This window comes from Pseudomonas mendocina, from assembly GCF_900636545.1.
In the GTDB taxonomy this organism is placed as follows: domain Bacteria; phylum Pseudomonadota; class Gammaproteobacteria; order Pseudomonadales; family Pseudomonadaceae; genus Aquipseudomonas; species Aquipseudomonas mendocina.
This window is the reverse complement of the sequence record NZ_LR134290.1, coordinates 4,827,424-4,883,084: the sequence shown is the minus strand read 5'-3', so window position 1 is coordinate 4,883,084 and position 55,661 is coordinate 4,827,424. Positions and strand designations below refer to the sequence as shown.

Below are 55,661 nucleotides of genomic sequence, written 5' to 3'. Positions count from 1 at the left end.
CAGTGCTGCACTGGCCGCACAGCCACGGCAAACGCGTGCAGTGCCAGTCTCGCGCGGCACGCCGCTGGTCATGCGCGAGGCGCGCACCTGCTACGACCATCTGGCCGGCGAGCTGGCAGTCGGCCTGTTCGCACGTATGTGTGCGGCTGGCTGGTTGAGTGAGGAGGACGGTGCGCTGAAGTTGACCGCCAGCGGCGAGCTGGGGCTGCAGGCGCTGGGTATCGATCTGCAGCAGGTCGGCCGTCAGCGTCGCCAGCGGTTGTGTGCCTGCCCGGACTGGAGCGAGCGCAAGCCGCATCTGGGCGGTGCGCTGGGCGCGGCGTTGTTGAATCTGTGCGAAGGTGAGGGTTGGCTGCGGCGCAGCCAGGGTTCGCGCGCGTTGCAGGTGTCGCCGCAGGGGCGCAGGGCGATCATGGCGATTGCGGCTGCGTAGATTCGTAGGGTGGGCTTTAGCCCACCAAATAAAGGCTGAGCTCTAGTCGGTGGGCTGAAGCCCACCCTACGCCCAATCTACGTACAACCGCCCGGCCACCCTAGGAAGTGCTACGCCTGGGTGCTGACCGGCTTGCCGCCCTTGGGCTTGAAGTACAGGGTGGTGCCACGGGCGAGGTTGTCCAGGCTGACGTGATCCTTGGCCACCTCGGCCTCGATCAGTTCGTCCTGGCCTTCGACTTTCAGCGTGATGCGGGTGATCGCGCCAAGCAGGCGGATGTCGCGCACTTCGCCGGCTTTGTGCTCCGGGCTCGGTTCGCTGGACAGATCGACCTCGTGCGGGCGGAACAGTACGTGGTGGTCATTGCCGACGTAGAGGCGGTTGGCATCACCGAGGAAGTGGTAGACGAAATCGCTGGCCGGATGCTCGTAGACCTCGGCCGGGGTGCCGATCTGCTCGATTACGCCCTTGTTCATCACCACGATGCGGTCGGCCACTTCCATGGCTTCTTCCTGGTCGTGGGTCACGAACACGCTGGTCAGGTGCACTTCTTCGTGCAGGCGCGCCAGCCAGCGGCGCAGCTCCTTGCGCACCTTGGCATCCAGCGCGCCGAAGGGTTCGTCGAGCAGCAGCACTTTCGGCTCTACCGCCAGGGCACGGGCCAGGGCGATACGCTGGCGCTGGCCGCCGGAGAGTTGCTCCGGATAGCGGTCGCCGAGCCAGTCGAGCTGCACCAGGTTGAGCAACTCGTGCACCTTCTGCTTGATCACCTCTTCGCTCGGGCGCTCGCGCTTGGGCTTCATGCGCAGGCCAAAGGCGACGTTGTCGAACACCGTCATGTGGCGGAACAGCGCGTAGTGCTGGAACACGAAGCCGACGTTGCGATCACGCACGTCGTGCTCGGACACGTCCTCGCCGTGGAAGCCGATGCTGCCGCTGTCCGGGGTTTCCAGGCCGGCGATGATGCGCAGCAGGGTGGTCTTGCCGCAGCCGGACGGGCCGAGCAGGGCGACCAGCTCGCCGCTCTGGATGCTCAGGTTGATCTCGTTCAGCGCCTTGAACTGGCCGAACTGCTTGTTGACGCCTTTGACTTCGATACTCATGGCTTTTTCCTGGTGGTTCCGTGGGCCGTGCCTCACGGCTGTCAGTCTTCTCGGTTGGCTTGCAGCTGGCGGCTCAGACGCGCTTCGCTCCATTGGCGAAGCAGCAGCACCACCAGGGCCATGACGAGCAGCAGGATCGCCACGCTGAAGGCAGCGACGATGTTGTACTCGTTGTAGAGAATCTCGATGTGCAGCGGCAGGGTGTTGGTGTAACCGCGGATATGCCCGGAAACCACCGAAACTGCGCCGAATTCGCCCATCGCCCGCGCGGTGCACAGCACCACGCCGTAGATCAGCGCCCATTTTACGTTAGGCAGCGTGACATGCCAGAACATCTGCCAACCGTTGGCACCGAGCAGGCGCGCGGCCTCTTCCTCGGTGGTGCCCTGTTCCTCCATCAGCGGGATCAGCTCGCGGGCGACGAAGGGGAAGGTGACGAAGATGGTCGCCAGCACGATGCCGGGCACGGCGTAGACGATCTGCAGGTTCTGCGAGTCGAGGTACGGCGCGAGAAAACTCTGCGAGCCGAACAGCAGCACGTAGATCAGGCCGGCGACCACCGGCGAAACCGAGAACGGCATGTCGATCAGGGTGATCAGGATGCTCTTGCCGCGGAACTCGAACTTGGTCACCGCCCAGGCGGCGGCGACGCCGAACACCAGGTTCAGTGGTACCGAGATGGCGGTGGCCAGCAGGGTCAGCTTCAGCGCCGAGATGGCATCCGGCTCGCTGATCGCCTGCCAGAACACCTCCAGGCCACGGCTCAGGCCCTGCGTCACCACCATGTATAGCGGCAAAACGAGAATTGCAGCGAACACCGCCCAGGCGATGACGATCAGGATGATGGCGCCGACGGAGCGGCTGGCCGGGCGCGCAGCCGCGCTCTGGCCAAGGGTTGCAAGGCTCATGACGGGCTCCTCAGAGTTGCGGCTGGATGCGGCGCTGCAGAATGTTGATCAGCAGCAGCAGGATGAACGACACCACCAGCATGATCACGCCGATGGCGGTGGCGCCCGGGTAGTCGTACTGATCCAGCTTGGACACGATCAGCAGCGGCAGGATCTCGGTCTTCAGCGGGATGTTGCCGGCAATGAACACCACCGAGCCGTACTCGCCGACACCACGCGCAAAGGCCAGGGCGAAGCCGGTCAGCCAGGCCGGCAGCAGACTCGGCAGCAGGATGTGGCGGAACACCTGCAGCGGCTTGGCGCCCAGACAGGCGGCGGCTTCCTCGACTTCCTTGGGGATGTCGGCCAGTACCGGCTGCAGCGTGCGCACCACGAACGGCAGGGTGACGAACACCAGCGCCAGGGTGATGCCCAGCGGGGTATAGGCGATCTTGAAGGGGAACAGCGAGCCGATCAGGCCACTGGGTGCGTACAGCGCGGTCAGCGCGATGCCGGCAACGGCCGTGGGCAGGGCGAACGGCATGTCGACCATGGCGTCGATGATGCGCCGGCCTGGGAAGGTGTAGCGCACCAGCACCCAGGCGATGACGGTGCCGAGAATGCCATTGAGCAGGGCGGCGGCCAGCGCGGTACCGAACGAGAGTTGCAGCGAGAACTGCAGTTGGCGATTGTTGAGCAGTGCCCACCACTGTTCGGCGGTCAGTTGCAGCGAGAAGAGGAACATCGCCCCCAGCGGAATCAGTACGATCAACGCCAGGTAGGTGATGGTGTAGCCCAGGGTCAGCCCGAAGCCGGGTATGACCGGGGAAGTTCGACGAGACATGGGGTGTCCTTTTGTTCAGGTCCGCGACGAGGACCCGCTACCGGTGAAGATGGCGGGCCTCTGTAATCCAGCCGCTATTACTGATTGATCTTGGTGAAGATCTGGTCGAACACCCCGCCGTCGTCGAAGTACTTGGGCTGGGCCTGTTTCCAGCCGCCGAAGTCCTTGTCGATGGTCACCAGCTTGAGGTCCTGGAACTGGTCCTTGAACTCGGCGGCGACTTTCTCGTTGCGTGGGCGGTAGAAGTTCTTCGCGGCGATGCGCTGGCCTTCTTCGCTATACAGGTGCTCCAGATAGGCCTCGGCCACCTTGCGGGTGCCCTTGCGGTCGACGTTGGCATCGACCACCGCAACCGGCGGTTCGGCGAGGATCGACAGCGAGGGGGTGACGATCTCCAGCTGATCGCCGCCCTCTTCGGCCAGCGACAGGTAGGCCTCGTTTTCCCAGGCCAGCAGTACGTCACCCAGGCCACGCTGGACGAAGCTGATGGTCGAACCACGGGCGCCGGTATCCAGCACCGGGGCGTGGCGATAGAGCTCGGTCACGAACTCCAGGGCCTTGTCTTCGCTGCCGAACTTCTCGCGGGCGTAGGCCCAGGCGGCGAGGAAGTTCCAGCGTGCGCCGCCGGAGGTTTTCGGGTTCGGGGTGATGACTTCCACGCCGTCCTTGACTAGGTCATCCCAGTCCTTGATGCCTTTCGGGTTGCCCTTGCGCACCAGGAACACGATGGTCGAGGTGTACGGCGTGCTGTTGTCCGGCAGGCGCGCCTGCCAGTTCGGGTCGATCAGCTGCTGGTTGAGGTTCAGCGCGTCGATGTCGCCGGACAGCGCCAGGGTCACCACGTCGGCGCGCAGGCCATCGATTACTGCACGGGCCTGCTTGCCCGAGCCACCGTGGGATTGCTGGATGGCAACGGCCGGGTTGCCTTGTGCTTGCCAGAATTTGTTGAAGGCGGCGTTGTACTCAACGTACAGCTCGCGGGTCGGGTCGTAGGACACGTTGAGCAGCGGCTGGGCGATGGCTGGGCCGGCGATCAGAGTGCTGGCCAGCGCGGCCAGGGCGAAACGGCGAATGGACATGGTGCAGCTCCTAGACTGGATAAGTTCTTGTGTTGGCGTTGGGGCTATCGGGTAAGCGCCCTCTGGTGGTCCAGTCGGGCTGCATCATGAAGTCGATGTGCTGTCAGCTGTTCTTGCTGCTCGGTTGTTGCAGGCGGATCTTTTCCTTGCGCTCGATCTGCACCACTTGGCCGTTATGTACGGTGATTTCCACCGAACCGAATTTCAGGCCATGCAGTGCGGTCTGGATCTCGCGCAGGATGCTGGCTTCATCCTGGCCTTCGAGGTTTCTCAGCGTCGCGGTCATTTCCAGGCTCCTTGTGAATAGGTCGCCACGGCGGCGTAACGAGTGCCGACGCTGGCGTGGAGCGGATAGTAGAGAGGCTGGAATATTCTTAAAAATACTGTTTAAGAACATTTATATTCTTTTTGGAAATATAAAATGCTGCACGTTATGGATTCATTAATGGAATAAGCAAAGAAATTCTTATTCTTTTTGTATTTGGCTTGCGCTGCCTAGACTGGCGCCATTCGATTCAAGGAGGCGCCGTCATGGCCAGTGAAGCAATCCGTTATCTGATCCTGCCGGGCTGGCAGGGCTCACCCGAAGAGCACTGGCAAAGCCATTGGCACCGCAGCTTGCCGGGTAGCGTGCGAGTCGAGCAGAACGACTGGTTCAATCCGCAATGCGCCGACTGGATCGCCGAACTGGACCGCGTGTTGGCTGCTGATCCGCGGCCGGCGATTCTCATTGCCCACAGCTTGGGCTGCGTGACCGTGGCGCACTGGGCCGCGCAGGCGCCAGTCGAACTGCTGCGCCGGGTGCGCGGTGCGCTGCTGGTGGCGCCGGCTGATGTCGAGCGGCCGGGTTGCCCCGAGCCGCTAAGGAATTTCGCACCGATGCCGCGTGATCTGCTGCCCTTTCCCAGCTTGCTGGTGGGCTCCGACAACGATGCCGCGGCCAGCGCCCTGCGTGCACTGGAGCTGGCGCGTGCCTGGGGTAGCGAGGCGGCGATCCTGACCGGTGCCGGGCATATCAACGTCAAGTCCGGACATCGCTACTGGGAGCAGGGCTTCGCCTACCTGTATCGCCTGCAGGGCCGCATCGAACAGCAGGCGCGCTTGCGCGCCTGAAAGCCCTTCACGGGCGAACACCTTCGGAGCGGGGTCGGGCCAGGCAGCCGCCCGCTCTTTTTTATCGCCTGCCAGCCATGGCGGCCACCTTTCGAGCCGATGCGGAGCAAGGTTGAGAATTGCTCCAGCCCATTTATTCGCATACAGGCCGCGCTGATGAGGTGTGGCTCAGGAGCTGCACGTCATGAGTTTTCCACCTGGCTTCCCACCGCCCCTGACCTTTGCCGATTCGGACAAAAGCCCGCTGAGCATTCGGGCCAAGGCGCTGGTATTTGTCGATGCCCGTTCGCGCCAGTTGCGCGAGCGCGCCGAGGCACTGGCGGACAATGGCCAGCCGTTGCTGATTCTCGGTGAAACCGGTACCGGTAAGGAGTTGCTGGCGCGCTATATCCACCGCCAGAGCGAGCGCGCCGGCCTGTTCGTGGCGGTGAGCTGCGCGGCAATCAGCCCGCAATGGGGTGAGGCCGAGCTGTTCGGGCATGTCGGCGGCGCCCATGTCGGCGCTGCCAGCAGCCGCGCCGGTTGGTTCGGTTCGGCCAATGGCGGCACGCTCTACCTCGACGAGATTGCCGATCTTTCACGCCCGTTGCAGAGCAAACTGCTGGCCGCACTGGAAACCCGCGAGGTGTATCGCGTCGGCGCCAGCCAGGCGTTGCCGGTGGACGTGCGCCTGGTGGCGGCGAGCAGCGTCGACCTGGCCCGCGCGGTGGCAGCCGGCACTTTCGACGAGCGCTTATACGCCTACCTGTGCGACGGCCAACTGCGGTTCCCGGCATTGCGCGAGCGGGTCGGCGATATCCTGCCGCTGGCCGAATATTTCCTCGGTATCCATGCCTCGCGCCTGAACCTTGCGATACCGCCGATCAGCCCGGCAGCGCAGGCCGTACTGAAGTCCCATCGCTGGCCGGGCAATACCCGCGAGCTGGAGAACGCCATCCACTTTGCCCTGCTGCTGGCCGGCCATGAGGAAATCGGACCGCAGCATCTGGAGTTGCCAGGGGGCGTCTGATCGCCCCGGATTGCATCCGGGCTACGGCCCCATGACCTGTGCGTAAGACCGGTGCGCGCGGCGCACCCTACGGTGCTCACCGACCTGTAGCGCACCGGGAATCTCGCGTTCGCACGGTCTTACGTTCCGGGGCGTCGCGGGGCACAGACTACGGCGCCAGCAGCGACACTGACTTGACTTGCGCCCAGAGTGCCTGGCCGGCGTGAATGCCCAACTGATCAAAGGAGTAACGGGTGATCCGCGCCAGCAGGCGCTGTTCGCCCAGACGCAGGGTCAACAGCATCTGCGCATCGAGCGCCTGCCAGCTTTCCACCGTCGCCGGCAGCAGGTTGAGCAGGCTGCTGCCCTCGGCGCGTTGCAGGCCGAGGCTGACGTCACGCGCCTTGATCTTCACCCGCACCGGATGGCCGTTGGGCAACGCCGCGTGGGGCAGGCGCAGGCAGGCTTCGCTGCCGGGCAGGCGTAGTTGCAACAGGCCATAGGCAGCATCATGGCCGCAAACCTCGCCGTCGATCACCGCTTCGGCATCGTCATCGCTGGCGAAGGGTAGGTCGGCGCGCAGCAGGGTTTCCTTGAGCGGGCCGCTGGCGCGGACCAGGCCTTCGTCGAGCAGCACCAGATGATCGGCCAGGCGCGCCACTTCGTCCGGCGCATGGCTGACGTAGAGCACGGGGATGTCCAGCTCCTCGTGCAGCCGCTGCAGATAGGGCAGCACCTCCTGCTTGCGTTTGAGATCGAGCGAGGCCAGCGGCTCGTCCATCAGCAGCAGGCGCGGGCTGGTGACCAGCGCGCGGGCGATGCCGACGCGCTGGCGTTCACCGCCGGACAGCGCCGAGGGCATGCGCTCGAGCAGGTGACCGATGCCCAGCAGTTGAAGCGCCTGATCCAGTGCCACCTTGCGTTGCGATGCAGGGATGCGCCGCTGACCGTATTCCAGGTTCTTGCGCACGCTCAGATGCGGGAACAGGTTGGCGTTCTGAAACACGTAGCCGATGGCGCGCCGGTGGGCGGGGAGGAAGAAGCCGCGCTCGCTGTCCTGCCAGAGTTCGCCAGCCACTTGCAGGTAACCTTGCTGTGGACGATCCAGCCCGGCGAAGCAGCGCAGGCAACTGGTCTTGCCGGAGCCGGAATGGCCGAACAGTGCGCTGACGCCTCGCGCCGGCAGGTCGAGGTCTACATCCAGACGAAAGCCCGCGTGCTGCACCAGAAAGCGCGCGCGAATACGACCGTCATTCGTCACGGGCAGAGGCGTGGTTTTGCCAAATCCAAACATCACCAGGCCCTCAGCTTGCCGCTGCGTCCGCCATACAGCGCCAGCAGGACGATGAAGGAGAAGGCCACCATTCCGCCGGCCAGCCAGTGCGCCTGGGCGTAGTTCATGGTTTCCACATGGTTGTAGATCTGCACCGACACCACCTGGGTCTTGCCGGGGATATTGCCGCCGATCATCAGCACCACGCCGAACTCACCGACCGTGTGGGCGAAGGCCAGGATCGCGGCGGTAACGAAACCCGGGCGCGCTAGCGGCAGTACGACGCTGAAGAACGTATCCCAGGGGTTGGCGCGCAAGGTTGCGGCGGCTTCCAGCGGGCCGCGGCCGATGGCCTCGAAGGCGTTCTGCAGCGGCTGCACGACGAAGGGCAGGGAATAGAAGATCGAACCGATCACCAGGCCAGTGAAGCTGAAGGTGAAGGTGCCCAGGCCGAGGCTCTGCGTTAGCTGGCCGAAGAAGCCGTTGGGGCCCATGCTGACCAGCAGGTAGAAACCGATCACCGTCGGCGGTAGCACCAGCGGCAGCGCCACCACGGCGCCGACCGGACGTTTGAGCCAGGAGTCGGTGCGGGTCAGCCACAGCGCGATGGGCGTGCCGATGATCAGCAGCAGCACGGTGGTCAGCGAGGCCAGCTCCAGTGTCAGCAGGATGGCATCGAGGTCGTTCTTCGACAGCGGCATGGGCGGGTTCCGGCAACTGGCGTCTGGACAAACGTAGCCCGGATGCAATCCGGGGCCTGCTCAGGCAGATGGCCCCGGATTTCATCCGGGCTACAGGGATTACAGTTTATAGCCGAACGACTCGATCACCTTGGCGGCTTCCGGACCTTTCAGGTACTCGACAAGTGCTGTCGCGGCTGGATTGTTCGCGCCCGGCTTGAGAATCACCGCATCCTGCCTGATCGGATCATACAGGGCCTCCGGCACGATCCAGGCCGAACCGCTGCTGAGCTTGCCGTCCTTGTACACCTGCGACAACGCGACGAAGCCCAGTTCGGCGTTACCGGTGGAGACGAACTGGTGCGTCTGGGTGATGTTCTGGCCCTCGACCAGCTTGGCTTTCACCGCCTCGCCCAGACTCAGCTTGTCCAGCACCTGGGTCGCGGCCAGGCCATAGGGCGCGGCCTTCGGGTTGGCGATTGCCAGATGCTTGAACTGGCCGGCTTTCAGCGCGGCGTCCGTGCCGTCGAGGTAGTTGGCGTCCGCCGACCACAGCACCAGGCTGCCGATGGCATAGGTAAAGCGCGAGCCTGGCGCGGTCGCGCCTTCGCTCTCCAGCTTGGCCGGTGTCGTGTCGTCGGCGCTGAGCAGCACATCGAACGGCGCGCCGTTCTGGATTTGCGCATAGAACTGCCCGGTGGCGCCGAAGGAAGCCACCAGCTTGTGCCCGGTGGCCTTCTCGAATTCAGGCGCGAGGGCCTGGATCGGCGCGGTGAAGTTGGCGGCTACCGCGACCTTCACTTCGTCGGCGATGGCGCCGCTGGCGAACACCAGGCCAAGGGCGAGCAGGCTGTGCTTGAGGGGGTTGATCATGGGCGTCTTGCTCATTGAGTGGCATGCGGAGCCGCTATCCTACTGCGCTATATTTTTTTGTATATAGCGTTATGCGAGCGGTCCAGTAGCTCGTCCGGTTTTCCTGCTTCAGCAATCACCAATCTGTGTGCAGTTCCGGCTGCGAGCGTAGTTCCTCCCTGATGCTGGAACAGAGCCTGCGCGGGCCTTGCATAGCCAGGAGCTGGACTAGACTTAGTTCTCCGCTTCGCTACAGCCAGATATCAATGCATGAATATTCGTCAGACGATGATCGCCAGCGGCGTCTTGAGCGTCACCGCTGCTGCGGCGCTCGGTGCCGTGGGCTTTTGGGGGCAGACCCAACTCAGTGACGCGCTGGCGCAGAACGAGCTGAGCGTCGAGGCGCTGCGTAACCACCTGGAAGGGGACATGATGCACGACGCGCTACGCGCCGACGTGCTGGCCGCTTTCAACGTCGAACCCGGCGATCAGGCCGCTGCCGAGCAGGTGCGCACGGACCTGCGCGAGCATGCCGAGTGGTTCAAGCGCACCCTGGCAGCCAATGCCCAGTTGCCGCTCCCGGCTGATATCCAGCAGGCCATTGCCCAGTCGCAACCGGCGCTCAATGCCTATATCAGCGAAGCCGAGCAGATCACCGCGGCAGCCCTGCTTGATGCCCAGGCCGCCAAGGCGGGCATGCCCGCATTCTCCCAGCGTTTCAGCGAGCTCGAAGCCCGGAACGAAGCGCTCAGCAGCCTGATCGAAGGGCAGGTGAGCGCTGCCCGCCAGAGTGGCCAGACGGCCGTGCACCAGGCCTCGATCTTCCTGGTGACCGGTATCGTCCTGGTCAGCCTGCTGCTCGGCCTGATCACCTGGAGCCTGATGCGCCGTGTGCTGGGCCCGCTGCAGCAATCCATCGACACCGCACGCGCCATCGCCAATGGCAACCTGCGCGGTCGTATTGATGTGAGTCGCCAGGACGAAGCAGGACAGTTGCTGCAGGCGCTGGCCGAGATGCAGGCCAACCTCGGCCGCATGATCAGCACCATCACCCAGCACAGTGACCAGCTTCAGCATACGGCGCGTACCGTGAATGGCACTGCCCAGGGCATCCTGCAGGACTCCACCCAGCAGGCCGAGAGCGCCACCAGCATGGCCGCGGTCATGGAGCAGATGATCCGCAACATCGCCCAGGTGTCTTCGCATGCTCACGACGCCAAGGGCATTTCCGCCCATTCCGGGCAACTGGCGGACAGTGGCGGTCAGGTCATACTCGGCGTTGTCGAGGGCATGAACCGCATCGCCGAGGCGGTGTCCTCGTCGTCCGAGACGATCACCGAATTGGGGCGCTCCTCCGAGGACATCCACTCGATCATTCAGGTCATCAAGAGCATCGCCGAACAGACCAATCTGCTCGCCCTCAATGCCGCCATCGAGGCTGCGCGGGCGGGCGAGGCGGGTCGTGGTTTCGCCGTGGTCGCCGACGAGGTACGCAACCTGGCGGCTCGAACCGCGCAGTCGACCCAGGAAATCACTGACATGATCGGGCGCATTCGCAGCAACACCAACCTGGCGGTGGACAGCATGCAGGCTGGCGTGACGCGGGTGAACGACGGCGTCAGTCTGGCGCACCAGGCTGGTGATTCGATCAATGAGATTCGTGACGGCGCACAACGTGCCGCCCAGGTGGTGGGTGAGATTTCCCACACCATCGGCGAGCAGAGCGAGGCCAGCAACGAGGTCGCGCAGCGTGTCGAACAGATCGCGCAGATGGCGCAGCAAAACGCCCAGGCGGTGAATGAGCTGGCGCGCTCGGCGGAGGAGCTGGAGCGGGTCGCGCAGGGTATGCGCAACGCCGTCATGCAGTTCCAGGTCTGAGCCACGTGGCGCATGTGAATGCTACCGCACGTCTCTCGCCCGGTTCCGCGCGCTCCAGCCGAGCAGGGACCTAGGCGCTCTTGCGCTTGCCCGACAGACGCGAGACGCCCAGCAGCACCAGCGCCAGGCCGGCGATCTGGTACAGGGTGATGGCTTCGCCAAGCAGTGCCCAGGCGGCGAACAGCGTCAGCACCGGGCCCAGATTGCCGAACAGGGCGGCATGGCTGGCGCCCATGCGCTGCACGGCCAGCGCCATCCAGTAGATCGGCAACACCGTCGACAGCAGCGCCATCAGTGAGCCGTGCAGCCATACCTCGGCCGGCAGATTGAGCAACTGCGTGGGGTCACGGGTGAGGCCGTAGTGCACCAGCACCATGATCGCCGAGGCGCCGCCGGCCAGCCCCGCCAGGCGCATCGAGCCGACCCGGCGAATCACCACGCCGGTGCCCAGGTAATACAGGGCATAGGTCACCGCGCTGGCGAATACCCAGGCCGCACCCAACAGGATCTGTTCGCTGTCGCCCTCGACGCGGATGTCATGCACCAGCGCGATGCCCAGCCCCAGGTAGCACAACCCCAGGGCCAGGAAGGTGCGCGGCCCGGGTCGCTCGCCCATCGCCAGCATCTGCAACAGCAGCACCAGCGTCGGGTAGGTGAACAGGATCAGCCGTTCCAGCCCGGCGCTGATGTACTGCAGGCCATAGAAGTCGAACAGGCTCGACAGGTAGTAACCAAACATCCCCAGCAACAGGACGTGCGCCCAGTCCTTGGCCGACAAGCGCGCTTGCCCGGTGCCACGGCTCAGCCACAGCAGCCAGGCGAACAGCGGCAGCGCCAGACCCATGCGCAGGCTCAGCACGGTGACGGCGTCCACCGGTGCGGCGGCATAGCTGAGTTTGACGAAGATGGCTTTCAGGCTGAAACCGGTGGCCGAGAGCACGGCGAACAGCACGCCGTTGTCCAGGCTGCGGCGGTACGAGGCGGTCAAAGCGTTCATGAGCAAGGCTATGGCAGGGAATGAGCAGTTATTCTGAGCGGAAAGCTATATCGCTAGAATCGCAATTTCACGAAGACAGCTTTCTGATTTGGAGAAGGCACCATGCATTTCGACCTGCCCGACCTGCGCCTGATCGCGGCGATTGCCGCCACCGGTAGCCTGAGCAAGGCAGCGGCGACCTTTCCCGTCGCGGTGTCGGCCGCCAGCACCCGCCTGCGCCTGTTCGAGGAGCGCTGCGGGCTGACTCTGTTCGTGCGCAGCAGTGACGGCATGAGCCTGACTCCGGTCGGGCGCCTGGTGCTGGAGGCTTGCCAAGGCGTGCTGAAGGAGGCCCGCCAGCTCAGCGATACCCTGCAGGAACTCAAGGGCGAGCGGCGCATCACCCTGCGCCTGGCGGCTTCCACCGTGGCCAACAGCACCTTCCTGCCGGCGGCGCTCGGGCCATTCCTGGCCGATTATCCGGAGGTGGATCTGCAACTGGCCGAGTACAACAGCAAGGATGTGCTGCATGCGGTCGGGGACGGCAGCATCGATATCGGCGTGTACGACGGCAATCTGCCCACCGCTGGCCTGCTGTCTTTGCCGTTTCGCAATGATCGGCTGGTGCTGCTGGTACCGCATGGACATGCGCTGATCGCGCAACGCCCTGCCTCACTACGCGCTGCGTTCAACTTCCCCTTCGTCTGCCTGCCTGCCGAGCGCGCGATGCAGCGCTTCATCGAGTACATGGCGGTGCGCAACGCGCTGCCTTTGAAGGTTCGGGTGCGTGCACCAAGCTTCGACGCCATCGCCCAACTGGTGGCACAGGGCGTCGGCGTATCCATGCTGCCCGAGGTGGCTGCGACCCGTTTTGCCCAGGAACTGCCAGTGGCGGTGGTGATGCTGGAGGATGTCTGGGCCACCCGCGAATTGCGCCTGTGCGTGCGCAGTTGGGAGGCGCTGTCGTCCCATGCGCGGCAACTGGTCAGCTATCTCTCGCCCGAGCGGTCATCCGGCGACGACCAGAGTGCGTGACGCAGGAGCGGCTTCAGCCGCGATAGAAGCGCTCGCCGCTGAAGCGCCCCCACGGTGCGTGGCTTGAGCGGCTGTCTTCCGGTATTGAGACGTGCAATGTAGGAGTGGCTTTCGGCTCTGGCATTCCGTTTCACGCTACTTCCTGCATCCATGCAGTTGCAGACGCACAAAAGCTCGCCGCTAAAGCGCCTCCTACGGTGCGAGGCTTGAGCTGCTGCGCTCCGGTGCTGATATGTACCGTGTGGGAGGGGCTTTAGCCGCGACAGCCCTGCACCAGCATTTACACCGCGCATCATTTGAAGAACTGGCTGGGCGTTAGGCCGAACTGTTTCTTGAACATGGTGGTGAAGGCGCTGGGGCTGTCGTAGCCCAGCTCCCCGGCGATATCGATGATCTTCTCACCCAGGGCGATGCGCTCCAGCGCCAGCAGCAGGCGCGCCTGCTGACGCCATTGGCCGAAGGTCATGCCGGCACCTTTCTGGAACAGGCGCTGGATGGTCTTTTCGTCGAGGCCCAGGCGGATGCTCCAGTCGGCCAGCGTGGACGCGTCGCCGGGGTGGTCCTGCAGCCGGGAACAGATCGCCTGGATGCGCGGGTCGGTCGGCTGCGGCAGGTGCAGCGGCAGGGTCGGCAGGATGCGCAGCTCATCGAGGATCAGGCGCATCACCCGCGCTTCGCGCGAGTCCTCGGCGTAGGGCGGGGTGATGTTCACGGCTGCGCGAATCAGCTCGCCCAGCAATGGCGAGATGGCCACGGCGCGACATTCGTTTGGCATGTCCGGCAGGCTGTCGGGGCGCACGAAAACGCTGCGCATGCGCACGCTGCCGATGCAGCGGATCGCATGCACCTGGCCGCAGGGCATCCAGATGCCGCGGCTCGGCGGCACCGTCCACTGATTCATCGCCGAGGTCACCACCATCACCCCGGAAATGGCGTAGATCAGCTGGTGCTTGTTGCGGTGCGAGTGCGGCTCGATGACGGCATTGAGCGGGTAATCGGTGGCGCTGCTGCTGACCAGCCAGGGCGATGCGTCGATATCGGCCAGCAGTTTTTCGGGCAAGCGCATTGATATGCCTTTTTTGCGAGGGTCCTTGCCATGTCTTCGTGAGACAGGCGATCGGGCGGAGCCTAGCATAGCGCCGTTTCTCCTCTCGCCCGGAAGCTTCAAGCATGTCCAGCAGTCCCGCCGCTACCTCCCTGGCCGGCGCCTCGCCCGTCAGCCAGGCCAATACTCTGGTGATGCGCGTGATCGGCGCCTGCGCCCTGGCGCACCTGATCAACGACCTGATCCAGGCGGTGCTGCCTGCCATCTACCCGATGCTCAAGCTCAACTACGGCCTGAGCTTCGCCCAGATCGGTCTGATCACCCTGACCTTCCAGCTCACCGCCTCGCTGCTGCAGCCCTGGGTGGGCTACCACACGGACCGCAATCCCAAGCCCTGGCTGTTGCCGGCTGGCTCGCTGTGCACCCTGGTCGGCATACTCATGCTGGCCTTCGTTGGCAGCTTCCCGGCGATCCTCCTGGCTTCGGCGCTTGTGGGCATCGGCTCCTCGACCTTCCACCCCGAGGCGTCGCGCATCGCCCGTCTGGCCTCGGGTGGTCGCTATGGCCTGGCGCAGTCCACCTTCCAGGTCGGCGGCAATGCCGGCACCGCCTTCGGCCCGCTGCTGGCGGCGGCGATCATCATTCCCTACGGCCAAGGCAACGTCGCCTGGTTCGGCCTGTTCGCCGCCTTCGCCATTGTCGTGCTGTACGGCCTGAGCCGCTGGTATCGCCACCACCTGACGCTGTTCAAGCTCAAGCAGGGCGGCGTGGCCACTCACGGGCTGTCAGCCGGGCGGGTGAAGTTCGCCCTGCTGATCCTGGCGCTGCTGGTGTTCTCCAAGTACTTCTACATGGCCAGCTTCACCAGCTACTTCACCTTCTTCCTGATCGAGAAGTTCGACCTGTCGGTGGCCAGCTCGCAGCTCTACCTGTTCCTGTTCCTCGGCGCGGTGGCGGCCGGCACCTTCTTCGGCGGGCCGATCGGCGACCGCATCGGGCGCAAGCAGGTGATCTGGTTTTCCATCCTCGGCGTGGCACCGTTCTCCCTGCTGCTGCCGCACGTCGGCCTGTTCTGGACGGGCGTGCTGAGCATGGTGATCGGTTTCATCCTCGCCTCGGCGTTCTCCGCCATCGTGGTCTTCGCCCAGGAACTGATGCCGGGCAACGTCGGCATGATCGCCGGGCTGTTCTTCGGTCTGATGTTCGGCTTTGGCGGCATCGGCGGCGCGCTGCTCGGTTACCTGGCGGACATTCACGGCATCGAGGAGGTGTTCCTGATCTGCTCCTTCCTGCCGCTGCTGGGCATTCTCACCGCGCTGTTGCCGTCGCTGAAGGCACGTTAATCACTCGCAAGCAAAAGGAACAGGGACGAATGAAAGACATCGATCGGATGCTGCTTGGTCTGGGGGTATTGATACCGTTCTGGTTGTTCTTCGGGGTGTTGCTGACTGCCTTGGCCTATCCCGGTTACAGCCACCTGGACCAGGCCATGAGCCAGTTGGGGGCGCAGGGTTCGCCCACCCAGGGCTTCTCCGCCTGGGTCAACAACCTGCCGTTGGGCCTGTTCTTCGTGCTCTTCGCTGTTGGGGTCATGCGTCAGGTGCGCGGCTCGCGGCTGGCGTCGTTCAGTGCTGTGCTGATTCTCGTCCATGGGCTGGCCAGCTTCGCCACTGGCTACTTCGCTTGCGACCAGGGTTGCGCGCCGGCACAGCCATCCTTCTCGCAGCAGATGCACAACCTGGCCGGCCTGGTGATGTTCCTCTCGCTGACCCTGGCCAGTCTGCTCTGGGGATTTTTGAGCAAGCGCCTGCTGGGGTCGCGCGGCTTCGGCCTGTTCTCCCTCGCCTGCACCGTACTGGCCGTGGCCACTGTGGTGCTGATGGCCCAGGCCGTTGAGGCCGGGCATTGGTTCGGCCTGTACCAGCGCATCAACTACGGTATCTCGGTGCTCTGGGTTGCAGGCCTGGCGCTGATGCTGGCGCGAGATCGGGCCGGCTCTTTCAGGTGCGATACAGCTTGAGGCTCTCCACCCGCGCCCGGTAGGCGCCGAGGCGTTCCTTGAGCTGATCCTTGTGGTCGCTGGCGACGCAGTGCAGCAGCACGTTCAAAGCGCTGGTCAGGCCGCCGGTGGATTCGAGGATCAGCCCGGTCTTGGTCTTCATAGTGACGATATGTGGCGTGTCGATATGTTTGGCGATGCCGTATTCGTCGGTGAACACCACCAGGTCGGTGTTCTGCTTCAGGCAGTTGTTGGCGAAGGCGATGCCGGCATCGGCGTAGGGCGCGATGTCGATCAGGATCACGCAGCAGCGCTGGTTGTGGCTGTCCAGCCACTGGCCGAGCACGCCGCTGTAGAGGTCTAGGAACTCCACTCCGGAGCGCACCAGGGCCAGGCGGTTGGCGAAGTCCTCGGCCAGCCCGCGAATGGTCTGGAAGCCGCAGACGAAAACGCGCTCGGCATCGCCCACGCGCGCCACGATGTCGCGCCAGTGCTGGCTGCCGAGCAATTCGGCGAAGGCACGCAGGGCTTCGATTTCCTCGTTAAGGTGGGCCACCAGGTCTTCCGGCTGCTCGACGCGCTCGATCAGCGCTGGGTTGAGCAGCGATTGCACGCGCACTTCGTCGCGCAACTCGTCCTTCAGGCTTTTCAGGCCCTTGTAGCCGAGCCGGCGCAGAAAGCGGCTGACCGTATTGGGGCTGACCCCGCTCTTGGCCGCCAGGCTGGCGCCGTTCTCGAAGGCGAGGGTTTCCAGGTTGGCCTGGATGTAGACCCACAGGGTGCGCTCGGCCGGCGTCAGCTTGCCTTCCAGGTGTTGCATCTTGCCATCGAGCATGTCCGATTCCCCTGCCATGCCAAAACGTTCTGACATTTAAATGTCAGAGTATTGATCTTTGGAAGAAATATATTCTACTCTGCAGCTGTAACGCAAAGAGCTGTCGATTGGCCGCTGTTTGGGTGAGAGAGCCAGCAGAAGTCTTTCCACCTCGCCGTCGACGCTCGCGCTTCCTGCCGCAACAAGCAAATGTCGCGCCCTGCGCGGCCACAACAGTGGAGAACAGGAACATGCCCATACTGCGTCATCTCGCCCTGTGCGTCGCGCTTGGCAGCGGCCTCGTCACCGGCGCCGCCCAGGCCGCCGAAGAACTGCGCCTGTACAACTGGGGCGACTACATCAACCCCGAGGTGCTGACCCGCTTCACCGCCGAGACCGGCATCAAGGTGTCGCTCGACACCTACGGCAGCAACGAAGAGATGCTGGCCAAGCTGCAGGCCGGCGCCAAAGGCTACGACATCGTCTTCCCCTCGGTGCACATGCACGACACCATGGCCGCCCTCGGCCTGCTGGAGAAGACCGACATCAATCAGGATGCCGCCTTCGCCAACATCGATCCGGCTTTCCTGCGCTCGAAATCCGACCCCAAGGGCGAATACTGCATGCCCTACGCCTGGGGCACGGTGGGCATCTTCTACAACAAGAACAAGGTCTCCAAGCCGATCGAGAGCTGGGACGACTTCTTCGCCGAGGCCAAGGCCGGCAAGAAGGTGATCATGCTCGACGACATGCGCGAAACCCTCGGTGTCGGCCTGATCAAGGACGGCAAGTCGGTCAACAGCACCGATCCGGCCGAGCTCAAGCAGGCTGCCGACTGGCTGATCGAGCGCAAGCCGCTGATCTCTGCCTTCACCTACGACAGCGTGCCGATGGTGCAATCCGGCGACGCCGCCGCCTCGCACTATTTCGTCGGCGCCATGATGTATGTGAAGCAGGATCCGCAGAACCTCGCCTACGTTATCCCCAAGGAAGGCGCGACCATGTACCAGGAGGACATGTGCGTCCTCAAGAGCGCGCCGAACAAGGCCAACGCCAAGCGCTTCATGAGCTTCTTCCTGCAGCCGGAGATCGCCGCGCTGAACACCGCGCAGCAGATGAACGGCACGCCGAACAAGGAAGCGCTGAAACTGCTACCGGCCGAGCTGCGTGACAACCCGCAGGTCAACCCACCGGCCGAGGTGATGGCCAAGCTGCAGATCTTCCAGGATCTGGGCAAGGGCCTGAAGCAGTACGACCGGGTGTGGACGCGGGTGCGTACCGCCAACTGAGCCCGCCAGGTCGCGGCTGAAGCCCCTCCCACAGATTGCATACTCCCGTGGGAGGGGCTTTAGCCGCGATTGCTCCGATATTGAGTGGAGTCCTCCATGACCGCTTTCACCAAAACCGCGCCGGTGGTCGAGATCCGGGGCGCGGTGAAGCACTACCGTGCGCCGGAAGGTCACCTGGTGCGTGCCCTCGATGGCCTCGACCTGGCTGTCGGCAGCAATGAATTCGTCACCCTGCTGGGGCCGTCCGGCTGCGGCAAGACCACGCTGCTGCGAACCATCAGCGGCTTCGAGCAACTCGATGGCGGCGAGCTGCTGATCCAGGGCCAGCCGATGAATCTGGTACCGCCGCACCGTCGTCCGGTGCACACGGTGTTCCAGAGCTACGCGCTGTTCCCGCACATGAGCATCGGCGACAACGTCGGCTATGCGCTGGATGTGCGCGGCGTGGCCAAGGCCGAGAAGCGCCAGCGTGTTGGCGAAGCACTGGAAATGGTCGGCCTGGCCGGCATGGAGCGGCGCAAGCCCGGTCAGCTCTCCGGTGGTCAGCAGCAGCGCGTGGCGCTGGCCCGTGCCATCGTCGACCGCCCGGCGTTGCTGTTGCTCGACGAGCCGCTGTCGGCCCTCGACCGCCAGTTGCGCCAGGCCATGCAGCGCGAGCTGAAGAACCTGCAGCACGAGCTGGGCATCGCCTTCGTCTTCGTCACCCACGACCAGGAAGAAGCGCTGACCATGAGCGACCGTATCGTCGTGCTCAATGGCGGACATATCCAGCAGATCGGCGCCCCGGCGGAGATCTACCACCGCCCGGCCAACGCCTTCGTCGCCGGTTTCATCGGTGAGAGCAACTTGTTCGACGTGCACGTCGGCTCGGTCAACGACGGCATCGCCTACCTGCTCGACAGCCAGGGCGACCTGCTGCAGGCACGCCACCCCGACCTGCGCGTCGGCCAGTACGCCCAGCTCATGCTGCGCCCCGAGCAGTTCCATCTGCAGTGCCCCGGCGAGGGCTTCGCCGCGCTGGAAGGGCGCCTGGAACAACTGCTGTTCATCGGCAAGGACTTCGAATTGCTGCTGCGCACCAGCCACGGTCGCCTGGTCAAGGCGGTGCTGCGTGACGCCGCGCCGCAACGCCTGCGCATCGGCGGCAATGTGCAGCTCTGGTACGGCCTTCAGGCCGCGCACCTGATCCCCGGAGGTGCCTGATGCGCGAGCGCCTGCGCCTGGTTGGTCTGCTGACCCCGGTGACGCTGATCATCGGTGTGTTCTTCCTCGCCCCGCTGACCATCATGGCGGTGTACAGCCTGCTCGAGCCGGGGCTCTACGGCGGCGTGGAATGGAGCTTCTACCCGGACAACTTCGGCCGCGTGCTGGGCTGGGCCGATGGCGTCAACGAGGAATTCGATCCGGTCTATCTGGAAATCATCCTGCGCTCGTTCAAGCTGGCCGCGCTGACCGTGCTGGCGACCCTGGCGCTGTGCTACCCGGCGGCCTTCTGGGTGGCGCGCCAGCCTGAGCGGATGCGCAACTTCTGCCTGTTCCTGATCACCCTGCCGTTCTTCACCAGCCTGATCGTACGCCTCTACGCCTGGCTGTTGATCCTGCGTCCCAGCGGCGTGATCAACACCGCGCTGGCGGCGCTGGGCTTCTACAACCCGGTGGAGCTGATCTACACCGAGACGGCGGTGCTGATCGGCATGACCTACATCTTCATCCCGTTCATGTTCATGCCCGTCTACGCCAGCGTCGAGAAGCTCGACAAACGCCTGCTGGAAGCCTCGGCCGACCTCGGCGCGAGCCGCTGGCAGAGTTTCTGGAAGGTGATCTTCCCGCTGACCCTGCCGGGCATCGCCGCCGGCTCGATCATCGTCTTCATCCCCAGTCTGGGTAACTTCATCGTGCCGTCGCTGCTCGGCGGCGCGCGCGTGCTGATGATCGGCAGCCTGGTCGAGCAGCAGTTCCTCGCCGCGCGCAACTGGCCGTTCGGCGCCGCCCTGGCGATGCTGCTGATGGCTGCGGTGCTGGTGTGCCTGGTGCTCTACGTGCTGGCGCAGGGGCGCAACAGCGCACAGGAGGCCAGCCGATGAACGCCATGCTCGCCAACCTAGGGCGCCGTCTGCTGGGCGGCTACAGCCTGGCCTTCTTCGTCTTCCTGTACCTGCCGATCGGCCTGATCGTCGCCTACTCGTTCAATAGCAACCCGATCAACATGATGATCTGGGACGGCTTCAGCCTGGACTGGTATCGCTCGCTGTTCGGCCTGTCCACCAGCCTCAGCGAGAACGCGCTGTACGTCGAATCCACCGACCAGTTGCTGGCAGCGTTGCGCACCAGCCTGGTGGTGGCGCTGACCACCACGGCGATCTCCACCGTGATCGGCACGCTCACCGCGCTGGCGATTGCGCGCTATCGCTTCCGCTTGCAGAAGTTCTACCGGGTGCTGCTGTTCATGCCGATGCTGATGCCCGACATCGTGCTCGGCATCGCCCTGCTGATCTTCTTCGTCGGCGTCGGCATGCCGCTGGGCAAGGGCTCGATCATCATCGGTCATTGCACCTTTCTGATCAGCTACGTGTTCCTGATCGTCAGCGCGCGCCTGGCCGGCATGGACACGCGTCTGGAGGAGGCCTCGGCCGATCTCGGCGCCTCGCCCTGGACGACCTTCCGCCGGGTGACCCTGCCGCAGATTCTGCCGGGCGTGGTCGGTGGCGCGCTGCTGGCGTTCATCATCTCGATGGACGATCTGGTGATCACCTACTTCATCGCCGGTGTGGACTCCACCACGCTGCCGGTTTTCATCTACGGCATGATCCGCCGCGGCATCAAGCCGGAGATCAACGCCATCGCCACCCTGCTGCTGATCGCCTCGCTGCTGATCGCCGCCCTCGGCCTGTACCTGCGCAACCGCAAGCCCGCCACTTCCCAGGATGACTCCCATGGCTAAACCTCGCGCCCGCGAACTCGGCCTGCCGCTGCCCGGCACCCCCGGCCCGTACAACGCCATCACCGACGTGCCCGGCGTGCTGGTCGGCTACCGCACCCTCAATGGCGTGGCCGCCAACGGCCGGCGCATCCAGACCGGCGTCACGGCCATCCTGCCGCGCGGCCGCGATAGCGAACCGCAGCCGGTATGGGCGGGCTTCCATGCGCTCAACGGCAATGGCGAGATGACCGGCACGCATTGGATCGAGCACGGCGGCTACTTCGTCGGCCCGCTGTGCATCACCAACTCGCACAGTGTCGGCATCGTCCACCACGCCGCCGCGCGCTGGACCATCCAGCAGTACACCGACTCCTGGCAGCGCGAGCACCTGTGGGCCATGCCGGTGGTGGCCGAGACCTACGACGGGGTGATCAACGATATCAACGGCCAGCACGTCAGCGAGGCCGATGCCCTGGCCGCGCTCGATGCGGCAAAGGGCGGCGCCATTGCCGAAGGCAACGTCGGCGGCGGCAACGGCATGATCTGCTACGGCTACAAGGGCGGCACCGGCAGTGCTTCGCGCCTAGTGGAGATCGACGGCCAGACCTACACCCTCGGCACCCTGGTGCAGGCCAACCATGGCCAGCGCGCCTGGCTCAAGGTTTGCGGCGTGCCGGTCGGCGAGCGGTTGGAAGATGAACTGCCGGCCGGGCTGGAGCGCGAGCGCGGCTCGATCATCGTTATCCTTGCCACCGACGCGCCGTTGCTGCCGCATCAGCTCAAGCGCCTGGCGCAGCGCGCCGGCCTCGGCATCGCCCTGGCCGGCACGCCGGGTGGCAACAACTCCGGCGACATCTTCCTGGCCTTCAGCGTGGCCAACCCACGGCCCTTGCCGCAGCTGTCGCCAACGCGGCTGAACCTCGACTACCTCAACGACGAGTGCTTCGACGCGCTTTATCTGGCCGCCGTGCAGGCCACCGACGAGGCCGTGCTCAACGCGATGCTGGCTGCCGAGGATTCGCCGATGCAGAAGCCCGAAGGGATGTGCCGGGCCATCGATGGCGAGCGTTTGCGTGAACTGGTGGTCGGGGCGTGATGCGTAGCCCGGATGCAATCCGGGGACTCGGTATCGCCTTTCCCCCGGATTTCATCCGGGCTACGTGAAGCTGGTCACCGGGTAGGGTGCGCCGTGCGCACCGCGTGATCGAAAAGCCCGTATACGGCCCTCTCCCCCCCGCCCCTCTCCCGCAAGCGGGAGAGGGGAGAAAAGCTGCACGCAGCCAGCCTTGCCGTTGCAGCAGGTGCGCTGCCTGCCGCGCCGTGCTTAGATCGCGGGCTTATCGAAGCCACCTGCAATGAAGGACGCCCATGATCACCTGCTACCTGCGCTATATCGTCGATCCCTACAAGCTCAGGGAGTTCGAGCACTACGCCAAGCTGTGGATTCCCTTGGTAGAACGCTTCGGCGGCACGCACCACGGTTACTTCCTGCCGTCCGAGGGCGCCAACGACGTGGCCCTGGCGCTGCTCAGCTTCCCCAGCCTGGCCGAATACGAGCGCTATCGGCAGGACTCCTTCGCCGACGCCGAGTGCCAGGCGGCCTTCCGCTACGCCGAAGAGACGCGCTGCATCCTCAGCTACGAACGCAGCTTTTTCCGGCCCGTATTCGACTAGGGCGACGCATGCCTGTGGTGGTGAGCTAAGCGACTCGTCGCCACACGCTGGCCAGCCAGGGCTGCTGGTCGCGTGGCAGGCCGGCGGGGCGGTAGTAGTGTTCCAGCTCGACGAAGCCGGCCGCGGTGAGCCGCGCGCGCCAGCGTTCCAGGTCGTGATAGCTGCCGTAGCGCGGGCCGTTCCAGCCTTCCTGATTCTCGCCGCGCGGGTTGGAGCTGAACAGCACGCCGCCCGGTTTCAGCGCCGCCTGCAACTGGCCGAGCACGCGCGGCAGCTCCTGGTCGGGTACATGGAACAGGCTGGCGTTGGCGAAGATGCCGTCGAAGTAGCCGGCCGGTAGATCCAGTTCTAGAAAACTTTGCTGCCAGACCTCGCAGCCGCTGTCGGCACGCGCCATGGCAACGAATTCGGCGCAGCCATCCAGGCCGATGGCCTCATGGCCAAGGCCGCTGAAAGTGCGCAGATCACGCCCCGGGCCGCAGCCGAAGTCGAGGATGCGCCAGGGTTTTTCACCCTCGATATGACGCAGCAGGGCCGCGATGTTCTGACTCACGTCATGGTCGCGCGTGCCCTCACGAAAATCCTCGGCGCTACTCTGGTAGTGGGCCAGGGTGAGGGCGCTGATCTGCGCAAGTTCGTCGGGGTTCAGAGGCATGGCGATGTTCCGGAAAAAGTAGGCATTAAACCCGCTAGCGGGGGCCGGTGACCAGCGAGACGGGTGATGCCACATGGCCGCCAATGAACCAGCGCTGCGCTTTGATAGTCCCATTTCCTGAGGGGTGTAAATCGGCTGGATGCAGCCGGGCGCCCACAATCAAGGAGATAACGCGATGGTTACGCACTACAAAGTCTCTGGCCACCTTGCCTGTGGCTCTCATGGTGAAAAACTGCCTTCCACCACCGAGCTGGGCAAGGTCAAATGCCGCAATTGCCGCAAGACCGAAGTCTTCACCGAAGCTCGTCGTAATGCCCGTAACGCCGCGCGCCGGGCCGCCCGCCGTGAGAAGGCCGCGCGTGCCGTCAATGACTGGCGCACCTCCTGGGAAGCGCGCCTGACAGCCTTGCCGGGCCGCCAGCGCCTGCCGCGCGGTTTCGGCGACCAGGCATTCGTCTAGCCTGGATATCGGCGGGCAGGATGACCTCCCGCATCCGCCCGCGCTGCCAATGACTGTAGGCGCCGCGCCCCACGGCGAATGGATCATGCGACTCGATAATGCGCTATGAGCGCATTCGTCTCGCACCGGGGCGGCGCTCATACAGTCATCACCCACGGTTAACTTCTACGAACGCTCCGGGTTTTCTTGGGTTCGATCCGCGCAACAGGCTGTTCACGCCTTTGCCCCGCAGTAGCGGCTTGACGTAGATTGGCCGGCTCACCTCGACCGGCACTGGCCGGTCATGCCTCGAGGTTTCTGCCGTGTCCGCTGCCCCCGTTTCCGTCTACCGGCTTCCCGGTTTCCTGCCGTTTCTCATTGCCCGCATCGTGGTGGTGTTCGCCGTACAGATTCAGGCCATCGTCGTGGCCTGGCAGGTTTACGACCTGACGCGCGACCCGCTGTCGCTGGCCTATGTCGGCCTGGCTCAGTTCATTCCCATGCTGGTGCTGCTGATGCCGGCTGGCGATCTGATCGACCGTTACGATCGCAAGCTGATCCTGATGCTCAGTTGGCTGGTCGAAGGCGTGTGCGCCGGGGCGTTGTTATGGTTGTCGCTCAGTGGGGCGCCGGTCGCCTGGTACTACGCCGTGCTGGTGCTGTACGGCTGTGGCCGCGCCTTCACCGGCCCGGCGTTGTCGAGCCTGCTGCCGCAGATCGTGCCGCGCGAGCGTCTGGCTGCGGCCATCGCCGCCAACAGCATGATCATGCGCGGCGCGACCATCTCCGGCCCGGTGATTGGCGGTGGCCTCTACGCCATCGGTGGCGGCGGGCTGACCTACTCGGTGTGTCTGGCCTGCTTCCTCGCCGGCACCGCTCTGATGTTGCGGGTGCCCGTGCGCTATGCGGAAAAGATGCAGGCGCTGGAAGCTACCGCCTGGAAGCGCTTTACCGCGGGCATCCACTTCATCCGCACGCGGCCGATCATCCTCGGCACCATCTCGCTGGACCTGTTCGCCGTGCTGCTCGGCGGGGTAATCGCGCTGCTGCCGATCTACGCCCAGGAGGTGCTGGAAGTCGGGCCGACCGGCCTGGGCCTGCTGCGCAGCGCCATGGCCATCGGCGAAGTGTCGGTCGGCCTGTATCTAAGTATGAAACCGTTCAACCGTCATGTCGGCCTGGTGATGTTCGGCGCGGTGGCGCTGTTCGGCCTGGCCAACCTGGTGTTCGCCCTGTCCAGCCTGTTCTGGCTGTCCTTCGCCGCGCTGGTGGTGGCCGGTGGTGCGGACATGGTGAGCATGTACATCCGCTCATCCCTGGTGCAGTTCTCCACCCCGGACGCCATGCGTGGCCGGGTCAATGCGGTGAACATGCTGTTCATCGGCTCTTCCAACGAACTGGGCGAATTTCGTGCCGGCACAAGCGCCGCCTGGTTCGGCGTGGTGCCGGCTGCGCTGCTCGGCTGCGCCTGCACCCTGACCGTGACCGGCGGCTGGATGCTCGGCTTCAAGAGCCTGCGCAAGGTCGACCGTTTCGAGGATGCCTCGCCGAGTAAAGTGGCCTGACGTAGGGCGGCCTCGCTCGCGAAGCGAGCAGCCCGCCAGGCCGTACCGAGACAGTAACCTGCATCCAACACATCATCGGCGTACTGCTTCCGAGCGGCCGGCGTTCCGGTACGTCCTACGCGTTTCTCGTGCCAGAGGTGCGATCCAGGCCCATCCCAAACCCACCCACAAATTCTGTTAATACCGCTGTGGATAACCTTTGCAAAAGCCCTCCGCGCCTAGCATCCAGGCGGGTCACGGCGGGGCGCTCAGTTTTTGCCCAATTAGGCTTTGCTGGCGTTATCGCCAGGCGGAATATCGCTTTTAATCAATCACTTGGCTTGAGTTTCCAACAATCGAGCAGGGCAGGTGCGCCTTGGCGGGCGTCGTGCACAAAATCTGGGGAAAGCATTGTGGATAAGATGCGGGAAAACGCGGTCAGGTCAGGTGGGGCAAGGGCTGAGCGGGGTTGATGATTTTTCGCCCGCTCGCTTTGGCTGCTGGAGCGTAAGGCTGGCCGAATGCAAGCCGGGACAATCCCGTCACCGGTTTGCATTCACGACAGGGTCGCGGCTAAAGCTCCTCCTACAGTCTGGCTCCGAGTTGGCCAGCCCGATCAGCCGTACAGCGATGGTTGCGGGCCCTGGCCGCTGAGCAGCCAATGGCCGAGGTCGCGCACCTTGTAGTCGATGGGATCGTGCAGGCTGTGCACGCGCACGTTGCGCCAGAAGCGGTCGAAACCGTAGCGCGAGCTGGTGGCGCGGGCGCCCATGGCTTCGAAGATCTGGCTGGTGATATCGAGGGCGGCGCGCACCGCCACCACCTTGGCCTCGCTGATGGCCAGCGCCACTTCGGCACGTTCGGCGGCGGTCAGTGCCGGTTTCTCCCAGGCGGTTTGCAGGCGCTGGGCGGCGTGCTCGGCCAAGGGCAGGGCGCTGCGGTAGCGCAGCCACAGCTCTCCGTAGCGTTGCTGGATGAATGGATCGTCGCTGGCAGTGGCCACGCCCGACGCCGGCCAGGCGCGGCTCTGCTCGCGGGTGTAGCGCAGCGCGGCGTCCAGCGCGCCCTGAGCGTTGCCCAGGTAGAGCTGGGTGAGGATCAATTGCGACAGGCAGGCGCGCAGCGTGGTGCGTGGGCTGGGGCCGACCGGGCCGAGCAGCTCGCTGGCGTCGACGAATACCTGCTCGAACTGCACCGTGCCGCTGTCGGTCTGGCGTTGGCCGAAGCCGTCCCAGTCGCTGTTCAACGCCAGCCCCTCGCGTTGGCTGGGCAGCACGATGAACACGCGATCCTCCGGGTTCTTGCCGCGCGGTGCGCTGACCACCAGCGCGTCGGCGCCGAGGGCACCGGAGCAGAACGACTTGCTGCCATTGAGCTCGTAATGCTCTTCGCGTGGGCTGAGTTTGAGGCCGGTGTCGCGACCGTTGGTGGCGTTGCCCCAGAACCAGCGCTCCTGCACCGTGCGCGTCAGCCAGTGGCGCTGCTGATCTGGGTTGCCGAACAGCTGGATGGTCGCCACCTGCAGGTGCTGGAAGGCGAACAGGTGGGCCAGCGAGCTGTCCACCGCCGCCAGGTAGCGCACGATGCGGTAGATCTCCGGCCAGACCACGCCCTGGCCGCCGTACTGCTGCGGCACGGCCAGGGTCAGCAGACCGCTGTCGCGCAGCAGTTCGCGTTCGGCCTGGGCGCTGCCCCCTGCACGATCACGCTCCACCGCGCTGGCTGCCAGGCGCCGGGCCAGGCGTTCGACCTTGGCCGTGCGGCTGCCGAAGTCCACGGGGAACAGGTGCGCGGCGAACAGCGGCTCGTCACGGAGGCTGGGGTGCAGACGGGCTTCGGCACTCATTGCGGGCTCCAGATACTGACTTCGCGGGCATCCACCGAGGTCGGTAGCAGGCTGGCGCTGTAGAAGGCATCAGCGATCTTCTGCTGCTCAGCGAGGCTGTCCGGCTGCACCAGGCGCACCTGATAGCTGCGCTTTGCGTTGGCTTTCTCGACAATGGCCGGGTCGAGGTTGCCCCACAGCGGGCCGAGGATTTCAGCGGCCTGACGCGGGTTGGCGCGCAGCCAGTCGCCAGTCTTCACCAGTTCGGCGAACACGGTCTGCAGTACCTGCGGGTGGCTCTTGGCGAAGGTGGCGCTGGTCAGGTAGTAGCGCTGGTAGTCGGCCAGGCCCTTGCCGTCGACGAGGATGCGCGTCGGCAACTGCTGCTGCGCGCCGCTGAGGAAGGGCTCCCAGGTGACCCAGGCGTCCACCTTGCGGTTCTCGAAGGCGGCGCGGCCGTCGGCCGGGGTCAGGTAGGCGGGTTCGATGTCGCTGAATTTCAGGCCAGCCTTGTTCAGCGCAGCGATCAGCAGGTAGTGCACGCCGGCTGCCTTGGTCACGGCGACCTTCTTGCCCTTGAGGTCAGCCAGGTTTTTGATCGGTGAATCCTCGCGCACGATGATCGCCTGCGCGCAGGGAGAGGGCGCTTCCTGAGCGAAGTAGGCGAGGTCAGCACCGGCGGCCTGGGCGAACACCGGCACGGTGTCGGCGACATCGGCGGAGAGGTCGATGTTGCCGACGTTGAGCGCCTCCAGCAGCGGTTGGCCGTTGGGGAATTCGTGCCAGCTGATGCTGACGTCCTGATCGGCCAGGGCTTTTTCCAGGGTGCCCTGACTCTTCAGCAGGCTGATCAGTGTGGAGGATTTCTGGTAGCCGATGCGCAGTTGCTCGGCGGCCTCGGTGAGCGGAGCGACGAGCAGGCCGATGGCCAGCGAGGCGGCGATCAGTGTGCTGCGTTTGGAAGGGGTGTTGGTCATGGCGGCTCTCGATATGAACACGTGCCGGCCATGGGGTTGCGGCGGATCACGCGTACTTCAGTGTTTAGGAAAGAAGTCCGGTGATCCGGTGGAGAGAAGCTAGTCGATATAAAAAGCAGTTGTTAAATAATTTTTAGGAATTAGCTAAGGCCAGTTTGTCAGGCGCGGCGGGGGCCCTGTGCGGGCTGGCGAAGCAAGCCGTCAGAAGTGGCTCGCAGGATTCGCGGATGAATCGGCTCCTACGCAGCGAGTTGCATCGGGATCAAGCGTATATTCTTTTTAGTTACTACAAGGTGAAAAATAATTCTTTTTAGGGATTAACGCTCGTCTCGTAGATTAGCCACCAGCCGACAGCGGACCACCGCATCGGGCCCGAATCAGGGGCTCTTTTGCCAATCCGCCGAGACCAGCGCCACGTCCGCTGTCCTGCCGAGCCCCTGTGCAGTGCCAACCCCAGAACAGCACACAGAGCACTTGGAGCATCGAGCATGAAAAAATCCACCCTGGCCTTGGCCGTCACGCTGGCCGCCATCGCCAACCAGGCCACTGCCGCCGGTTTTATCGAAGACAGCAAGGCCAGCCTCGGCCTGCGCAATTTCTATTACGACCTCAACACCAAGAACACCGCCAACAACAACGGCGAGGCGCAGGAATGGGGCCAGGGCTTCATCTTCAATTACAGCTCCGGTTTTACCGAAGGCACCGTTGGCTTCGGCCTCGACGCCATCGGCCTGCTCGGTGTGAAGCTGGACTCCGGGGGCACCGCGAGCAAGACCGGGCGTGATCGCACCCCCGGTCAGCTGTTCCCGCTGGAGCGCGACGGCAGCGCCGTGGACGACTACAGCAAGGCCGGCGTGACCGCCAAGGTGCGTCTGTCCAAGACCGAGGCGCGTATCGGCACCCTGTTGCCGAAGCTGCCAGTGGTGACCTTCAACGACGGCCGCCTGCTGCCGCAGACCTTTGAAGGCGGGCAGATCACCTCCAACGAGATCGATGGCCTGACCCTGACCGCGGGCCAGCTGGAAAGCACCAAGACCCGTAGCTCCACCGACGACATCTCTCTGCGTATCGCCGGCGCCACCGGTGACGCCGACACCAACAAGTTCTACTTCGCCGGTGGTGACTACAAGCTGACCAAGGACCTGACGCTGCAGTACTACTACGGCAACCTGGAAGACTTCTACAAACAGCACTTCCTCGGCCTGGTGCACAACTGGGCGATCGGCCCGGGTTCGCTGAAGACGGACCTGCGTTACTTCGACAGCAACTCCGACGGCAAGAACGGCAGCGCCTCCGGCCGTGCCGATGGCTACCGCAGCGCCGGCTACTGGCGTGCTGGTGATAGCAGCACCGGTGAGGTCGACAACCAGACCTGGAGCGCGCTGCTCACCTACACCCTGGGCAGCCACTTCGCCAGCCTGGGCTACCAGCAGGTCGAAGGCGACAGCGCCTTCCCGTTCCTCAACCAGGGCGGCGGCTCCTCGTCCTACCTGATCACCGACCGCCAGATCGGCAAGTTCCAGAACGCCGGCGAGCGCACCTGGCTGGCCGAATACGGCTATGACTTCACCAAGCTTGGCGTACCGGGCCTGAAGGCCAGCGTCGCTTACCTCAAGGGCGACAATATCGATTCTGCCAACGGTGATCTGAAGGAATGGGAACGCGATTTCCGCCTCGACTACACCCTGCAGGATGGCCCGTTGAAAGGTCTGGGCGTGTCCTGGCGCAACGCGACCCAGCGCGGCAACTTCACCACCGACACTGACGAGAACCGCCTGATTCTGAGCTACACCCTGACTCTGCTGTAACGCCGTTTCGCCATCTCCTGACCGGCCCGCCAACGGGCCGGAAGGCTGTTCTTCCACGAGGAGATGACCATGAAGAAGAATGCCTTGCGCGTTGGCCTGGCGGCTTTGTTTGCCGCCTGGTTGCCAGCCGCCGTACATGCCGCACCACCGAAAGAAGTCCGCCTGGACTACGCCTACTACGCCCCCACCAGCCTGGTGCTCAAGCAGCAGGGCTTGCTGGAGAAAGCCCTCGCGCCGCAGGGCATCGCCGTCAAATGGGTATTCAGCCAGGGCAGCAACCGCTCGCTGGAATACCTCAACGGCGGTAGCACCGATTTCGCCTCCACTGCCGGCCTGGCCGCCGTGCTCAGCCGCGCCAACGGCGCGCCGATCAACACCGTCTACGTTGCCAGTCGTCCGGAGTGGACAGCGCTGGTGGTGCCCAAGGACTCGCCCGTCCAGTCGCTGGCCGACCTCAAGGGTAAAAAGGTCGCCGCCACCAAGGGCACCGACCCTTTCCTGTTCCTCCTGCAAAGCCTGCAGAAGGCAGGGTTGGACAAGAACGACGTGGAAATCGTCCACCTGCAACACCCAGACGGTCGCGTCGCCCTGGAGCGCGGTGACGTGCAGGCCTGGGCCGGGCTCGACCCGCTGATGGCCGCCAGCGAGTTGCAGGCTGGTTCGCGCCTGCTGTACCGCAACCGTGACTTCAACAGCTACAGCGTGCTCAGCGTCACCGAAAAGTTCGCCAAGGAGCAGCCCGAGCTGATCAAGCAGGTGATCGCCGCCTACGAGCAGGCGCGCCAGTGGGCCATCGCCAACCCCGATGCTCTGGCCCAGTTGCTCGCCGACGAAGCCAAACTGCCGCTGGAAGTGGCCAAGCTGCAACTGTCGCGTACCGACTTCAGCAACCCGCAGCCGGGCGCCGAACACATCAAGGCGCTGAAAGCTGCCGCGCCCATCCTGCTCGACGAGCAACTGGTGCGTCCGGGTACCGACGTGGCCCAGGTGGTCGACCAACTGATCCAGCCGCAACTGGCCGCCCAGGTGATCGGCCAGAACGTCGCCAAGGCGGGGAACTGACCGATGGGCGCGCTCAACCTCGTCATCGGTCGCTGGGCCGAACGGCTTCCAGGCTGGCGGCCGGCACTGACCGACCTGCGTGGTTGGGTGGTGCCCCTGCTGATTCTGGCTCTGCTGGAAACCCTGGTGCGCAGCGGCGTATTGCCCGCGCACCAGATGCCTGCGCCGAGCCAGGTGGCGCAAACGCTGTACCTGCTGGCGCAGAGCGGCGAGCTGTGGCGGCATCTGAACGCCAGCCTGCTGCGCGTCGGCGCCGGTTTTGCCATCGGCGCTGCGCTGGCCATCGTCATCGGCACCTGGGTGGGCCTCAGCCGCCGCGCCGAAGCCTATCTGGAACCGACCTTCCAGGCGTTACGGGCGATTCCCAGCCTGGCCTGGGTGCCGTTGTTGCTGCTCTGGCTGGGCATCGACGAAACGCCGAAGATCGTGCTGATCGCCCTCGGCGCCTTCTTCCCGGTGTACCTGGCGCTGCTCGCCGGCATCCGCAACATCGACCGCAAACTGGTGGAAGTGGGCCGGCTCTACGGCCTTTCGTCCCTGGCGCTGGTGCGCCGCATTCTGCTGCCCGCTGCGCTGCCGAGCCTGTTCACTGGCCTGCGCGGCGCGCTCAGCCTGAGCTGGATGTTCCTCGTCGCCGCCGAACTGATCGCCGCCACCCGTGGCCTCGGCTACCTGCTCAGCGACGGCCGGGAAACCTCGCGGCCGGATCTGGTGATCGCCGCGATCCTGCTGCTGGCGCTGCTCGGCAAACTCAGCGACAGCCTGCTCAAGGCCTGGGAAACCCGCGCCCTGCGCTGGCGCGACAGTTATCAGGGCGGGGAGGACGGAGCATGAGTGCGCTACTGAAACTGCAGAAGATCCACAAGGCCTTCGCTGACGTGCGTGTGCTCGAAGACGTCAGCCTGAGCCTGGCCGCTGGCGAAGTGGTCAGCCTGCTCGGCCCTTCCGGCTGCGGCAAGAGCACCCTGCTGCGCATCGCCGCCGGGTTGGATCAGGACTACCAGGGCGGGCTGGAACTCAACCCGCTGCTCAACTTTGGCCGTGGTAGCGGCATCGGCGTGGTATTCCAGGAGCCCCGGCTGATGCCCTGGCTCAGCGTGGCGCAGAACGTCGGCTTCGCCGATGGCTGGGTGGCCGACGACGCGTGGGTGCAGCAACTGCTGCGTGACGTCGGCCTGCACGGGCGTGGCGAGGCGTTGCCCAAACACCTATCCGGCGGCCAGGCCCAACGCGTGGCCATCGCCCGCGCCCTGTATGGCAAACCACAAGTGCTGCTGCTGGATGAGCCCTTCAGCGCGGTGGACGCCTTCACCCGCATGAAACTGCAGGATCTGGTGGTGGAGCTTGCCGCCCGCTACGAGATTGCCGTGCTGCTGGTCACCCATGACCTCGACGAAGCCTTCTACCTCAGCGACCGCGTGCTGATCCTCGGCGGCACACCAAGCCGTCTGCAACGCGAACTGGCCGTGCCCCTGGCCCGCCCCCGCGACCGCCGCTCGGCGGAGCTGGCCTACCTGCGCGGCGAGGCGCTGACTGAGCTGTACCAGTCGCACGTGCTGTAAACGAACTCTTCAAGGTGGAGTACTTTTTCGGGCCGTCAGGCCCGATTTTTTTTGTTCGCGCCGCACGCGCAGGCTTTTGTAGCCGGATGAAATCCGGGGGCTTTGTCAGGGCTAGGCTCAGAGGTTATTGCGGGTATGAAACCGAACGTTTCATTCGGCTGAAGGCGTTCTGTTCAGGCCGTAGGATGGATAGAGCACCGCGAACCCCATCATCACGATTGCCCCGGGTATTGCGTTGTGCCACCCAGCCTGCTTTCTGGGTTTTACACTTCAGCTTTGAATACAGGCATATGGGTAGCACTAAAACGGTAATTTCTTATTTGTTGATATAGTGAACGAATGCCCATGGAGAAGACTTTAACGTGCGATCACGATCAGACTTTGCTTTGATTGCGTTTGCGCCTAAAGTTGAAAATGCAGCTATCCCGAGCGTTGCGACCAGTGTTGCAGGCATTCCCGTAACACCGGCGCCTAGAAATCCTGCAAATGTCGCCCAGCTGGTATTGTCCTCTAGGATTTTTTTCATCATGTCGTTGAACGAGTTTTTGTTGATTCTTGCGATATGACTTACTTCCTCTTCGAACTTTAGAAGTGTAGCCTTTAGCATGTCTTTGGCTTGAGCGCTAGATGGCATGCTTTGCACTAGGGAAAGTGCTTCCGTGGAACACTTTGCTCGCATTTTAATGAGCTCGTTCCCATGATTTTCAAACAGGTATATTATTTGCTCTATACCTAGCGAGTCGAGGCGTGGGGCATAAGGCCGCAATAAATAATCAAAAATGTGAAATGACAAGCCAGAAGATCGAATATCATCTATTCTTTCAGATGGAGAGTCATTATCTCCAATTTCCGCAAGCACTGCCGGGATATGGGGCAAATCAGTTACCCATTCATCAACGCCATGGGAGGGAATGGTGAATCGGTGAAGGGCGCACTCCACCAATAAATATGAATCTCCTCCAATCGCCTTCGCGCGAGCATCGAGTTTTTCGAGGACTTTGTCCGGGTCTTCATTTTCTATTAAGTAGAGTTCATAAATCCTAAAAATAAACTCAATTACTGCTGCGTGCAGCACATGTATATTTTCAAGTGCATGTGCGGCGATTGGAAAGCACTTTTCATGAAATGGCTCCCATCGGCTGTAATTTTCAGGAGTGCCGGGGTGAACCAAGAGGATATTGGAAATTCTGCCTTGAAGAGGTATTAGGTGTTCTGTTTCTCTAGTCGCGACTTCTTGGGCTGTATGGAAGTTATGAAAAACAAAGTCAAAAAGACTGCTTAGTCTATGAGCGGTCTTCTGCGCTCGCGCTCCTGTTTTGTAGAACGCGTCTAACGGATTGTTGCTCACCCAGCCTGGTAGGCAGATATTGAGTTTTTCGTGAAAAAGTAGCGAAGTGGCAAAGTCTCTGACTTTAGGGCCAGCATTATAGGGAAACAGCGTTGCCGCAGGTATTATTGATTTATCCGATGACATCGCTGATGTCCTTAAATGATAAAGAGGTGCAACGGTTGTGCTAACCTGCGAGTAAAAGCGTAGTTTTTGGTGGGGAGGGGACAGATTTATTTATTGGCCTGCATCAGAAAACAAATCTGTCCCCTTTCCTACGGTTCACTGCTTTCCCTAGTTTGAGCGTTATTTCTTACTTCGGGACACTACGTCAATGACCTTTTCTAGGAGATCGAGCTCATTCTTTTCGAGTTTTCGTGATTCGATAATCTCTGTAGATTGATCCTTTCTGAGTACTCCCGCTTTCGAGTAGAATGATTCGTTTTTGACGAGATCAATTGGGTCGATTGGCTTTTCGCTATCTGCAGTGATACGAATGAGTGCAAGCGTCTCTTCTCGATTGCGTTTGATCGCCTCATAGTAGCGAAACTCATCCATTGCTGCGCGATATTGCCTAAGGAAGAAGAAGGCCACGAGTTCGATGAAGAATAGAATTCCAAACTTCGGAGCAAGGGTTATCAGTAAGGTCATGCCTTCTAGCGAACTCGGTGCCAGTTGAGCTGTTTGTGCATAGAAAAATGCGAGGCCGGAGAACGCCACGAACACACCGACTAGTAAGTAGACACCTGCCCGGCTGTAGATGCTTTGAGACAACCGCCTAGAGCTGGCCGCGTAGTAGGCAAATAACTTTGTCGGAGGTGAGGAGGACAATGCATCCGTGCTTAAGTCATCAGATAACATACGGATCTCAGCCGTGTGAATGTCTGCGGTGGCTTGAGTTTCGACAGGGTGCGTTGGTGATTCAAGTTGCCGTTGTGCGCGTTTTCGCCGGAGTGACTCGAGAGGAAGTGCTCCGAAGATTAGGCGGAAAACCAACGGAAAGAAGAGTGTTGCAAACGCAAGAAGGAATTCAGCGTATCGGACGGAGATTACTTCAAGTAGTCTTCCTTGATTAGCGAGTATGTCGAAGAGTATGCCACCGGCGACCACGAGGGCAGCAATCATCCACAGGTACATCTCTATGAGGCGATTTGTGAATTCGCGCCGTCGAACGTACTCGACTGCGCTATCGGGAGAGGGACTGTTGTTTGGTTCCATAGCGTTCTAACAATTTATTTATTAGGCGACATCTGTGTCGTGGTTACACACGAACTGTCACATAACCTTCCTTGTCGTCCTTCAAGTCCTTGTCTCGCATAAGGGGACGCGTTAAGCGCGACAGCCTCTGGGGGAAACACGACAGAGATAACGGCAAGCCCAATCTGCTAGATCACTGCTCCAGCAGAATCAAGCCAGAACCTAGTCCATCCAACGCAAGGCTGTCCATGCTTCGTGGGCAAAATGCCATGCATGTGATTTGCTGTTGGAGAAACGCCGCTCCAGACCGCCCCGAACCCACCCACAAATTCTGTTAACAGCGCTGTGGATAACCTTTGCAAAAGCGCTTCGCGCCTAGCATTCAAGCGGGCCTCGGCAGGCCGTTCAATTTTTGTCCAATGACGTTGTACTGGCGTTATCGCCAGGCGGAATATCGCTTTTAATCAATCACTTGGCTCTGGTTTTCAACTGCTGAGCAGGGCGGGGGCGTGTTGCCGGGTGTCGTGCACAGAATCTGGGGAAAGCGTTGTGGATAACATGCGGGAAAACTCATCCAGGCCAGGTGGGGCAAGGGCTGCGCTTGGCTGGTGATTTTTCGTGCGGTGTCGCGCGGCTGTCATGTTTCGTGGCTATAGTGGCCGGTCGATTTGCAGCCGCTGGAGCTTCTAATGCCCGATTCCTCTGAACGTCCCGCCCCGGTCAGTTTGCTGCAGGCGGTCTGGTTCTGGTTGAAGCTGGGGTTGATCAGCTTCGGTGGGCCGGCCGGGCAGATTTCGATCATGCATCAGGAGTTGGTGGAGAAGCGCCGCTGGTTGTCCGAACGGCGCTTTCTGCATGCGCTGAACTACTGCATGTTGCTACCGGGGCCGGAAGCGCAGCAGTTGGCCACCTATATCGGCTGGCTGATGCACCGCACCTGGGGCGGGGTGATCGCCGGGGTGCTGTTCGTGTTGCCGTCGTTGCTGATCCTGATCGTGCTGTCCTGGGTCTATCTGGTGTTCGGCGATGTGCCGCTGGTGGCGGGGATCTTCTATGGCATCAAGCCGGCGGTGACGGCCATCGTGGTGCAGGCGGCCTGGCGCATCGGCGGGCGGGTGTTGAAGAACGTCTGGCTGTGGGCCATCGCGGCGGCGGCTTTCGTCGCCATTTTCGCGCTGCAACTGCCGTTCCCGCTGATCGTGCTGGGCGCCGCGCTGGTGGGGTATATCGGCGGGCGGCTGGCGCCGCAGCACTTCGCGCTCGGCGCCGGGCATGGCGAGGCGGGCGGGGCGCATGCGCCAGCGCTGATCGATGACGACACGCGTCTGGCGCACACGCATTTTCGCTCCAGTCGCCTGGCGTTGATCCTGCTGACCGGTGCGGTGCTCTGGCTGCTGCCGATGGGCCTGTTGACCCTGGCGTTCGGCTGGCAGGGCACGCTGACGCAGATGGGCTGGTTCTTCACCAAGGCGGCGCTGCTGACCTTTGGCGGCGCTTATGCGGTGCTGCCTTATGTGTACCAGGGCGCCATAGAGCATTACGGCTGGCTGACGCCCCGGCAGATGATCGATGGCCTGGCGCTGGGTGAAACCACGCCGGGGCCGTTGATCATGGTGGTGGCGTTCGTCGCCTTCGTGGGGGCTTACGGCCAGCCGCTGTTCGGAGGGGATTCGGCCTTCGCCAGCGGTGCGTTGGCGGCGGTGCTGGTCACCTGGTTCACCTTTCTGCCGTCGTTCTTGTTCATTCTCGCCGGCGGGCCGCTGGTGGAGTCGACTCATGGTCAGTTGAAGTTCACTGCGCCGTTGACCGGGATCACCGCTGCGGTGGTTGGGGTGATCCTCAACCTTGCGCTGTTCTTCGGTTATCACGTGCTCTGGCCCGAGGGCTTCGCTGGTGCGTTCGATTGGGTGTCGGCGTTGATTACCCTGGGTGCGGGCGTGGCGTTGCTGGGCTTCAAACGTGGGGTGATCGAGACGTTGGTGGCCTGTGCGCTGGTCGGCCTGACGGTGCACTTGGCGCTATAGCGTCAACGCCAGGCGCAAACGATCCCGATGCTGCAGGCCATTCTCGAACAACGGCTCGGGATAGTGCTGCAGGAAGTAATCCGGTTCCACCGCCACCACGCGAAAGCCGGCGCGCTGGTAGAACGTCAGTTGATGGCCGAAGCTGCCGGTGCCCAGTTCCAGACGCTTCGCCCCCAATTGCCGGGCCTGGTCGATGGCGTGGCGCAGTAGCAGGGCGCCGATGCCCTGGCCCTGGTGTTCGGGCGCCACGGCGATGTTCATCAGCTCCCAGGTGTTGGCGGTCAGCGCCTTGATCACGTAAACGCCGACGATCACATCGTCCAGGCGCGCGACCACGCAATGGCCGTCCTGTAAATAACCGGCGATGAGGGCGGTGCTGGGATCGGCTTCCAGCAGCAGCGCCATGGGCGCCTGTTCGCTGGGAATCTCGTGCAAGATTGGGGAGGTCATGACGGTCTTTCTTTAAAGATGTTTTGGTTATAAATAAATCATTATTTATTCTTTTTGTTTCTCTTTGTTCCTGAGCATAGTGAGCGCCACGCAAGCTACTGCCAAGGAGCACGATCATGACCATCCGCCTGGGCGACATCGCCCCCGACTTCGAGCAGGATTCCAGCGAAGGCCGCATTCGTTTCCACGAGTGGCTGGGCGACAGCTGGGGCATTCTCTTCTCTCACCCGGCTGACTTCACGCCGGTGTGCACTACCGAACTGGGCTTCACCGCCAAGCTCAAGGATGAATTCGCCAAGCGCGGCGTCAAGGCCATCGCCCTGTCCGTCGACCCGGTGGATTCGCACATCAAGTGGATCGACGACATCAACGAGACGCAGAACACGGCGGTCAACTTCCCGATCATCGCCGATGCCGACCGCAAGGTGTCCGACCTCTACGACCTGATCCACCCGAACGCCAACGACACCCTGACCGTGCGTTCGCTATTCGTCATCGACCCGAACAAGAAAGTGCGCCTGACCATCACCTATCCGGCCAGTACCGGGCGCAATTTCCACGAAATCCTACGCGTGGTCGACTCGCTGCAACTGACCGACAACTACAAGGTGGCCACGCCAGCCAACTGGCAGGACGGTGAAGAGGTGGTGATCGTGCCGTCGCTCAAGGACGAAGCCGAGATCGCCCAGCGCTTCCCGAAAGGTTATCGCGCGGTGAAACCCTATCTGCGCCTGACCCCGCAGCCGAACGAATAAGGAACCAGCATGCACGTCGTGTTGCTCTCCGGCAGCCCTGCGGCGCGTTCGCGCACCGAGGTGCTGCTGGATTACGTCCGCCAGCGCCTCGAGGCGCATCAGGTGGAAGTGAGCCTGCTGCGGGTGCGGGATTTCCCCGCCGAGGACTTGCTGCATGCGCGCTTCGACAGCCCGGCAGTGCAGCACTTACAGGCTGTGGTGGCCAGCGCTGATGGCCTGGTGGTCGGTACGCCGGTGTACAAGGCGTCGTTCACCGGCGCGCTGAAGGTGTTGCTGGATCTGCTGCCCGAGCGTGCTCTGGCGCACAAGGTGGTTCTACCCCTGGCCAGTGGCGGCAGCCCGGCGCATCTGCTGGCGGTGGACTACGCGCTCAAGCCGGTACTGGCCGCGCTGAAGGCACAGGAAATGCTCAGCGGCGTGTTCGCCGTGGACAAACAGATCGCCTACCCGGAAGGGGACAGGCCCGCGCAGATCGACGACGAGTTGCGCGAACGCCTCGACGAGGCACTGGAACAACTGGGCGCAGCCCTGGCGCGACGGCCGAGGCCGATCGATCCGAACGTATTGAACGACCGGCTGGTAAACGCCTGCTGGAGTATCTGACACGGGCTTTGCCCGACTGTAAGCCCCGTAATACCCCGCCTTACTCGCCCGCCAACGGGCAAGCAGGTAGCCAACCAAGACATCACCGCAAAGGGAGAGTGCCATGCGCACCATTACTTTGCGTCGAAGCCTGGTCGCCCTGTTTGCCGCGGCCATTTCTTTCGGCGCCATCACTCACGCTCAAGCCGAGACATTGCGTATCGGCTATCAGAAATACGGCACCCTGGTACTGCTGAAGGCCAAGGGCACCCTGGAAAAACGCCTGGCCGAGCAGGGCGTGGAGGTCAAGTGGACGGAGTTCCCGGGCGGCCCGCAGTTGCTCGAAGGCCTCAACGTCGGCTCCGTGGACTTCGGCGTTACCGGGGAAACTCCGCCGGTCTTCGCTCAGGCGGCTGGCGCCGACCTGCTCTACGTTGCCCATGAACCGCCAGCGCCAAGTGGTGAGGCGATCCTCGTGCCGAAAGACTCGCCGATCAAATCGGTGGCCGAGCTCAAAGGCAAGAAGGTCGTCCTGAACAAGGGTTCCAACGTCCACTACCTGCTGGTGCGCGCGCTGGAAGACGCCGGTCTCAAGTACAGCGACATAACCCCGGTCTACCTGCCGCCGGCCGATGCCCGCGCGGCCTTCGAGCGTGGCAGCGTCGATGCCTGGGTGATCTGGGACCCCTTCCAGTCCGCCGCCGAGAAGCAGTTGCAGGCCCGCAGCCTGCGTGACGGCACTGGCCTGGTCGACAACCACCAGTTCTACCTGGCAACCCGCACCTTTGCCGAGCAGCACCCGCAGGTGATCGGCACGCTGGTCGAGGAAATTCGCGGTGTTGGTGAGTGGGTCAAGGGCAACCTCGACGAAGCCACCAGTCAGGTCGCGCCGCTGATCGGCCTGTCCCCGGAGATCACCCGCCAGGCCGTTGAGCGCCAGGGTTACGGCGCGCAGTTCATCACCCCGGAGGTGGTCGAGGCGCAGCAGAAGATCGCCGACACCTTCACCGAGCTGAAGCTGATCCCCAAGAAACTGACCATCAGGGATGTGATCTGGAATCCGCCCGCCAAGGTCGCGCAGGCCCAGTAAACCCTAGCCCTCTCCCCCAGCCCCTCTCCCGTGAACGGGAGAGGGGAGCCGATCACGGTCGACGACGTTTCGGCGCCGCTGGCCAGCTCCCTCGCGCCGTCGGGCCGAGGGTTGGGGGGCGAATTTCCCGGATTGATCCGGGCTATGACGATTTCCTGAAAGGAGACAACTCCATGAGCCTCAATATCTTTTGGTTCCTGCCTACCCATGGTGATGGCAAGTACCTGGGCACCGCCGAAGGCGCGCGCGCCGTCGATCATGGCTATCTGGCGCAGATTGCCCAGGCGGCTGATCGCCTGGGTTTCGGCGGCGTGCTGATTCCCACCGGGCGTTCCTGCGAGGATTCCTGGCTGGTGGCCGCTTCGCTGATCCCGGTCACGCAGAACCTGAAGTTCCTGGTCGCCCTGCGCCCCGGGATCATTTCGCCGACCGTGGCCGCGCGCCAGGCTGCGACCCTGGATCGCCTGTCGAACGGCCGTGCGCTGTTCAATCTGGTGACCGGTGGCGATCCGGACGAGCTGGCCGGCGACGGCCTGCACCTGTCGCATGCCGAGCGCTATGAAGCGTCGGTCGAATTCACCCGCATCTGGCGCCGCGTGCTGGAGGGCGAAACCGTCGACTACGACGGCAAGCACATCCAGGTGAAGGGCGCCAAGCTGCTCTACCCGCCGATCCAGCAGCCGCGTCCGCCACTGTATTTCGGTGGTTCCTCCGATGCGGCGCAGGATCTGGCCGCCGAGCAGGTCGAGCTGTACCTGACGTGGGGCGAGCCGCCGGCTGCGGTGGCCGAGAAGATCGCCCAGGTGCGCGAAAAGGCTGGCAGGCAGGGGCGAGAAGTGCGCTTCGGCATCCGCCTGCACGTGATCGTGCGCGAGACCAATGAGGAGGCCTGGGCGGCGGCGGATCGCCTGATCAGCCATCTGGACCAGGACACCATCGACCGCGCCCAGGCCTCGCTGGCGCGCTTCGACTCGGTCGGCCAGCAGCGCATGGCCGCCCTGCACGGCGGCAAGACCGACAACCTGGAAGTGTCGCCGAACCTCTGGGCCGGTGTCGGCCTGGTGCGCGGCGGCGCCGGCACCGCCCTGGTTGGCGATGGCCCGACCGTGGCGGCGCGGGTCAGGGAATATGCGGAGCTGGGCATCGACACCTTCATCTTCTCTGGCTACCCGCATCTGGAGGAGTCGTACCGGGTCGCCGAACTGCTGTTCCCGCACCTGGACGTGGCCCAGCCGCAACGCCCGGAGAGTCGCGGCTATGTCAGCCCGTTCGGCGAAATGATCTCCAGCGACATTTTGCCGAAGGCGGCTTCGGCGAGTTGAGGTAAGCGCGGGTACGGGTTTTCCCGGATTGCATCCGGGCTACGGACTGAAAAGCACCCTCTCCCCCAGCCCCTCTCCCGCAAGCGGGAGAGGGGGGATGAACCGGACTCCGGCCGAACCAGCGGCGCCGATCAGCCCCCTCTCCCATTTGTGGGAGAGGGTTGGGGAGAGGGCAGATGTAGCCCGGATGCAATCCGGGGAATACAGACGCTACAAAGGTTTTCGAGGCAACCATGAGCAAAACGACCCTTAACAAACTGGCCCTGCGCGCCGCGCCCTGGGCCTTGCCGCTGGGGCTGCTGGCCGCCTGGCAGCTGGCGGTGGCCAGCGGCTGGCTGTCCAGCCGTATCCTGCCGGCGCCCAGCGCCGTGCTCGCCGCCGGCTGGGCGCTGCTGGCCTTCGGCGAAATCTGGCAGCACCTGGCGATCAGTGGTCAGCGCGCCGGGATCGGCTTCGCCATTGGCGGCGGTATCGGCCTGCTGCTGGGCTTTATCACCGGCCTGTCGAAATGGGGCGAGCGCTTTCTCGACAGCTCGGTGCAGATGATCCGCAACGTGCCGCACCTGGCGCTGATCCCGCTGGTGATCCTCTGGTTCGGCATCGACGAGGCGGCCAAGGTGTTCCTGGTCGCGCTCGGCACCCTGTTCCCCATCTACCTCAACACCTACCACGGCATCCGCAACGTCGACCCGGCGCTGGTGGAAATGGCGCGCAGCTATGGCCTGTCCGGCTTCGCCCTGTTCCGCCAGGTGATCCTGCCCGGCGCGCTGCCGTCGATCCTGGTCGGCGTACGTTTCGCCCTCGGCTTCATGTGGCTGACGCTGATCGTGGCGGAGACCATCTCCGCCAGCAGCGGCATCGGTTACCTGGCGATGAACGCCCGCGAGTTCCTGCAGACCGACGTGGTGGTGCTGGCGATCCTGCTCTACGCGCTGCTCGGCAAGCTGGCCGACGTCGCGGCCAGGGGGCTGGAGCGTGTGTGGCTGCGCTGGCATCCGGCCTATCAGGCCAAGGCAGGTGGCCAATGACCGCACTGCACAGCATTCGCCAGGGTATCCCGCTGGCGATCGAGAAGATCGAGAAATCCTTCGGCGAGCGCCAGGTGCTCAAGGGCATCGACCTGCATATCCCGGCCGGCCAGTTCGTCGCCGTGGTCGGCCGCAGCGGTTGCGGCAAGAGCACGCTGCTGCGCCTGCTGGCCGGCCTGGATCAACCCAGCGGCGGTCAGTTGCTGGCCGGCAGTGGCTCGCTCAACGCGGTGCGCGAGGACATCCGCCTGATGTTCCAGGACTCGCGTCTGCTGCCCTGGAAACGGGTGATCGACAACGTCGGCCTAGGCCTTTCCGGCAACTGGCGCCAGCAGGCCGAGGAAGCGCTGGCCGCAGTCGGCCTGGCTGATCGCGCAGGTGAATGGCCGGCAGCCCTGTCCGGCGGGCAGAAGCAGCGCGTGGCCCTGGCCCGGGCGCTGATCCACCGGCCGCGCCTGCTGCTGCTCGACGAGCCGCTGGGTGCACTGGATGCCTTGACCCGCATCGAGATGCAGCAACTGATCGAACGCCTGTGGCAGCAGCATGGCTTCACCGTACTGCTGGTCACCCATGACGTGGCTGAGGCGGTGGCCGTGGCCGATCGGGTGATCCTGATCGAGGACGGCCAGATCGGCCTCGACCTCGATGTGCAACTGGTACGCCCACGCCCACATGGCTCGCCGTTGCTGGCGGCACTGGAAGCGCGCGTGCTCGACCGCGTGCTGGCGCAACCGGAGTTGCCCACACCACCAGAACCCGTATCACCCCTGCCCACGCAACTGCGTTGGGCGCTTTGACGCCGTAGCCTGGATGCGATCCGGGAGCGGTTATGCAATTTCCCCGGATTTCATCCGGGCTACATCAGTGGACCATCAGGAGAAACACCATGACCATCAAAGCCATCAACGTGCGCAACCAGTTCAAGGGCACCATCAAGGAAATCATCATCGGCGACGTACTGTCGGAAATCGACGTACAGACCGCCGCCGGCATCGTCACCTCGGTGATCACCACCCGTTCCGTGCGTGAGCTGGAGTTGCAGGTGGGCAGCGAGGTGATCGCCTTCGTCAAATCCACCGAGGTGTCCATCGCCAAGCTCTGATCGGCGGATGATGGCTCCCTCGCTCCAGCGTGGGAGCCAGTGCCGGGTGCTCTGGTGCTTCATCAGCATCTGACGCAGAACATCTCTGGATGCATCCCACGGGGAGCGTGGGAACGAGCAAAGAGAGGCTGCCTGAGCAGCCTTCGGATATGAGCTGAAGGATGTTTTCGCAGGTAAAGAGAGATTGGTTATAAGAAGAAAAGAAAAAGATATTTTTCAGCTATATGTTTTTTCTGCAGAATCGCGCCATCAAATAGCCTGCCTGCAGGCTTCTCTTTCGATAAGGACGCCTTAGATGCTGAAGAAGATCCTTCTGGCCACCGTGGCCAGCGCCACCCTGCTGACTGGCTCGCTGAGCCATGCTGCGGCCGATACGCCATTCCACAACGCCTCCTACGACATCGCTCGCGAACTGTTCGGCGAGATCAACCCGCTGTTCGTCGAGCACTGGAAGCAGCAGAGCGGCAAGGAAGTGAAGATCATCCAGTCGTTCGCCGGTACCTCGCGTCAGGCGCAGGACATCATCCAGGGCAAGAAGGTCGACGTGGTCACCTTCAACCAGGTAACCGACGTGGACATCCTGGCCAAGCGCGGCCTGCTGCGTAAAGACTGGGCCCAGCAGTTCCCCAACAACAGCTCGCCGTACTACAGCACCACCGCTTTCCTGGTGCGCGAAGGCAACCCGAAGAACATCAAGAGCTGGGACGACCTGATTCGCGACGACGTGAAGCTGGTATTCCCCAACCCGAAAACCTCCGGCAACGCCCGCTACAGCTATCTGGGCGCCTGGCTGTTCGCCAACGAGAAATTCAACGGCGACCAGGAGAAGGTCAAGGCCTTCGTCGGCAAGGTGCTGAAGAACGTCGAGAACTTCCCCACCGGCGGCCGTGGCGCCACCGTGGCCTTCGCCCAGAACGGTCAGGGCGACGTGCTGCTGACCTTCGAATCGGAAGTGATCAACATCGCCAAGGGTGACGAGTTCAAGTCCGCCAACCTGGAAATCGTGGTGCCGGAAGTCAGCGTACTGGCCGAATTCCCGGTGGCCATCGTCGACAAGGTGGCCGATGAGCGCGGTACCCGCGAGCAGGCCAAGGCCTTCCTCGACTTCCAGTACAGCAAGGACATCCAGCAGCTGCTGACTCGCTACAACTACCGCGTGCACAATCCGGAAGTGGTCGAGGCGACCAAGGCGCAGTTCGCGCCGGTGCGCCTGATCAACCCGACCGAGGTGCTGGGCAGCTGGGACGAGATCACCGCCAAGCATTTTGACAACGGTGGTATCCTCGACCAGCTTCTAGCCTCCGGCCGCTGAGCGCTCGTCAACGATCTGCTGCGCGTCGGCCATGCGGCGTTAAAAACAGGCTCGGGATGCTCATGTACAAAAGTACACTCCGCTCCCTCGCCTGTTTTTGCCTTGCAGGGCTCTAGCTCGCGAGATCTCACATGGGCTGTATTCGTCGTGGGCTATTGAGTTTCTGGTCCGTTGGCCGCCTTATTGGCGGCCAACTGCATTTGTAGAGTCGAGCTTTTTTCGTGAGTAAACCGACGCTGTTCTTCCTGCAGACTCCGCTGCTGCCTGGCTTCGGCCTGAGCTTCGGCGTCAGCGTGCTGTACCTCTCGCTGGTGATCCTGCTGCCGCTGTCGGCGCTGCTGCTGTACGTCAGCGACATGACCTGGGCCCAGTACTGGTTCGCCATCAGCGACCCGCGCGTGGTGCAGACCTATAAGGTGACCATCTCTGCGGCGTTCTACTCGACGATAGCGGTGCTGGTGATCGGCCTGCTGCTGGCCTGGATCATCACCCGCTACGATTTCCCTGGCCGGCGCATTGTCGATGCGCTGGTCGATCTGCCTTTCGCCCTGCCGACCTCGGTAGCGGGCCTGACCCTCGCCGCGCTGCTGGTGCCCAACGGCTGGATCGGCCAGTGGCTGGGCTTTAAGGTGGCCTATGCCTACGCCGGTATCGTGGTGGCGATGGTCTTCACCAGCATTCCATTCGTGGTGCGCACGGTGCAGCCGGTGCTGCAGGATCTCGGCTCGGAATACGAAGAGGCTGCGCGCACCCTCGGCGCCAGCCATGTGCAGACCTTCCGCAAGGTGATCCTGCCGACCCTGGCGCCGGCGCTGGTCACCGGTGGTTCGCAAGCGTTCATCCGCAGCCTCGGTGAGTTCGGCGCGGTGATCATGATCGCCGGCAACATCCCCTACCAGACGGAAGTCAGCTCGCTGATGATTTTCGTCCGTCTGCAGGAATTCAATTACCCGGCGGCGGCAGCCATCGCTTCGGTGATCCTGCTCGCGTCGCTGACTCTTCTGTTCCTCCTGCAGGTCGTGCAGGGGCGTCTGTTCGCATGGCAACGGCAAGGTCGATGAAAAAGCCCCAAGATTGGCGCCAGTGGGCGCTGGTAATCCTCGGTCTGACGGTCGTGGCGCTGATTCTGCTGGTGCCGCTGGCGCTGATCTTCACCAAGGCGCTGGCCGGCGGGCTCGACCTGCTGTGGAGCAACCTCGGCGAGGACTACATGCTCCACGCCATCGGCCTGACCCTGTTGGTAGCGGCGATCACCGTGCCGCTGAACCTGTGCTTCGGCATCTGCCTGGCCTGGTGCGTGACCCACTACGATTTTCGTGGGCGCAAGCTGCTGACCACCCTGATCGACATTCCCTATGCGGTGTCGCCGGTGGTGGCCGGTCTCTGCTACCTGGTGGTCTACGGTCTGGAGAGCTTCATTGGCCGCTGGTTCTACGATCAGGGCCTGCAGCTGATGTTCGCCTGGCCGGGCATCGTCATGGTCACCGTGTTCGTCACCGCGCCCTATGTGGCGCGCATCCTGATTCCGGTGATGCAGACGCAGGGGCAGGATGAGGAAACCGCCGCGATGTGCCTGGGCGCCAGCGGCTGGCAGATCTTCCGCCGCATCAGTCTGCCGAAGATCAAGTGGGCGCTGCTGTATGGTGTCGTCGTCACCAACGCCCGCGCGGTGGGCGAATTCGGCGCGGTGTCGGTGGTGTCTGGCACCATCATCAACCAGACCCTGACGTTGCCGCTGCTGGTTGACCAGCTCAACAACGACTACAAGCCGGCGGCCGCCTTCACCGCGGCCGGGCTGCTGGCGTGCATGGCGCTGCTCACGCTGTTCCTCAAGACCTTCATGGAATGGCGCCAGCGCCGCCTGATGCAACGCGCCGAGGCGTGATCGGGGTGGCCGCTTGGGATGTGAAGAGTGGCATCCCTACGGCCTTCATGACCTATCGCGGCTGAAGCCGCTCCTACGGGAGCGGCGTTGTTTTGATCGTTACCACGCTCGGGCGTGGTAACCCGTTTAGGGACGCTTCGCGTCCCACAGGCGCAGAGCGCCTGTAACAGCACTCCCACGCAGAGCGCGGGAGCGATCAAGCTCCACACCCCGAGGGAGCGGCTTCAACTGCGATGCTCTTCCGATGCCGCTGTCTGCACCTGATTGCGGCCGCCATGCTTGGCCGCATATAGCGCCTTGTCAGCACGCTCGCGCAGTTGCTCGGCCTGGCTGTGCACGTCGGTGCCGGCGACACCGGCGCTGAGGGTGCAGGAAAATTCGCCACCATCGGCAATGAAGTGCAGCTCGGCGAAGCGTTCGCGGATCTCGTCGACGATTTGTTTGGCCTGCTGCGGCGTGCAATCGGGGAGTACTGCAAGAAACTCCTCGCCACCATAGCGCCCCAGGCTGTCGATTCGGCGCAGACGCTGGCGTAGCAGGTTGGCCAGCGCGCGGATGACATTGTCGCCGGCCGCGTGGCCATGTTCGTCGTTGACCCGCTTGAAGTGATCGATGTCCAGCATCACCACGCTGGCGCGGTCGCCGGTGCGTAGCGCGCGTTCCAGCTCGATCGCCACCTGTTCCTTGATGTCGCCGTGCTTGAGCAGACCGGTCAGGCTGTCGCGCGAAAGGGCATCGGACAGCAGGCGGGCACGCTGCGCACGGGAAAACACGGCGGCGACCAGGGCATTGTCGGAAATCGGCTTGGTGACGAAATCGTCACCGGCCTTGATCAGCGCGTTCATCTGCTTGGCGATGTCGGTCTCCGCCGACAGGTAGATGATCGGGATGCGCAGCCAGTCGTCGTTGCAACGGATGATCTGCGCCAGCTCGGGGCCGGTGCAGTCCGGCATGTTGACATCGAGCAGCACCACCTCCGGGTTGAAATCGCGCAGATGCTCGAAGATCTGTGCAGGGTCCTGCAGGATCTCCACCAGCATCCCGGCGTCGCGCAGCACCAGGCTGTAGCGGCTGGCCAGGTCGCGGTCGTCATCGACGATCAGCACCCGGTAGGGTTCGCCGCTCTGCTGGGCGAAGCAGCGCTCCAGGCGGCTTTCCAGTTGCGGGATGTCCACCGGTTTGGTGAAGAAGCCCAGCGCACCGGCGCGCACCGCCTGCAACTGCGTGGCGAAGTCATGCTGGCGGGTCAGCACCAGCAGCGGCAGGGGGATTTCCAGGCGCTGCTGCAGACGCGCGGCGTATTCCAGGCCGTTGCAGTCTTCGTTGGCCAAATTGATGTCGACGATCAGCGCGTCCGGCAGCTGCTGCTCCAGTGCGGCGTCGAGACCGGCGATGGAGTTGAAGTGCTCGGCCTGATAACCGAAGTTGTTCAGGGTCAGGCGCATGTTCTCGCCCACGGTCGTCTCGGCTTCGAGGATGTAGATGAGCCGGGTCTCGGTTTCTCCGCGTGGCGCCTGCTGCTTTTGCTGCTGCGTGGTTCCCGCTGCTGCGCCGCCGGTGGTCTGGTTGCCCAGGCGTTGCAGCGCCGCGATGAACTCGCCGAGGTCGTCCTGCAGGCGTTGTCGCTGTTCCAGCCAGCGTTCGGCCTGTTGCTCCAGCTCTCGTGCTTGCTGTCCGAGCAGGTCGAAACCGAAGGTGCCGGCACTGCCGGCGAGGCGATGCAGTTGGTCACGGAGCGCGCGCAGCAGGTGTCCGCGTTGCTCGTCGCCGGCCTCGCGCAGTTGTTCGCCCTGCTGCGTCAGCTGCGGAAGCTCCTGACGCAGGCGTTCGGCGAACTGCTGGCCAAGCTGTTGCAGATGTTGCTGCAGGGTCTGCGGGACGGCATTGCCCTGCTTATCCATGGCGCTGGCTCCATATTTGTCGTATCTGCGCGGCGAGTTGCATGGGGTCGAAGGGTTTCACGATCACGTCGAGTGCGCCGAGGCTGCGGTAATGCGCCACCTCGCCGGGTTGTACCTTGGCGGTCATGAAGGCCACCGGCACGCTGTCGATGTCCACCAGCTCGCGCAGCTTCTCCAGTGTCTGGGGGCCGTCCATGCCGGGCATCATCACATCGAGCAGGATGAAGTCGGGGGCGAAGCCCTGTACCTGATCGAGCGCGTCCTGGCCGCTGGAGCAGCTCAGTACCTGAAAGCCGCCAACAGCTTCCAGGGCCACCTTGGCCACAGCCTGGATCGAGGGGTCGTCCTCGACGTGAAGGATGCGCTTGAGCTCAGTCATGACCGGTCTCCTTGGCGGGTAATAGACGATCGAGCAGGTGCAGGAAGTGTTGTCCATCGTTGCGTGACTTGGCCAGCGCCGCACTTACCCCGGCCAACTCGCCGCCGTCCATCTCGCTGGCCGAGAGTACGGCTACCGGTAGACCCGGGCGCTGGCGCTGCAGTTCGTCGACCAGCTCCAGGCCGTTGCCGTCGGGCAGGCCGAGGTCGAGCAGAACAAGATCGAAAGGCTGCTGCGCGAGCAGGCGGCGCGCCTCGGCGAGGCTGTCGGCAGGTACGAATTCGGCCAGCTCGCGGCCCTGTTCGGCGACCACCAGACGCAGATCGTGATCATCCTCGACATGCAGCACGCGCGGGCTCTGCGGCAGGTCCTGCAGGGCCAGGGCGAGGCTGCCGAGCAGGCGCTGTGGGTCGATCGGCTTGCTTAGCCAGTCCAGTGCCGGCGCACCCTCGAGCGCCAGGCGGCCTTCCTCGCAGGCCGCGGAAAGCACCAGGATCGGCAGCTCGCGGTAGCGCGCATCGGCACGCAGTTCCTGCACCAGTTGCAGGCCGTTGCCGTCCGGCAGACGCAGGTCGAGGCTGATGGCCGCGGGCATTTCCTCACGCAGGCAGGCGCGCGCTTCGTCCAGGCTGTGGGCCAGGCGCACGCGGTAGCCGGCGTCCTCCAGCAACTGGCGCAGCATGCTGGCGATGTCCGGTTCGTCTTCGACCACCAGCAGGCTACGTCGGCCGTCGGCGGAGGTGGGCAGGGCGGCTTCGCTCAGCATCGGCAGCTCGAACCAGAAACAGGCCCCCTGGCCTTCGACCGAGTCGAAGCCGATCTGGCCGCCCATACGCTCGATCAGCTCCTTGCTGATTGCCAGGCCCAGGCCGGTGCCACCCTTGCTTCGGCTGTCGCTGGCATCGGCCTGGGAGAACTTGCTGAAAATGCGCTGACGGAACTCGTCGGCGATCCCCGGTCCTCGGTCGATGACCTCGACGCGCACCCGCGGGCCGCTGCGCTCGGCACGCAGTTTGACCTCGGCGCCGGGTGGTGAGTACTTCACGGCGTTGGAGATGAAGTTGGCCAGCACTTGCTGCAGACGCATGGCATCGATCCGCACGCGAGCCGGCAGGCAGTCGAGCAGGCGCAGCTGGACCTGATTGCGGTCGGCGTAGGCCTGGTTGTTGTCCAGCGCTTCCTGCAGCTGCTCGGCAAGGCTGCAGGGTTGCAGGTCGAACTGCATCTTGCCGGCCTCCAGCTTGTCCATGTCCAGCAGGTCGTTGATCAGGTGGCTGAGGCGCTGGCTGTTGGCCTGGGCGATGCTCAGCATGGTGCGCATGCTCTCCGGGACCGGGCCAAGGGCGCCGCCGTTGATCAGCCCGAGTGAGCCGGCGATGGCGGTGAGCGGGGTGCGCAGCTCATGACTGACGGTGGAGACGAATTCGCTCTTCAGGCGCTCGATGCGCTTGGCTTCGCTCTGGTCCATGGTGGTGCCGGTTATGCGCAGCGGATAACCCTTGGCATCGCGCTGGATATAGCCACGCAGCAACACCGGCAGTTCGCTGCCGTCGACGCACAGCAGGCGGCAGTCGAGGGTGAAGTTGCTGGCGCCCGCGGACAGCGCCTGTTTCAGACGGGCGCGCGTTGCGGGCAGATCGTCCGGGTGCACCAGGTTTTCCCAGGCCCAGGGGGCATCGGCAAAACCCGGCGGGCCCTGCTCCGGATAGCCGAGCATCTGCCAGCCGTGGGCGGAGGCGAAGAAGCTGCCGGCCTTGACGTCGATGTCCCACCAACCGTCATTGCCGCCCTTGAGCGCCAGTGCAAGGCGCTCTTCGCTGCGGTGCAGCTGTTCGGTGATGCGCTCGGCCAGCTGTTGTATCTGCTCGCGGCGCAGGCTCAGGCTGCTGATCAGAAAGAACAGCAACAGGCTGATGCAGACGCCCAACGCCAGCAGTGAGCCCTCGCCGCGGTGGGCGGCGTCGAGAAAACCTGGGGCGTAGTGAAAATTCAGGTACCAGCGCTGGCCGAACAGTTCCAGCTCTCGTTGGGTGTCGGCAGGCGTATCGATGGCGTTGTCAGCGCTGCTGTAGAGCAGGTCGGCGGCGGCCGTATCGGGGCCGGCGTAGAGTTCGAACTCCAGGTCGCGTTGGCGTGCACCGAGGATGCCGTGCATCAGGTCGTGCGCGCGGTAGGGGCTGTAGGCAAAGCCGCGCAGCGCGGCCAGGCGCTGCTCGGGAGTGTCCAGCGGTTGGTCATGCCGGTACACCGGGGTGTACAGCAACAGTCCCGGTTGGACCTTGCCGTGGGTTTCCTGCACCAGCGTGACGCGGCCGGAGAGACGGCTCTGGCCGCTGCGTGCGGCGCTGAGCATGGCGGCCTGGCGCACGGGTTCGGACAGCATGTCGAAGCCGAATGCGGCCAGGTTGCGTCCGGCGAAAGGCTCGATATAGCGGATGGCGCTGTACTGCGTGCGCTCGCCAAGCGGGCGCACGCGGAAGTTGGGGTAGCCCTCGGCACGCATCTCGGTTTCGAAGGCGTGCAGCTGTTCGGTGGGCAATACCTGGCTGAACCCCAGGCCCTGGATGCCCGGGTAGCGTTCTTCCAGGTTCAGACGACGTGCGTAGGCGCGCCAGTCGTCGCGACTGACCGCTTCGCTGGCATCGAGCAGGGCGGCGGCGCCGAGCAGGATGCTTTCTTGGTTATGCATGCGCTGGATGATGGCCTCGCTGATTTCGTCGGCAAGGAGCTCGAGCTGGCGTGAGGCGGACGCGCTCTGACTCTGGCGCAAGCTGTCCCAGGCCAGCAGCGTCGTGCCGAGCGCCAGTGCCAGCACGCCCCAGGCCAGCAGATTGTTGCGGCTGAACAGCTGCCCGAGCAGTTGCAGGCGCAGCGTGATGTTGTCGCTCATGGCTGCACCCCGACTTGCGGCAGATCCAGCCAGAAGGTGCTGCCTTGTCCCTCCACGGAGTCGAAGCCGATACGTCCACCCATGTGTTCGATGATCTCCTTGCTGATCGCCAGGCCGAGGCCGGTGCCACCCTGGCGGCGCGTGTCGCCGGCATCGGCCTGGGCGAACTTGCTAAAGATACGTGGTTTGAAGTCCTCGGCGATGCCTTGGCCGTAGTCGCGCACGCTGATGCGCACCCAGCCCTCCGCGAATCCAGCTGCCAGCTCGACGGTTTGCCCTGCTGCGGAAAACTTGGCGGCATTGGACAGCAGGTTGGCCAGTACCTGTTCCAGGCGCTGGGCGTCGGCCATGACCTGACAGTCGGCACTTGCCAACAGCTGCAGTTGCACCTGGTGGCGCTCGGCATAGGGCTGGTTGTTGCGCAGCGCCTGTTGCAGCAGTGGGCGCAAGTCCAGCGGCTGCAGATCGAAATTCATCTTGCCGGCGACCAGCTTGTCCATGTCCAGCAGATCGTCGATCAGATGGCGCAGGCGCTGGCTGTTGCTCTGGGCGATCTCCAGCATCTGGCGCATGGCCTGCGGCACCTCGCCGAGGGCGCCGCCGTTGATCAGCCCGAGCGAGCCGGCGATGGCCGTGAGTGGGGTGCGCAGTTCGTGGCTGACGGTGGAGACGAACTCGTTCTGCAGCTGCTCGCCGCGCTTGCGCTCGCTGATATCGCTGATGAAACCGTGCCACAGGGTATCGCCATCGGGCAGACGCTGCGGCGCGGCATGGCCCTCGACCCAGATCAGCCCGCGTTGTGGATGCAGTACGCGGAACTCCTGCTGCCAGGTGGCCAGGCTCGCCGCCGAGCGGGCGATGTCGCTGCGCACTGCGGGGGCGTCGTCCGGGTGCAGGCGGGCGAAGATCGGTTGCGCGTCTTCGCAGGCCTCTTCGGGGCTGCAGCCATAGATGTCATGGATGCCGGCGCTGGCATAGGGAAAGCAGCTGCTGCCATCGGCGCGCAGCAGATACTGATAGACCATGCCGGGCAATTGCGCGGCGATGCGCTGCAGGCGCTGGCGCGCTTCCTCGCGCTGGCTGAGGTCGTTGGCTACCAGCAGATAGCCCTGCAGCGGCTGGCCCGCCGCACGGATCGGCGAAAGGTTCAGGCGCACCGGCAGGCTCTTTCCATTGCGGGCGCGCATCTGCCCTTCGGTGCTCTGCGGCCCGGCGTTGGAGGCCGCGCACAGGCGTTCGAATTGGCCTGCTTCAAGCAGCAGTCGTGGCAGGTACTGCCCTTCCAGATCGTCGGGTGGATAATCCAGCAACTGTTGCGCTTCGGGGTTGCCGCGCAGTACGCGACCCTGTGGGTCGAGCACCAGCACTGCGCTGCCGGCATTGTCCAGCATGGCCTGGTGCATGGCGCTTTGTTCGGCCTGCCGACGTGCCTGCAGGCGCAGCTCGAATAGTTCTCCTGTCAGTTGTGCCAGGTGCTGCAACTGGGTGCGTTGGTGGTCGTCGAGCTGGCGCGGCTGGCGGTCGATCACGCACAGGGTACCGAGCGCCAGGCCTTTGCCGTCGTGTAGCGGCACACCGGCGTAGAAGCGGATATGCGGCTCCGAGGTGACCAGCGGGTTGTCGCGAAAGCGCGCATCGTCCAGGGCGTTGCTCACTTCCAGCCAGGCGTCGGCATGCACCGCATGAGCGCAGAAGGCCAGTTCGCGCTCGGTCTGCGCGACATCCAGGCCGACTCGGCTCTTGAACCACTGGCGCTGGGCGTCGATCAGCGAAATCAGGGCGATAGGGGTTTCGCAGATCTGCGCGGCCAGCGCGGTGATGTGGTCGAACATCGCTTCGGCCGGGCTGTCGAGCAGTTCCAGAGCGCGCAGGGCCGCCAGGCGCTCCTGCTCGTTGGCGGGAATCGGGGCTTGGCTCATGACGCGCTCCCTGTGATCGGTAGTTCGAACCAGAAGGTAGCACCCTGGCCGGGGGACGAGTCGAAGCCGATGTGTCCGCCCATGCGTTCGATGATTTCCTTGCAGATGGCCAGTCCCAGGCCGGTGCCACCCTGCTGGCGGGTGTCGCCGGAGTCGGCCTGGGAGAACTTGCTGAAGATGCGCGACTTGAAGGCTTCCGGTATGCCGGGGCCGTTGTCCGACACACTGACGCGCAGTGCTTCGCCCAGCGTCTGCAGGCACACCACGACGTTGCCGCCGGAGGGCGAGAACTTGGCGGCGTTGGACAGTAGATTGGCCATTACCTGGGCCAGGCGCTGGGTGTCGACGTTTACCAGGGCGTCGTCTTCGACCTGCAGGCGCAACTCGACCTGATGTTGTTCGGCATAGGGCTGGTTGTGCAGCAGCGCCTGTTCCAGCAGCGGCTGCATCAGGCGCGCCTGCAGGTCGAACTGCATCTTGCCGGCGACCAGTTTCTCCATGTCCAGCAGGTCGTTGATCAGCGCGCTGAGGCGCAGGCTGTTGCTGTGGGCAATCGCCAGCATCTGGCGCATGGCCTGCGGCACTTCGCCGAGGGCGCCGCCGTTGATCAGGCCAAGCGAGCCGGCGATGGCGGTGAGCGGGGTACGCAGTTCATGGCTGACGGTGGAGACGAATTCGTTCTTCATCTGCTCGATGCGCTTGCGCTCGGTAATGTCGCGGATCACCGTGATGAAGCGGCGCTGGCCCTGGTGGCTGATCTGCGACATCGCCAGCTCCATGGGGAAGCGTTCGCCGTTCTGGCGCACACCGTCCATTTCACCGAACTCATCGAGGGCGCAGCCTTGTCGCACCTCACCGGCCAAGTCCGGAATCAGCTGAGTGATGTTCTGGCCGGCGACCTCGTCCTGCAGATAGCCGAATATCTTCTCGGCGGCATGATTGAAGGTCTCGATGCGGCCTTGCTCGTCGATGGAAACGATGGCATCGACCACGTTGTCGAGCAGGGTACTGAGGTAGTGTTCGCGCTCGCGCACCGCTCGCTCGGCGGCGACGCGGTCGCTGAAGGCCTGGACCTGCGAGACGAAATGCACCGGTTGTCCTTCGCCGTCACGCACCAGCGATACGCTGAGCAGGACCCAGAGTGTGCGCCCCTGCTTGTCCAGGTAGCGCTTCTCCATCTGGTAGGCACTGATCCGCCCGGCCAGCAGGTTCGCCACGTTCTGCTGATCGGCGTCCAGATCGTCCGGATGGGTGACCTCTTGATAGGTTCGTGCCTGCAGTTCCTCGCGGCTGTAGCCGAGCATACGGCACAGCTCGGCGTTGACTTCCAGCCAGCGGCCGTCCGGCCCAACCAGGGCCATACCTTGAGGGGCAGTGTTGAAGGCGTTGAGAAAACGCTGCTGGCTCAGGCGCAGTTCTTCTTCGATGGCCTGGCGTTCGCTGACATCCCAGATGAAACCGTCGATCCACAGCAGCCGGCCATGGCTGTCGTATTCGGCGCGGCCTTTCTCGCGAACCCAGACGTTATGTCCCTCGGCATGGCGCAGGCGATAGGTCAGCTCGAAGCTTTCCTGGCGCTTGATCGCCTCGCTGGCGCGCTGGGTGCTGGGCAGGTCGTCAGGGTGAACGATGCTGGAGTAACTGCGTACGTGGTTGTCGATGAAATCGCTGGCGGGGTAGCCGCAGAGGTTGGCGATCTCGTCACTGACGTAACGCATGCTGCGCTGCGCGTCGTCGGCGCAGC

General features: G+C 63.7%; 52 protein-coding genes (2 of these 52 only partly in view). 30 read left to right on the top strand and 22 right to left on the bottom strand.

Annotated features, from left to right (window positions below; all coding sequences use genetic code 11):
- A protein-coding gene (locus EL191_RS22910) for an ArsR/SmtB family transcription factor (protein ID WP_041980372.1) crosses the window boundary here: on the top strand, positions 1-433 show its 3' portion. The gene continues 260 nt to the left of window position 1, outside the view; 433 of the gene's 693 nt are visible here — the last part of the coding sequence; the start codon falls outside the window, past its left edge; the stop codon is at positions 431-433.
- Between the two features lie 110 nt (positions 434-543).
- Here EL191_RS22910 and EL191_RS22905 read toward each other — a convergent pair whose 3' ends face one another.
- The 5 genes from EL191_RS22905 to oscA all read right to left on the bottom strand — a co-directional run bounded on the left by EL191_RS22905 (position 544) and on the right by oscA (position 4,632).
- Positions 544-1,536 carry a sulfate/molybdate ABC transporter ATP-binding protein gene (locus EL191_RS22905; protein WP_017360470.1) on the bottom strand — a complete coding sequence of 331 codons (993 nt, stop codon included), beginning with the start codon at positions 1,534-1,536 and terminating at the stop codon, positions 544-546.
- A 41-nt stretch (positions 1,537-1,577) separates the two neighbouring features.
- Positions 1,578-2,444: a sulfate ABC transporter permease subunit CysW gene (gene cysW, locus EL191_RS22900; RefSeq protein ID WP_041980370.1), complete on the bottom strand. Its 867-nt coding sequence runs from the start codon at positions 2,442-2,444 to the stop codon at positions 1,578-1,580.
- Between the two features lie 10 nt (positions 2,445-2,454).
- On the bottom strand, positions 2,455-3,267 hold the full coding sequence (cysT, locus tag EL191_RS22895) for a sulfate ABC transporter permease subunit CysT (RefSeq protein WP_041980368.1): 813 nt from the start codon (positions 3,265-3,267) through the stop codon (positions 2,455-2,457).
- Positions 3,268-3,344: 77 nt separating this feature from the next.
- Entirely contained in the window at positions 3,345-4,346 is a 1,002-nt protein-coding gene (locus EL191_RS22890; protein ID WP_013717714.1) for a sulfate ABC transporter substrate-binding protein, read from the bottom strand.
- 103 nt (positions 4,347-4,449) lie between these two features.
- Positions 4,450-4,632 carry a sulfur starvation response protein OscA gene (gene oscA / locus EL191_RS22885; RefSeq protein WP_013717713.1) on the bottom strand — a complete coding sequence of 61 codons (183 nt, stop codon included), beginning with the start codon at positions 4,630-4,632 and terminating at the stop codon, positions 4,450-4,452.
- Positions 4,633-4,877: 245 nt separating this feature from the next.
- On the opposite strand from oscA, the gene EL191_RS22880 reads away from it, so the two are divergent.
- Both EL191_RS22880 and EL191_RS22875 read left to right on the top strand, forming a co-directional pair.
- On the top strand, positions 4,878-5,459 hold the full coding sequence (locus EL191_RS22880) for an RBBP9/YdeN family alpha/beta hydrolase (RefSeq protein ID WP_041980367.1): 582 nt from the start codon (positions 4,878-4,880) through the stop codon (positions 5,457-5,459).
- A gap of 184 nt (positions 5,460-5,643) precedes the next feature.
- On the top strand, positions 5,644-6,468 hold the full coding sequence (locus EL191_RS22875) for a sigma 54-interacting transcriptional regulator (protein WP_041980366.1): 825 nt from the start codon (positions 5,644-5,646) through the stop codon (positions 6,466-6,468).
- 148 nt (positions 6,469-6,616) lie between these two features.
- On the opposite strand, the gene modC is transcribed toward EL191_RS22875, so the two are convergent.
- From modC to modA, 3 genes are all read right to left on the bottom strand, one after another.
- A complete protein-coding gene (gene modC / locus EL191_RS22870) occupies positions 6,617-7,741 on the bottom strand; it encodes a molybdenum ABC transporter ATP-binding protein (protein WP_041980365.1) in 1,125 nt (374 codons plus the stop codon).
- Entirely contained in the window at positions 7,741-8,421 is a 681-nt protein-coding gene (modB, locus tag EL191_RS22865; protein ID WP_041980364.1) for a molybdate ABC transporter permease subunit, read from the bottom strand. Before modB ends, modC begins: the two co-directional genes overlap by 1 nt.
- 99 nt (positions 8,422-8,520) lie before the next feature.
- Entirely contained in the window at positions 8,521-9,273 is a 753-nt protein-coding gene (modA, locus tag EL191_RS22860; protein ID WP_017360462.1) for a molybdate ABC transporter substrate-binding protein, read from the bottom strand.
- A gap of 249 nt (positions 9,274-9,522) precedes the next feature.
- On the opposite strand from modA, the gene EL191_RS22855 reads away from it, so the two are divergent.
- A complete protein-coding gene (locus EL191_RS22855; protein WP_041980362.1) occupies positions 9,523-11,130 on the top strand; it encodes a methyl-accepting chemotaxis protein in 1,608 nt (535 codons plus the stop codon).
- A gap of 70 nt (positions 11,131-11,200) precedes the next feature.
- Here the strand turns inward: EL191_RS22855 and EL191_RS22850 are convergent, their stop codons facing one another.
- Positions 11,201-12,127 (bottom strand): DMT family transporter, encoded by a 927-nt coding sequence (locus EL191_RS22850; protein ID WP_041769614.1) that lies wholly within the window; start codon positions 12,125-12,127, stop codon positions 11,201-11,203.
- 102 nt (positions 12,128-12,229) lie between these two features.
- On the opposite strand from EL191_RS22850, the gene EL191_RS22845 reads away from it, so the two are divergent.
- Entirely contained in the window at positions 12,230-13,141 is a 912-nt protein-coding gene (locus EL191_RS22845) for a LysR family transcriptional regulator (RefSeq protein WP_013717705.1), read from the top strand.
- A 292-nt stretch (positions 13,142-13,433) separates the two neighbouring features.
- Here EL191_RS22845 and EL191_RS22840 read toward each other — a convergent pair whose 3' ends face one another.
- Positions 13,434-14,207 carry an AraC family transcriptional regulator gene (locus EL191_RS22840; protein WP_041980361.1) on the bottom strand — a complete coding sequence of 258 codons (774 nt, stop codon included), beginning with the start codon at positions 14,205-14,207 and terminating at the stop codon, positions 13,434-13,436.
- A gap of 104 nt (positions 14,208-14,311) precedes the next feature.
- On the opposite strand from EL191_RS22840, the gene EL191_RS22835 reads away from it, so the two are divergent.
- Together EL191_RS22835 and EL191_RS22830 are read left to right on the top strand one after the other, a co-directional pair.
- Positions 14,312-15,529 carry an MFS transporter gene (locus EL191_RS22835; protein ID WP_017360458.1) on the top strand — a complete coding sequence of 406 codons (1,218 nt, stop codon included), beginning with the start codon at positions 14,312-14,314 and terminating at the stop codon, positions 15,527-15,529.
- A 29-nt stretch (positions 15,530-15,558) separates the two neighbouring features.
- Positions 15,559-16,206 carry a DUF998 domain-containing protein gene (locus EL191_RS22830; protein ID WP_041980360.1) on the top strand — a complete coding sequence of 216 codons (648 nt, stop codon included), beginning with the start codon at positions 15,559-15,561 and terminating at the stop codon, positions 16,204-16,206.
- Here the strand turns inward: EL191_RS22830 and EL191_RS22825 are convergent.
- Positions 16,187-17,056: a MurR/RpiR family transcriptional regulator gene (locus EL191_RS22825; protein WP_231118646.1), complete on the bottom strand. Its 870-nt coding sequence runs from the start codon at positions 17,054-17,056 to the stop codon at positions 16,187-16,189. The two genes, EL191_RS22830 and EL191_RS22825, sit on opposite strands and share 20 nt — an antisense overlap.
- A gap of 194 nt (positions 17,057-17,250) precedes the next feature.
- On the opposite strand from EL191_RS22825, the gene EL191_RS22820 reads away from it, so the two are divergent.
- The 6 genes from EL191_RS22820 to EL191_RS22795 all read left to right on the top strand — a co-directional run bounded on the left by EL191_RS22820 (position 17,251) and on the right by EL191_RS22795 (position 22,882).
- A complete protein-coding gene (locus EL191_RS22820) occupies positions 17,251-18,288 on the top strand; it encodes a polyamine ABC transporter substrate-binding protein (RefSeq protein ID WP_017360456.1) in 1,038 nt (345 codons plus the stop codon).
- A 96-nt stretch (positions 18,289-18,384) separates the two neighbouring features.
- Positions 18,385-19,491, top strand: coding sequence for an ABC transporter ATP-binding protein (locus EL191_RS22815; protein WP_041980359.1), 1,107 nt, complete (start codon positions 18,385-18,387; stop codon positions 19,489-19,491).
- On the top strand, positions 19,491-20,372 hold the full coding sequence (locus EL191_RS22810; RefSeq protein ID WP_041980358.1) for an ABC transporter permease: 882 nt from the start codon (positions 19,491-19,493) through the stop codon (positions 20,370-20,372). Before EL191_RS22815 ends, EL191_RS22810 begins: the two co-directional genes overlap by 1 nt.
- Positions 20,369-21,229 carry an ABC transporter permease gene (locus EL191_RS22805; protein ID WP_041980357.1) on the top strand — a complete coding sequence of 287 codons (861 nt, stop codon included), beginning with the start codon at positions 20,369-20,371 and terminating at the stop codon, positions 21,227-21,229. The genes EL191_RS22810 and EL191_RS22805 overlap by 4 nt, the downstream gene beginning before the upstream one ends.
- Positions 21,222-22,304 (top strand): DmpA family aminopeptidase, encoded by a 1,083-nt coding sequence (locus EL191_RS22800; protein WP_041980356.1) that lies wholly within the window; start codon positions 21,222-21,224, stop codon positions 22,302-22,304. The genes EL191_RS22805 and EL191_RS22800 overlap by 8 nt, the downstream gene beginning before the upstream one ends.
- A gap of 272 nt (positions 22,305-22,576) precedes the next feature.
- Positions 22,577-22,882, top strand: coding sequence for an NIPSNAP family protein (locus tag EL191_RS22795; RefSeq protein ID WP_041980355.1), 306 nt, complete (start codon positions 22,577-22,579; stop codon positions 22,880-22,882).
- A 25-nt stretch (positions 22,883-22,907) separates the two neighbouring features.
- Here the strand turns inward: EL191_RS22795 and EL191_RS22790 are convergent, their stop codons facing one another.
- Entirely contained in the window at positions 22,908-23,537 is a 630-nt protein-coding gene (locus tag EL191_RS22790; RefSeq protein ID WP_013717694.1) for a class I SAM-dependent methyltransferase, read from the bottom strand.
- A 175-nt stretch (positions 23,538-23,712) separates the two neighbouring features.
- Between EL191_RS22790 and EL191_RS22785 the strand changes: the two genes are divergently transcribed.
- On the top strand, positions 23,713-23,997 hold the full coding sequence (locus EL191_RS22785; protein WP_041980354.1) for a hypothetical protein: 285 nt from the start codon (positions 23,713-23,715) through the stop codon (positions 23,995-23,997).
- A 302-nt stretch (positions 23,998-24,299) separates the two neighbouring features.
- Positions 24,300-25,541 (top strand): MFS transporter, encoded by a 1,242-nt coding sequence (locus EL191_RS22780; protein WP_041980353.1) that lies wholly within the window; start codon positions 24,300-24,302, stop codon positions 25,539-25,541.
- Positions 25,542-26,136: 595 nt separating this feature from the next.
- On the opposite strand, the gene EL191_RS22775 is transcribed toward EL191_RS22780, so the two are convergent.
- A complete protein-coding gene (locus tag EL191_RS22775) occupies positions 26,137-27,366 on the bottom strand; it encodes an acyl-CoA dehydrogenase family protein (RefSeq protein WP_041980352.1) in 1,230 nt (409 codons plus the stop codon).
- Positions 27,363-28,322, bottom strand: a complete 960-nt coding sequence (locus tag EL191_RS22770; RefSeq protein WP_041980351.1) for an aliphatic sulfonate ABC transporter substrate-binding protein — start codon at positions 28,320-28,322, stop codon at positions 27,363-27,365. The genes EL191_RS22775 and EL191_RS22770 overlap by 4 nt, the downstream gene beginning before the upstream one ends.
- A gap of 488 nt (positions 28,323-28,810) precedes the next feature.
- Between EL191_RS22770 and EL191_RS22765 the strand changes: the two genes are divergently transcribed.
- From EL191_RS22765 to EL191_RS22750, 4 genes are all read left to right on the top strand, one after another.
- Positions 28,811-30,130 carry an OprD family porin gene (locus tag EL191_RS22765; protein WP_041980350.1) on the top strand — a complete coding sequence of 440 codons (1,320 nt, stop codon included), beginning with the start codon at positions 28,811-28,813 and terminating at the stop codon, positions 30,128-30,130.
- Between the two features lie 69 nt (positions 30,131-30,199).
- Positions 30,200-31,192 carry an aliphatic sulfonate ABC transporter substrate-binding protein gene (locus EL191_RS22760; RefSeq protein WP_041980349.1) on the top strand — a complete coding sequence of 331 codons (993 nt, stop codon included), beginning with the start codon at positions 30,200-30,202 and terminating at the stop codon, positions 31,190-31,192.
- Between the two features lie 3 nt (positions 31,193-31,195).
- The gene (locus EL191_RS22755) at positions 31,196-32,026 is read left to right on the top strand and encodes an ABC transporter permease (RefSeq protein ID WP_041980348.1); all 831 of its coding nucleotides are present in this window, start codon (positions 31,196-31,198) and stop codon (positions 32,024-32,026) included.
- A complete protein-coding gene (locus EL191_RS22750) occupies positions 32,023-32,754 on the top strand; it encodes an ABC transporter ATP-binding protein (RefSeq protein WP_041980347.1) in 732 nt (243 codons plus the stop codon). Before EL191_RS22755 ends, EL191_RS22750 begins: the two co-directional genes overlap by 4 nt.
- 316 nt (positions 32,755-33,070) lie before the next feature.
- Here the strand turns inward: EL191_RS22750 and EL191_RS22745 are convergent, their stop codons facing one another.
- Both EL191_RS22745 and EL191_RS22740 read right to left on the bottom strand, forming a co-directional pair.
- On the bottom strand, positions 33,071-34,228 hold the full coding sequence (locus EL191_RS22745; RefSeq protein WP_126403528.1) for a hypothetical protein: 1,158 nt from the start codon (positions 34,226-34,228) through the stop codon (positions 33,071-33,073).
- A gap of 159 nt (positions 34,229-34,387) precedes the next feature.
- The gene (locus EL191_RS22740) at positions 34,388-35,206 is read right to left on the bottom strand and encodes a hypothetical protein (RefSeq protein WP_126403527.1); all 819 of its coding nucleotides are present in this window, start codon (positions 35,204-35,206) and stop codon (positions 34,388-34,390) included.
- Positions 35,207-35,967: 761 nt separating this feature from the next.
- Between EL191_RS22740 and chrA the strand changes: the two genes are divergently transcribed.
- A complete protein-coding gene (gene chrA / locus EL191_RS22735) occupies positions 35,968-37,302 on the top strand; it encodes a chromate efflux transporter (protein WP_041980345.1) in 1,335 nt (444 codons plus the stop codon).
- Here the strand turns inward: chrA and EL191_RS22730 are convergent.
- A complete protein-coding gene (locus EL191_RS22730; protein WP_041980344.1) occupies positions 37,297-37,752 on the bottom strand; it encodes a GNAT family N-acetyltransferase in 456 nt (151 codons plus the stop codon). The two genes, chrA and EL191_RS22730, sit on opposite strands and share 6 nt — an antisense overlap.
- Positions 37,753-37,868: 116 nt before the next feature.
- On the opposite strand from EL191_RS22730, the gene EL191_RS22725 reads away from it, so the two are divergent.
- From EL191_RS22725 to cysW (EL191_RS22680), 10 genes are all read left to right on the top strand, one after another.
- Positions 37,869-38,507 (top strand): peroxiredoxin, encoded by a 639-nt coding sequence (locus tag EL191_RS22725; RefSeq protein ID WP_041980343.1) that lies wholly within the window; start codon positions 37,869-37,871, stop codon positions 38,505-38,507.
- A 9-nt stretch (positions 38,508-38,516) separates the two neighbouring features.
- Positions 38,517-39,110, top strand: coding sequence for an NADPH-dependent FMN reductase (ssuE, locus tag EL191_RS22720; protein WP_041980342.1), 594 nt, complete (start codon positions 38,517-38,519; stop codon positions 39,108-39,110).
- A 103-nt stretch (positions 39,111-39,213) separates the two neighbouring features.
- Positions 39,214-40,179, top strand: coding sequence for a sulfonate ABC transporter substrate-binding protein (locus EL191_RS22715; protein WP_041980340.1), 966 nt, complete (start codon positions 39,214-39,216; stop codon positions 40,177-40,179).
- Between the two features lie 173 nt (positions 40,180-40,352).
- Complete coding sequence (ssuD, locus tag EL191_RS22710; protein ID WP_041980339.1) at positions 40,353-41,501, top strand: FMNH2-dependent alkanesulfonate monooxygenase; 1,149 nt, start codon at positions 40,353-40,355, stop codon at positions 41,499-41,501.
- Positions 41,502-41,734: 233 nt separating this feature from the next.
- The gene (gene ssuC, locus EL191_RS22705; RefSeq protein ID WP_041980338.1) at positions 41,735-42,529 is read left to right on the top strand and encodes an aliphatic sulfonate ABC transporter permease SsuC; all 795 of its coding nucleotides are present in this window, start codon (positions 41,735-41,737) and stop codon (positions 42,527-42,529) included.
- Entirely contained in the window at positions 42,526-43,326 is an 801-nt protein-coding gene (gene ssuB / locus EL191_RS22700) for an aliphatic sulfonates ABC transporter ATP-binding protein (RefSeq protein ID WP_041980337.1), read from the top strand. The genes ssuC and ssuB overlap by 4 nt, the downstream gene beginning before the upstream one ends.
- Before the next feature lie 89 nt (positions 43,327-43,415).
- Complete coding sequence (locus EL191_RS22695) at positions 43,416-43,631, top strand: TOBE domain-containing protein (RefSeq protein WP_013717671.1); 216 nt, start codon at positions 43,416-43,418, stop codon at positions 43,629-43,631.
- Between the two features lie 295 nt (positions 43,632-43,926).
- Positions 43,927-44,943, top strand: coding sequence for a thiosulfate ABC transporter substrate-binding protein CysP (gene cysP / locus EL191_RS22690; protein ID WP_013717670.1), 1,017 nt, complete (start codon positions 43,927-43,929; stop codon positions 44,941-44,943).
- Between the two features lie 221 nt (positions 44,944-45,164).
- Positions 45,165-46,004 carry a sulfate ABC transporter permease subunit CysT gene (gene cysT, locus EL191_RS22685; protein ID WP_041980336.1) on the top strand — a complete coding sequence of 280 codons (840 nt, stop codon included), beginning with the start codon at positions 45,165-45,167 and terminating at the stop codon, positions 46,002-46,004.
- Positions 46,001-46,828, top strand: coding sequence for a sulfate ABC transporter permease subunit CysW (gene cysW, locus EL191_RS22680; RefSeq protein WP_017363899.1), 828 nt, complete (start codon positions 46,001-46,003; stop codon positions 46,826-46,828). Before cysT (EL191_RS22685) ends, cysW (EL191_RS22680) begins: the two co-directional genes overlap by 4 nt.
- 224 nt (positions 46,829-47,052) lie before the next feature.
- On the opposite strand, the gene EL191_RS22675 is transcribed toward cysW (EL191_RS22680), so the two are convergent.
- The 5 genes in view from EL191_RS22675 to EL191_RS24715 are tightly spaced (each overlapping or abutting the next) and all read right to left on the bottom strand, a layout consistent with a single transcriptional unit that may run on beyond the window.
- Complete coding sequence (locus EL191_RS22675; RefSeq protein WP_041980335.1) at positions 47,053-48,729, bottom strand: diguanylate cyclase; 1,677 nt, start codon at positions 48,727-48,729, stop codon at positions 47,053-47,055.
- Complete coding sequence (locus EL191_RS22670) at positions 48,722-49,108, bottom strand: response regulator (protein ID WP_013717666.1); 387 nt, start codon at positions 49,106-49,108, stop codon at positions 48,722-48,724. The genes EL191_RS22675 and EL191_RS22670 overlap by 8 nt, the downstream gene beginning before the upstream one ends.
- The gene (locus tag EL191_RS22665) at positions 49,101-51,998 is read right to left on the bottom strand and encodes a CHASE domain-containing protein (RefSeq protein WP_041980333.1); all 2,898 of its coding nucleotides are present in this window, start codon (positions 51,996-51,998) and stop codon (positions 49,101-49,103) included. Before EL191_RS22665 ends, EL191_RS22670 begins: the two co-directional genes overlap by 8 nt.
- Positions 51,995-53,917 carry an ATP-binding protein gene (locus EL191_RS22660; RefSeq protein WP_041980332.1) on the bottom strand — a complete coding sequence of 641 codons (1,923 nt, stop codon included), beginning with the start codon at positions 53,915-53,917 and terminating at the stop codon, positions 51,995-51,997. The genes EL191_RS22665 and EL191_RS22660 overlap by 4 nt, the downstream gene beginning before the upstream one ends.
- Positions 53,914-55,661: the end of a PAS domain S-box protein gene (locus tag EL191_RS24715; protein WP_041980331.1), read on the bottom strand. It continues 2,086 nt past the right edge of the window; 1,748 of the gene's 3,834 nt are visible here — the last part of the coding sequence; its start codon lies beyond the right edge, outside the window; it ends in the stop codon at positions 53,914-53,916. The genes EL191_RS22660 and EL191_RS24715 overlap by 4 nt, the downstream gene beginning before the upstream one ends.

Coding starts and splice junctions, on each gene's coding strand:
- EL191_RS22905 (WP_017360470.1), bottom strand. CDS start 1,536: ATGAGTATCGAAGTCAAAGGCGTCAACAAGCAGTTCGGCCAGTTCAAG.
- cysW (WP_041980370.1), bottom strand. CDS start 2,444: ATGAGCCTTGCAACCCTTGGCCAGAGCGCGGCTGCGCGCCCGGCCAGC.
- cysT (WP_041980368.1), bottom strand. CDS start 3,267: ATGTCTCGTCGAACTTCCCCGGTCATACCCGGCTTCGGGCTGACCCTG.
- EL191_RS22890 (WP_013717714.1), bottom strand. CDS start 4,346: ATGTCCATTCGCCGTTTCGCCCTGGCCGCGCTGGCCAGCACTCTGATC.
- oscA (WP_013717713.1), bottom strand. CDS start 4,632: ATGACCGCGACGCTGAGAAACCTCGAAGGCCAGGATGAAGCCAGCATC.
- EL191_RS22880 (WP_041980367.1), top strand. CDS start 4,878: ATGGCCAGTGAAGCAATCCGTTATCTGATCCTGCCGGGCTGGCAGGGC.
- EL191_RS22875 (WP_041980366.1), top strand. CDS start 5,644: ATGAGTTTTCCACCTGGCTTCCCACCGCCCCTGACCTTTGCCGATTCG.
- modC (WP_041980365.1), bottom strand. CDS start 7,741: ATGTTTGGATTTGGCAAAACCACGCCTCTGCCCGTGACGAATGACGGT.
- modB (WP_041980364.1), bottom strand. CDS start 8,421: ATGCCGCTGTCGAAGAACGACCTCGATGCCATCCTGCTGACACTGGAG.
- modA (WP_017360462.1), bottom strand. CDS start 9,273: ATGATCAACCCCCTCAAGCACAGCCTGCTCGCCCTTGGCCTGGTGTTC.
- EL191_RS22855 (WP_041980362.1), top strand. CDS start 9,523: ATGAATATTCGTCAGACGATGATCGCCAGCGGCGTCTTGAGCGTCACC.
- EL191_RS22850 (WP_041769614.1), bottom strand. CDS start 12,127: ATGAACGCTTTGACCGCCTCGTACCGCCGCAGCCTGGACAACGGCGTG.
- EL191_RS22845 (WP_013717705.1), top strand. CDS start 12,230: ATGCATTTCGACCTGCCCGACCTGCGCCTGATCGCGGCGATTGCCGCC.
- EL191_RS22840 (WP_041980361.1), bottom strand. CDS start 14,207: ATGCGCTTGCCCGAAAAACTGCTGGCCGATATCGACGCATCGCCCTGG.
- EL191_RS22835 (WP_017360458.1), top strand. CDS start 14,312: ATGTCCAGCAGTCCCGCCGCTACCTCCCTGGCCGGCGCCTCGCCCGTC.
- EL191_RS22830 (WP_041980360.1), top strand. CDS start 15,559: ATGAAAGACATCGATCGGATGCTGCTTGGTCTGGGGGTATTGATACCG.
- EL191_RS22825 (WP_231118646.1), bottom strand. CDS start 17,056: ATGTCAGAACGTTTTGGCATGGCAGGGGAATCGGACATGCTCGATGGC.
- EL191_RS22820 (WP_017360456.1), top strand. CDS start 17,251: ATGCCCATACTGCGTCATCTCGCCCTGTGCGTCGCGCTTGGCAGCGGC.
- EL191_RS22815 (WP_041980359.1), top strand. CDS start 18,385: ATGACCGCTTTCACCAAAACCGCGCCGGTGGTCGAGATCCGGGGCGCG.
- EL191_RS22810 (WP_041980358.1), top strand. CDS start 19,491: ATGCGCGAGCGCCTGCGCCTGGTTGGTCTGCTGACCCCGGTGACGCTG.
- EL191_RS22805 (WP_041980357.1), top strand. CDS start 20,369: ATGAACGCCATGCTCGCCAACCTAGGGCGCCGTCTGCTGGGCGGCTAC.
- EL191_RS22800 (WP_041980356.1), top strand. CDS start 21,222: ATGGCTAAACCTCGCGCCCGCGAACTCGGCCTGCCGCTGCCCGGCACC.
- EL191_RS22795 (WP_041980355.1), top strand. CDS start 22,577: ATGATCACCTGCTACCTGCGCTATATCGTCGATCCCTACAAGCTCAGG.
- EL191_RS22790 (WP_013717694.1), bottom strand. CDS start 23,537: ATGCCTCTGAACCCCGACGAACTTGCGCAGATCAGCGCCCTCACCCTG.
- EL191_RS22785 (WP_041980354.1), top strand. CDS start 23,713: ATGGTTACGCACTACAAAGTCTCTGGCCACCTTGCCTGTGGCTCTCAT.
- EL191_RS22775 (WP_041980352.1), bottom strand. CDS start 27,366: ATGAGTGCCGAAGCCCGTCTGCACCCCAGCCTCCGTGACGAGCCGCTG.
- EL191_RS22770 (WP_041980351.1), bottom strand. CDS start 28,322: ATGACCAACACCCCTTCCAAACGCAGCACACTGATCGCCGCCTCGCTG.
- EL191_RS22765 (WP_041980350.1), top strand. CDS start 28,811: ATGAAAAAATCCACCCTGGCCTTGGCCGTCACGCTGGCCGCCATCGCC.
- EL191_RS22760 (WP_041980349.1), top strand. CDS start 30,200: ATGAAGAAGAATGCCTTGCGCGTTGGCCTGGCGGCTTTGTTTGCCGCC.
- EL191_RS22755 (WP_041980348.1), top strand. CDS start 31,196: ATGGGCGCGCTCAACCTCGTCATCGGTCGCTGGGCCGAACGGCTTCCA.
- EL191_RS22750 (WP_041980347.1), top strand. CDS start 32,023: ATGAGTGCGCTACTGAAACTGCAGAAGATCCACAAGGCCTTCGCTGAC.
- EL191_RS22745 (WP_126403528.1), bottom strand. CDS start 34,228: ATGTCATCGGATAAATCAATAATACCTGCGGCAACGCTGTTTCCCTAT.
- EL191_RS22740 (WP_126403527.1), bottom strand. CDS start 35,206: ATGATTGCTGCCCTCGTGGTCGCCGGTGGCATACTCTTCGACATACTC.
- chrA (WP_041980345.1), top strand. CDS start 35,968: ATGCCCGATTCCTCTGAACGTCCCGCCCCGGTCAGTTTGCTGCAGGCG.
- EL191_RS22730 (WP_041980344.1), bottom strand. CDS start 37,752: ATGACCTCCCCAATCTTGCACGAGATTCCCAGCGAACAGGCGCCCATG.
- EL191_RS22725 (WP_041980343.1), top strand. CDS start 37,869: ATGACCATCCGCCTGGGCGACATCGCCCCCGACTTCGAGCAGGATTCC.
- ssuE (WP_041980342.1), top strand. CDS start 38,517: ATGCACGTCGTGTTGCTCTCCGGCAGCCCTGCGGCGCGTTCGCGCACC.
- EL191_RS22715 (WP_041980340.1), top strand. CDS start 39,214: ATGCGCACCATTACTTTGCGTCGAAGCCTGGTCGCCCTGTTTGCCGCG.
- ssuD (WP_041980339.1), top strand. CDS start 40,353: ATGAGCCTCAATATCTTTTGGTTCCTGCCTACCCATGGTGATGGCAAG.
- ssuC (WP_041980338.1), top strand. CDS start 41,735: ATGAGCAAAACGACCCTTAACAAACTGGCCCTGCGCGCCGCGCCCTGG.
- ssuB (WP_041980337.1), top strand. CDS start 42,526: ATGACCGCACTGCACAGCATTCGCCAGGGTATCCCGCTGGCGATCGAG.
- EL191_RS22695 (WP_013717671.1), top strand. CDS start 43,416: ATGACCATCAAAGCCATCAACGTGCGCAACCAGTTCAAGGGCACCATC.
- cysP (WP_013717670.1), top strand. CDS start 43,927: ATGCTGAAGAAGATCCTTCTGGCCACCGTGGCCAGCGCCACCCTGCTG.
- cysW (WP_017363899.1), top strand. CDS start 46,001: ATGAAAAAGCCCCAAGATTGGCGCCAGTGGGCGCTGGTAATCCTCGGT.
- EL191_RS22675 (WP_041980335.1), bottom strand. CDS start 48,729: ATGGATAAGCAGGGCAATGCCGTCCCGCAGACCCTGCAGCAACATCTG.
- EL191_RS22670 (WP_013717666.1), bottom strand. CDS start 49,108: ATGACTGAGCTCAAGCGCATCCTTCACGTCGAGGACGACCCCTCGATC.
- EL191_RS22665 (WP_041980333.1), bottom strand. CDS start 51,998: ATGAGCGACAACATCACGCTGCGCCTGCAACTGCTCGGGCAGCTGTTC.
- EL191_RS22660 (WP_041980332.1), bottom strand. CDS start 53,917: ATGAGCCAAGCCCCGATTCCCGCCAACGAGCAGGAGCGCCTGGCGGCC.